This window comes from Agrobacterium sp. SORGH_AS 787 (genome assembly GCF_030819035.1).
In the GTDB taxonomy this organism is placed as follows: domain Bacteria; phylum Pseudomonadota; class Alphaproteobacteria; order Rhizobiales; family Rhizobiaceae; genus Agrobacterium; species Agrobacterium larrymoorei_B.
In genome coordinates this window covers 847,106-904,776 of sequence record NZ_JAUTBG010000002.1, presented here as the reverse complement: position 1 = coordinate 904,776, position 57,671 = coordinate 847,106, and the positions used below count along the sequence as shown (strand labels likewise).

Genomic DNA, 57,671 nt, shown 5'->3' with positions numbered 1-57,671 from the left:
TCTTCTGACGCTGAAGGCCGTGCGCGCCATCGAAACAGCAGACGTGCTTGCCTTTTTCTGCAAGCGCGGCAGCAAGGGCAATGGCCGTGGCATCGTCGAAAGCTTCATTCGTCCTGGCACGCTGGAAATGCCGCTTGTCTACCCGGTCACGGTCGAACACGACAAGAATGGCGACGACTATCGCGGCGCGATCGCTGCTTTCTTCGATCAATCGGCACGCGACATTGCCGCCCATCTGGATGCGGGTCTTACCGTAGCTGTTTTGTCGGAAGGCGATCCGCTGTTCTACGGTTCCTATATGCATCTGCATCTGCGGCTGGCGCCCAACTATCCGGCGGAAGTCGTTGCGGGCATCACCGCCATGTCCGGCTGCTGGTCGATGACCGGACTTCCGCTCGTCCAGGGAGACGACATCTTGAGCGTCCTTCCGGGTACGCTCGGCGAGGATGCGCTTTTCGAGCGGCTGTCCGGCACGGATGGCGCTGTCATCATGAAGGTCGGTCGCAACCTGCCGAAGATTCGCCGTGCGCTGGAGAGAGCGGGCAAGCTCGAAGGCGCGCTCTATGTTGAGCGTGGCACCATGGCCAATGGACATGCCATGCGATTGATCGAGCGCGATGAATCCCCCGCCCCCTATTTCTCTCTGGTTCTCGTGCCCGGCTGGAAAGATCGACCGGCGGGAGAGATTGCATGAGATCGTCCTCTGCCGGACGCCTAACGGTCGTCGGCCTCGGGCCTGGAAATCTGGCGCAGATCACGCCGGAGGCGTTGGCGGCGGTGGACGAGGCAGAGGATTTCTTCGGCTATATTCCCTATCTCGAACGGTTGTCGCTGCGTCCAGACCAACGGCGTCACGCATCGGATAATCGTGAGGAAATTTCGCGCGCCGAGGCAGCGCTGGCATTGGCCGCTTCTGGCGGAAAAGTCTGCGTCGTTTCAGGCGGGGATCCGGGCGTTTTCGCCATGGCGGCTGCCGTGTGTGAGGCGATAGAGAACGGCCCTGCCGAATGGCGCGACATCGACTTTTCTGTGGTGCCCGGCGTCACCGCCATGCTGGCTGTTGCGGCAAGAGCGGGCGCGCCGCTCGGTCACGATTTCTGCGCCATTTCGCTCTCCGACAATTTGAAACCATGGTCGCTGATCGAAAGGCGGCTGGTGGCAGCGTCTCAAGCCGGCTTCGTCATGGCCTTCTACAATCCTGTCAGCAAGGCAAGACCGCATCAGCTGGCGACGGCCTTCGATGTGCTGCGGGCGCATTTGCCGGGGTCGGTGCCGGTCATCTTCGGTCGCGCTGCCGGACGAGCGGATGAGCGCATGCGGGTCGTGCCTCTCGCCGAAGCGTCGAGCGACATGGCCGATATGTCGACCTGTATCATTGTCGGCTCGGTTGAAACGCGGATCATCGAGCGGCCGGAAAAGCCCTCGCTGGTCTATTCGCCGCGCTTTTCCAAGAGGGAAAGTTGATGGCGGATGGCGGACAGCGCGGTCTCGATATCCGGCACCACGACGCTCACCGCATTGGCCTCTTGGCAAGCGGGACGGTCGATCATGATCACAGGAATGCCAAGCGTGCGGGCCGCTTCGATCTTCGCATAGGCCGCCGTTCCGCCCGAGTTTTTCGAAACGATCACCTCGATCCCGTCGCCCTCCAACATGTCGATCTCATCGGCAAGCGCAAAAGGTCCACGCGCCGTGATGTAGCGCGCATTCGGAACCTTAAGCGGCGGTTCTACCGGATCGACGCTGCGGATCAGGTATCTGTGCTGAGGTGCGGTCTCAAAGGGCAGGAGCTCTTGTCGGCCAAGCGCCAGAAAAGCGCTTGTGCTGATAGCACCCAGTGCGGCAACCGCTTCCTCGACGCTTGGAACGTTCAGCCAACGGTTGCCCTCTCCCGCGATCCAAGCCGGGCGCGACAGTCTGACCAGAGCGATGCCTGCGATTTTGGCAGCCGTCACGGCATTGGCGGAAATGCGCGCTGCATAAGGGTGCGTCGCATCCACCAGCAGATCGAAGCCTTCTTCGGAAATAAAACGCGCCAAACCCTCTGCGCCGCCAAAACCGCCGACACGCATCGGGACAGGCTGCTTGACGGGATCCTTCGTGCGGCCCGCCATGGACAGCAAAATTCGGTAGCCGGAGTCGTCGGGAAGCTTTCCAGCCAGTATGCGGGCATCCGCTGTGCCGCCGAGAATGAGGATGGAGCGTGTCATGGCTTGTGAATATGCCGGAACACCAGCCTCCGCCAGCAAAAAACCTGCGCCTTGGCTTTCCATTGTCGGTATCGGTGAAGATGGCCTAGCCGGGCTTGCTGAAAATGCTCGCTGGGCCATCGAGGCTGCCGAGGTCGTCTTCGGCGGCAAACGTCATCTTGAACTTGCCTCGGCTGCCATCAGGGGCGAAGCGCGGACATGGCCTGTTCCGTTCGATGTCGGCATGACGGACGTCGTGGCGCTCAAGGACAGGAAGGTCTGCGTCCTTGCGTCCGGCGATCCATTCTTCCACGGTGTCGGGGTCACCCTGTTGCGGCGGGTCGATCCGGCAGAGGTGATCACCTACCCTGCTCCGTCCTCCATCTCGCTTGCCGCGTCGCGTCTAGGCTGGGCCTTGCAGGATACTGCCTGCATTTCGCTGCATGGCCGCTCCATCGATCTTATACGTCCACATCTTCACCCTGGCGCGAAGATCATTGCGCTGACCTCCGATGCCAGTGCCCCGGCGTTGATTGCCGCGCTTCTCAAGCAGGCAGGCTTTGGAAGATCGATCTTCCATCTGCTGGAAGCACTTGGCGGTGAACGGGAAAACACCCGCACAACCACAGCTCAGGATTTTGCCTTAGAGGATATCGATCCGCTCAATGTGGTTGCAATCGAGGTCGTTGTAAATGAAACGGCACGAATCCTTCCCTTCGCTAGCGGGCTCGACGATTCGCTGTTCGAACATGATGGGCAAATGACCAAGCGGGAAATCCGTGCTGTTACCCTGTCATCGCTCGCGCCCCGCTACGGTGAACTGCTGTGGGATATCGGCGCGGGCTCCGGCTCGATCGGTATCGAGTGGATGCTATCTCACCCATCGTTGCGGGCCATCGGAATCGAGCAAAATCTAGAGCGGGCCGAGCGCGCCATGCGCAATGCCGAAGCCTTCGGCGTGCCTGGTCTCGATGTGGTGATTGGCACGGCACCGGATGCTTTCGAGGGTCTGCCGATGCCTGATGCCATCTTCATCGGCGGCGGCGGCAGCGAGGCCGGAGTTTTAGAGGACGCAATTTGCGCTTTGAAGCCGGGCGGGCGGTTGGTTGCCAATGCCGTGACGCTGGAAATGGAGGCTATGCTGCTCTCCGCTCAGGCGCGACTCGGCGGCTCTCTGATCCGGCTTGAGGTGGCGCGCGCGTCCCCTGTCGGTCACATGCAGGGCTGGCGGGCGGCGATGCCCATCACACAGTGGGCCTGGGTCAAACCGAAGGATGTGCCGTGATCGTCGCTGGCGTCGGGTGCCGCAAGGGTGTGAGCCCCGAGGCGGTGATGGCTGCGCTTGAGCAGGCATCTGCCGAGCACCGGGTATCATTTGCCTTCATGGCCACGGCACCCATGAAGGCGGATGAACCAGCTTTGCTGGAAGCAGCGACACGGCTTGGCATGGCGTTCGTCGTGGTGGCGCAGGCCGATTTCGACGCTGCTGCCGCCCGAACACTGACCCGATCCGCCTTGAGTTTGAAACATGCCAGCTCACCAAGCGTCAGCGAGGCATCGGCGCTTGCAGCCCTTGGCGAAGCGTCAAGACTGATCGCGCCTCGCATGGTGATCGGCGATATTACCGTGGCCTTCGCCACTGCTGGAGACAAGACATGACCGTTCACTTCATTGGCGCTGGCCCGGGTGCTGCAGATCTGATCACGTTGCGCGGTCGCGATCTGATCGCCGCTTCTCCCGTCTGCCTCTATGCCGGTTCGCTGGTGCCAAAGGCGCTGCTGGACTACTGCCCGGTCGGTGCGCGCATCGTCGACACAGCAGCCTTGTCTCTGGATGAAATCGAGGCAGAGTTCGTTGCCGCCGCCCGAGACGGAAAGGATGTGGCCCGGCTGCATTCAGGCGATCTTTCCGTCTGGAGTGCCATGGGTGAACAAATCCGCCGTCTGGAGCGGCTCGGGCTTGACTACACCGTTACACCCGGCGTGCCTTCCTTTGCCGCGGCAGCCGCCACTTTGAAGCGCGAATTGACGGTGCCTGAAGTGGCGCAAAGCCTTGTTCTGACACGCATTTCCGGTCGGGCGTCGAAAATGCCGGAGAGCGAAAACCTCAAGGCTTTCGGCGCGACGGGTGCGACGCTTGCCATTCATCTCGCCATCCACGCCGTCGGTCAGGTGGTTGAGGAACTGACGCCGCTCTATGGTGCGGATTGCCCTGTCGCCATTGTCGTGCGCGCCTCCTGGCCGGAAGAGCGGGTCATTTCCGGGACGCTGTCCGATATCGAAGCCCGCCTTGCGCAAGAGCCCGTCGAGCGCACCGCAATGATCTTCGTCGGCAAGGGTCTTGCCTCATCCGATTTTCGCGAAAGCGCGCTCTATAGCACCGACTACGTCCGTCGCTTCAGAACGCCAACGGCGGAGTAGTCTCAGCTCGCCTTGAGGAAATCTTCTGCAAGCTCGACCCAGAAGGCTGTGCCGATCGGAATGATGTCATCGTTGAAATCGAATTTCGGATGGTGCAGCGGCGGGTCGTTGTCGGTGCGCTTGGTACCAAGGAAGAAATAGGAGCCGGGGCGCTTTTCCAGCATATAGGCAAAGTCTTCCGCCCCCATGGTCGGGCGCTCCATTTCCAGAACCTTGTCCGCACCGGCAAAGCGTGTTGCAAGCGCTCGGACGTAATCGGTTTCCGCCTTGTGGTTGACGGTCGGGCTGTAGCCGCGCTCATAATCCAGCGTCACGCTCATGCCGTAGCTGGCCGCCTGCCCTTCGGCGATCATGCGAATGCGCTTTTCCAGTTCATCGCGGGCTTCCGGATCGAAGGAACGGATGGTGAGCAGCATTTCCGCCGTCTCTGGGATAACATTGCTTACCTTGCCGCCATGAAAGGCGCCAACAGTGACCACGGCCGGCATCAGCGGATGAACATTGCGCGACACCACAGTTTGCAACGCCATGATGATGCTGGCGCCGGCAACGATCGGGTCCGAGGCGCTTTGCGGTTCCGCGCCATGGCCGCCATAGCCGTTGACGGTGATCTTGCACTCGTCCACTGCCGCCATGACCGGGCCTTCGCGCAGAACGAAATGGCCGAAGGGCTGGCTCGGGTCGTTATGCAGGGCGAAAACGGCGTCGCACGGGAAGCGGTCGAACAGGCCATCTTCGATCATGATGCGCGCGCCGCCGAAATTCTCTTCCGCTGGCTGGAAGATCAGATGGATCGTACCGTCGAAATTGCGCCGTTCGGCAATGATCTTGGCGGCACCCAGCAGCATGGCAGTATGGCCGTCATGACCGCAGGCATGCATCATGCCGGGCGTTTCGCTCGCATAGTCGGCGCCGGTTTCTTCGTGGATCGGTAGAGCATCGATGTCAGCGCGGATGCCGATACTGCGATTGCTGGTGCCATTGCGCAAGGTGGCGACCACGCCGGTGCCGGCCAATCCTCGCGTCACCTCATAGCCCATCTGTGTCAGGCGCCCTGCAACAAAATCGGAGGTCTTGAATTCCGACAGGCCGATCTCCGGGTTGCGATGCAGATAGCGGCGGATTTCAACCACCTCTTCCATGACGTTGGACGACGAGGAAATGGTCACCGGATGAAGGGTCATGCTTTGCTATTCCGTATCTTTGCCGCGGCAGACGAACTGCCCGGCCCGTTCTTTAAGCATCATGAATAGCAAGAGTGGGCCGTCTTGATAAGGGCGCGTCGTTGTTCGCTAAGATTTGTCTTCTTGCGCGCCAATCAAACAGATGGCATGGAACTGAAAATGCCTTGAAACATTCAAAACCTTCTGGTCACATCAGTTCGGAAACACGAATGCCAAGCAGGTATGGGGAGATATCAGGGAAGGCAGCGACGGTTTCGCCCGGAGGAGTTTGCGAAACGTCTGGCTTCGGGGCGACGAGCCCTCGCGTGGGAATTCGTTCTCGAGAAACTATTGATATTATATATTGAAATCCGAATGCCCCGATTTCACCATGTCGGGCGATAAGATTGTGCCTTCCCATCGTGTGCTGGTTCGCGGTGGTTCAGCAAAGGTTCAGGATCAGCGCGAAATAAAGCTTGCCACATTGTTTCACTCTCGATGAGAACTCTGAAACAGTTATGGGTTACAGACTAGCCTAAGCACTCCACTCAGGGTCCAGAATACGAGCCGATGTCATTTCATATTACGCCGCCCGCCGCCGCCCGTGATTCCGAAACCAAGCAGATCGATCACAACGACTCGATCCGCTCTGTTTATTTCAACATAGACGAGCTGAAAGCTTGCGGGGCAGACCTGTCGCAGACAGGGTCCGCCTCCCTTCCCGGCTTCATGGAATTCGACTTCTTTGCGCGTCACCGCGAGAACGAGAAGGAAATTTTGCGCGTCTATCGCACCACGGCGGTGGATTCGGAGAACGGCCTGACGATCACGCCGGCTGCTGAATGGCTGCTCGACAATCACTATGTGATTGAAGAAGCCATCCAGGAAGTCCGTCGGGACTTCCCGAAGAAATTCTATCGCCAACTGCCGACGATGAAGATCGGCAACGCCGAGATCCCTCGCGCGCTCGCACTGGCCTGGCTCTATGTCGCCCATACGCACAGCACGGTGTCTCGCGAAAGCCTGACCGCGCTTGTCGAAGGTTTCCAGACCCACAAGACGTTGCAGATCGGCGAAATCTGGGCGCTGCCATCCTTCCTGCGCTTCGTGCTGATCGAGAACCTGCGTCGTATCTCCATTCGTGTGGAGCGCTCGCGTCGCATGCGCCATAAGGCGAATGAGGTGGTGGACGAGATTATTCGTCTCAACGATGCGGAGCCGTCGGCTGAATTCCTCAAGCAGATCGACCCGCTGGTGGACGATCCGACCTTTGCGACCCAGTTCCTCTATCGACTGAAGAACGGTTCGCAGACCTCGAACTTCGCCCTGAACTGGCTGGAAGAGCGTCTTCATAGCGTTGGTACGGACGCCGAAAACGTGATGATGGCGGAGCATAACCGGCTTGCATCCGGCAATGTGACGATGGGCAATATCGTCAAGAGCCTGCGCGAGATCGACGATACCGAATGGTCCGTCTGGTTCGAAGATGTCAGCCATATCGACAAGGTTCTGCGTGAGCAGACCGATTATGAGACGCTCGATTTCGGTTCGCGCAACACCTACCGCAACAATGTCGAACTGTTGGCGCGTCGTTCTCCCAAAACCGAAGTCGAAGTTGCCCAGCTTGCCGTCGACATGGTGGCGGAAGCCGCCAATTCCAAGGATGCCTATCCGCATCAGCCGAATGTCGGTGCCTTCCTCGTCGGTCAGCGCCGCAAGGAGCTGGAGCAGCGCATTGGTTACAACCCGCTGTTCGCGCAGCGCGTTGTGCGCGCCATGCGGCGTTTCAACTGGCTTGCCGTGGCCGTCCCGGTTCTGGTCCTGACGGCGCTTGCCATGCTGGCGGTCGGTTGGTTCCTGGCTGAGGCTGGCATGCCCTGGTATGTGGTGAGCGCGTTCCTGCTGATGTTTGCGCTGCCCGCATCGGAAGGTGCGACAGGTCTCTTCAATACGCTCGTCACCTTCTTCGTCAAACCTTTCCGCCTTGTCGGGTACGAATTCAAGAACGGCATTCCCGAAGATGCGCGCACGCTGGTTGCCGTGCCATGCATGATCACCAGCCGCGATGCGGTCGATGAGATGATCCGCAATCTCGAAGTCCATTATCTCGCCAATCCGCATGGCGAGATTTACTTCTCGCTGATCAGCGACTGGCGTGACGCACAGCAGGAGCAGACCACCGAGGATGTGGAAATCCTGGAATATGCCAAGCGCGAAGTGGCAACTTTGTCTGCGCGTTATGCTTTCGACGGCAAAACCCGCTTTTTCCTGCTTCACCGCCGTCGCATCTACAATCCATCCGAAGGTTGCTGGATGGGCTGGGAGCGCAAGCGCGGTAAGCTGCATGAGCTGAACCTGCTGCTGCGCGGCGACAAGGATACGACCTTCCTCAACGGTGCCAACACGGTGCCGAAGGACGTCAAATACGTCATGACGCTGGACGCCGATACGCGCCTGATGCGCGATGCCGTCACCAAGCTCGTCGGCAAGATGCATCACCCGATCAACCGTCCGGTCCACGATCCGGAAACCGGCCGCGTGATCCATGGTTACGGCCTGTTGCAGCCGCGCGTGACCCCGTCGCTGACGACCGGCAAGGATGCCTCCGTCTTCCAGCGCGTCTTTTCGATCAACCGCGGTATCGACCCTTATGTCTTTACGGTGTCGGACGTTTATCAGGATCTGACCGCAGAAGGCTCGTTCACCGGTAAGGGCCTCTATGACGTTGACGCCTTCGAAAAGGCTCTGAAGGGCCGGATCGATGAGAACGCCGTTCTGTCTCACGACCTTCTTGAAGGCTCGTTCGCCCGCTGCGCTCTCGTTACCGACGTCGAACTCGTCGAAGACTTCCCGACTCGCTACGAGGTGGAAGTCTCGCGTCAGCATCGCTGGGCGCGTGGCGACTGGCAGTTGCTTCCTTACATTCTCGATCCGGCACGTGGCGTTACCGCGCTTGGCCGTTGGAAGATGATCGACAACCTGCGCCGTTCGTTGACCCCGATTGCCTGGTTCGTCGCCTCGGTTCTCGGCTGGTACTTCATGGACCCGTTCGGCGCGTTGATCTGGCAGATCCTGCTGATCTTCTCGCTCTTCGTTGCACCGACGATCTCGCTGCTGTCGGGCCTTGTTCCGCGTTCGACCGATATCGTGCCACAGGCGCATTTCCACACCATCTGGTCGGAGATCCGCGCCACCAATGCGCAGGTCGCGCTTCGCATCGTCTTCATTGCCGATGGCGCCTGCATGATGGCGGATGCCATCGCCCGCTCGCTCTATCGCCTCTTCGTCAGCCGCAAGCTGATGCTGGAATGGCGTACGGCTGCCAGCATTCAATCCAGCGCGCAGGGCAGCGTCTTCGATTACTACAAGCAGATGTGGCACGCGCCTGTCGTGGCGCTCCTCGGTCTGTTGTTTGCAGCCCTTCCGGGCGATAATGCCTTCCTCGTTGGCATTCCCTTTGCGCTACTGTGGGTCTTCTCGCCGGTCGTTGCCTGGTATGTCAGCCAGTCGGCTGAAACTGAAGACCGGATGTTCGTCTCGGAGCATGTGTCGAGCGAGTTCAGAAAGATCGCGCGTCGCACGTGGCGTTATTACGAGACCTTCGTCAACAAGGACGAAAACTATCTGCCGCCGGACAATTTCCAGGAAACGCCGACGCCGGTCGTTGCCAGCCGTACCTCGCCGACCAATATCGGCGTCTATCTGCTATCGACGATTTCTGCCCGGCAGTTTGGCTGGATCAGCTTCTCCGACACGATCGAGCGTCTGGAAAAGACCATCGAGACGGTCGAGAAGATGGAGAAGTATCGCGGTCACCTCTACAACTGGTACCACACCGATACGCTTCAGACGCTTGGCCCCCGCTACGTCTCTGCGGTGGATAGCGGTAACCTTGCCGGGCATCTGATCGCGATTTCGTCTGCCTGCCGCCAATGGGCGGAGGCACCGTCTGCGCATCTTCAGGGCAACCTCGACGGTATCGGCGATGTCGCCGGCATCGTCCGCGAAAGCTTGAAAGAGCTGCCGGACGATCGCAAGAACCTGCGTCCGCTCCATCGCCGTCTGGAAGAGCGCATCATCGGCTTCTCCAACGCGCTCGCCTCCGTGAAGCGCGAGCATGAGTTCGCCTCCATCCGCGTCATCAATCTCGCGGTCCTGGCGCGCGACATTCAGAAGCTCGCCGCCAATCTCGATCTGGAGGTGAAGTCCGAACAGAGCGCGGAAATGACGCGCTGGGCGCAAATGCTGGTCGATTGCTGTGAAGCGCATATTTCCGACAGCGCCTTCGATCACTCGACCATCGATTCGCTTCGCGAACGGCTTGCTTCGCTGCGCGATCGCAGCCGCGATCTCGCCTTCTCCATGGACTTCGGCTTCCTCTATCGCAAGGATCGCCGCCTGCTCTCCATCGGATACCGTGTGGAAAGTCAGGAGCTGGACGAGGCGTGCTACGACTTGCTTGCGTCCGAATGCCGACTGACCTCGCTCTTTGCCATTGCCAAGGGCGATCTGCCGACGGAGCACTGGTATCGTCTCGGCCGTCAGGTCGTGCCGATCGGCGCGCAGGGTGCGCTGGTCTCCTGGTCCGGTTCGATGTTCGAATATCTGATGCCGCCTCTGGTCATGCAGGAGCGTCAGGGTGGTATTCTCAACCAGACCAACAATCTGATCGTTCGCGAACAGATCAATCACGGCCGCCGTCTCGGCACGCCGTGGGGTATCTCCGAAGCGGCCTTCAATGCCCGCGATCATAATATGAACTACCAGTACACCAACTTCGGTGTACCGACGCTGGGCCTCAAGCGCGGTCTTGGCCAGAATGCGGTGATTGCGCCTTACGCCTCGATTCTGGCCGCGCAATACGATCCGGATTCTGCACTCGAGAACCTCGAAAAGCTGCGCAAGCTCGGCGCGCTTGGTCGCTATGGCTTCCATGATGCGGTGGACTTCACGCCGACCCGCGTGCCGGACGGCAAGGTCTGCGCTGTGGTCTATAACTACTATGCTCACCATCATGGCATGTCGATTGCGGCGGTTGCCAACGTCGCCTTCGATGGCTTCCTGCGCGAACTCTTCCACGCCGATCCGGTCATCGAAGCGGCCGAGCTTCTGTTGCAGGAAAAGGCACCGCGCGAAGTGCCGGTGATGAGCGCCAAGTACGAGCCGGAAACGCCCGGCAAGGAACAGGCGGATCTGCTGAGGGCTGAAGTCCGCACTGTCACCGATCCCGCGATCCGCGACCGCGACGTGGTGTTCCTGTCGAATGGCCACTACTCGACAATGCTGACGGCAACCGGTGCCGGTTACTCCAAGTGGAACGGCCAGGCGGTGTCCCGCTGGAAGGCCGATCCCACGGAAGATCGTTGGGGCACCTTCCTGTTCCTGCGCGATACCACGACCGGACAATGGTGGAGTGCGACGGCCGAACCCCGTGTCGCAGAAGGTGAAAAGACCAAGACCGTCTTCATGGATGACCGCGCGGAATTCCACAAAACGGTCGGCGATCTGCAGAGCGTCGTGGAGTGCATCGTCGCCACCGAGCATGATGCCGAAGGTCGCCGTATCACCCTCCTGAACGTCGGAACGGAAGATCGCTTCATCGAAGTGACCTCCTATCTCGAGCCGGTCATCGGCAAGGAAGACGACGACAACGCCCACCCGCTCTTCTCGCGCATGTTCGTGCAGACAGAGATCGGCAAGCGTGGTGACGTCATCCGCGCATGGCGCAACAAGCGTTCGCCCAGCGAACCCGGCACCATCATCGCCCATCTGGCGGCTGACAATGCCGGCTCGTCGCGTGCGACCGAGTACGAGACAGATCGTGCCAAGTTTATCGGCCGTGGTCGCTCCCTTGCGGAAGCTGCGGCCTTCGATCAGGGTGCAGCGCTCTCCAATTCGGATGGCTTCACGCTTGATCCGATCCTCTCGCTGCGCCGCGTCGTTCGCGTGCCTGCTGGCAAGAAGGTCAGCGTGATCTTCTGGACAATCGCGGCCCCTGGCCGTGAGGATGTCGACAAGGCGATCGATCGCTACCGTCACCCGGATGCCTTTGCCCATGAACTGGTTCATGCCTGGACACGTACGCAGGTGCAGATGCGCCATGTTGGCGTCACTTCACAGCAGGCAGCGGCCTTCCAGCATCTCGGTCGTTATCTCGTCTATCCGGACATGCATCTGCGTGCCGATGCCGAGACGCTGAAGACCGGGCTTGCCTCGCAGCGTTCGCTCTGGTCGCTGGCGATCTCTGGTGACTTCCCGATCTTCGCGCTGCGCATCAATGACGACATGGACATGGATATCGTCCGCGAGGCCCTAAGCGCGCATGAATATCTGCGTTCGCGCGGCGTCATCTTCGACCTCGTCATCGTCAATGAGCGTGCGGCTTCCTATGCACAGGATATGCAGCATGCGCTGGATCACATTTCCGAAGCGCAGCGCCGCATCAACCCAGCCGATGGCGGTCGTCCGCATGTCTTCTCGGTGCGTCGCGACCTGATGGACGAGGAAACCTGGGCAGCTCTTCTTGCAGCGTCCCGCGTCGTGCTCCACGTGCGCAACGGCAAGATCGTCGATCAGGTCAACCGCGCCGTGTCGCTCTTTGCCGCCAATCGTGCACCCGACAGCACCAATACGGCGCTTGCCCGCGTGCCGACGCCGGCCTACCCGGTTGCCGATCCTGTCGAGCACACCAACGATCTTGATTTCTGGAACGGTTTTGGTGGTTTCACCAAGGACGGTCGCGAATATGTCGTCCGCCTCAATCGTGGCCAGGCTACACCGCATCCGTGGATCAACGTTATCTCCAACGAGAAATTCGGCTTCCACATCTCGGCGGAGGGTGCTGGCTTTACCTGGAGCCGCAATTCACGCGACTACCAGTTGACGCCATGGACGAATGACCCGGTCACCAACCGTCCGGGTGAGGCGATCTATGTTGCCGATGCGGAAAGCGGAAAGATCCATTCGCCATTCGCTGCGATCGGTCGCAACCCGGAGGCCGTCTTCGAAGCTCGTCACGGACTTGGCTATTCCACCTTCCGTAGTGTGGACGATGGCCTCGATATCGAAGTCACGCAGACGGTCGATCGCGAGAAGCCGGTGAAGCTCTCGCGTCTGACGATCCGCAACGTCGGAACGCAGAACCGCCGCCTGAAGACCTATGGCTATGTCGAATGGGTGCTGGGTAACAATCCGCAAAAGTCTGCACCGTTCATTCTCAGCAGCCATGATGAGAAAACCGGAGCGCTCTTTGCCTCCAATCCCTACAGCATCGACTATAGTGAGAGAACGTCGTTCCTGTCGCTTGATGGGCCATCGACCAGCTTTACGACCAGCAAGCGGGAATTCATTGGCCGCTTCGGCACCATCAACGCACCGCAAGCCGTCGTCACAGGTGCCGCGCTTTCCGGCAGCACCGAGCTTGATGGCGCGCCTTGCGCGGCATTGATGCAGGAGATCCACCTGAAGCCGGGTGAAGAACGCCACGTGTTGTTCTATCTTGGCGATGCCGACACGGCTGACGAAGCCCGTGCCCTGGTGAGCGATATCCGCAACGCGGATTTTGACGCCGTGCTTCAGGCGAACAAGGATTTCTGGAAGGGCTTTACCGGCCAGTTGCAGGTCTCGACGCCGGATGCCGGTTTCAACCATCTGGTCAACACCTGGCTGCCCTACCAGGCCTTCTCCTGCCGCATTCTGGCACGCACAGCCTTCTATCAGTCGAGTGGCGCCTTCGGCTTCCGCGACCAGTTGCAAGACACGCTTGCCTTCCTGCTCTACCAGCCGGATCTCGCCCGTGCACAGATCATCCGCGCTGCCGGTCGTCAGTTCGTCGAAGGTGACGTGCAGCATTGGTGGCTGCCGCTGACGGGCGCGGGTGTTCGCACCACGATCTCGGATGACGTGGTGTGGCTTGCCTATGCCACCTATCAGTACCTCGCCACCACCGGCGACAAGGCGATCCTTGAGGAAGAGATCCCATTCCTCAAGGGTGCTGCATTGATGCCCGGCCAGCACGATGCTTTCTTCCAGCCGGAAACGAGCGAGAAGACGGCAAACCTCTACGAGCATGTGGCGCTGGCGCTCGATCTCGCGATCCATCGCACCGGTGAGAACGGGCTTCCGCTGATGCTCGGCGGTGACTGGAACGACGGCATGAACCTCGTCGGTATTGGCGGTAAGGGTACCAGCGTCTGGCTGGGCTGGTTCCTGGCCGGTACGCTGCGCGACTTCATCGCCATCGCTGAGGAACGTCGCGATCTCGACCGCGTGGAGCGGTGGAGGACGCACCGCGACAAGCTGCGTGCAGCGCTCGAAACCGCAGGCTGGGACGGCGAGTATTACCGTCGCGGCTACTTCGATGATGGCACGCCGCTCGGCTCGTCCTCCAGTGAGGAATGCCAGATCGATTCGCTCGGCCAGAGCTGGAGCGTGCTTTCCGGCGAAGGTGAGGTAGATCGTTCTCAGCAGGCCATGAATGCGGTGATGAGCAGGCTCGTGGACGAGGATCTCGGCATTATCCGGCTCTTCACGCCGCCGTTCAGCCGTACGCCGCACAATCCCGGCTACATCAAAGGATATCCGCCGGGCGTTCGTGAAAATGGCGGTCAGTACACCCATGCCGCAACCTGGGTGGTACTGGCGCTTGCCAAGCTTGGCCGCAGCGAGGATGCATGGAAGTGCTTCTCGATGCTGAGCCCGGTCAACCACGCGCTGGATCGCGAGGCGTCCGAGACCTACCGTGTCGAACCCTATGTGGTGACGGCGGATGTTTATGGCGAAAACGCCTATGCCGGCCGCGGCGGCTGGAGCTGGTACACGGGCTCTGCGGGCCTGCTCTACCGTGCGGCGGTCGAAGGCATTCTCGGCATCACGCGCAATGGCGGCAAGCTGCACATCGCGCCATCGCTGCCGGAGGCCTGGGATGGTTTCTCCGTCCAAGTTACGATCGACGGCGCTGTCCGTGACGTTTCGGTCAAGCGCACGGCAGGCTCTTCGGACATCGCCGTTACGATCGACGGTAAGCCGGTCAAGAGCACGGATCGCGCCATCCCGTTCGACTGAACGGGATAAGGCTCGAAAGCCTCTTCAAAATAAAAAGCCACGGCGCTGCAAACGCCGTGGCTTTCTCGTTTTTGGAGGGTCGTTATCGGCGTCAGCGTGCGCCAAAAAGGGCCGAGCCGACGCGCACGCTGGTGGCACCAAACTCGATTGCCGTTTCGAAATCGCTGGACATGCCCATTGAGAGCTTTTCCACGCCGCATTCCTTGGCGAGCTTTGCGAGCAGCGCAAAATGCGGACCGGGATTCTCGTCGGCTGGTGGAATGCACATCAGGCCTTCGACCGTGAGCTTCAGCTCCTCGCGGCAGAGCGTGACGAAGGCTGCTGTTTCGCGTGGGTCGAGGCCTGCCTTTTGCGGCTCCAGCCCGGTATTCACCTGCACATAAAAGCGAAGCGCCTTGCCCTGCTTGGCGCATTCCTCCGCAAGCACGCGGGCGATCTTCTCCCGATCGATGCTTTCGATCACGTCGAACAGTGCCACGGCATCGGCCGCCTTGTTGGATTGCAGCGGACCGATCAAATGAAGCTCGATACCGGGCGTCTTCTCCTTCAGCGTCTGCCATTTGGCCTGCGCTTCCTGAACGCGGTTTTCGCCGAAGACGCGCTGACCGCAATCGATGACCGGCTGGATGGCATCACCGTCAAAGGTTTTCGACACGGCGACCAGAGAGACATCGGCTGGCTTTCGCCCCGCCTTCTCTGCTGTGGTGGCGATCCGCTCCTTGATGTCGGCAAGACGGGCTTCGATGTCCATGGGAGGCCTCTGTTCTATCTTAAACGATGATTGCTCGTCCTAAAGCTGGCGGCGCTTGATGCCAAGCATGATTGTCACCATTTAAGCGTTCTATTCCAAGTTTGCGCGACCTAACGCCCTGCAAAACTTGACGCATCGGTCGTTTCATGGTGAAGGTCAGCGCGCATTACCCCCTCGATACCCGGATTTCAGAAGTATGGCCATCGAACGTTATAATCCTCGCGACGCCGAGCCGCGCTGGCAGCAGCAATGGAACGAAGACAAGGTCTTCGTGACAGACAATAGCGATAGCCGCGAGAAATATTACGTCCTTGAGATGTTCCCGTACCCATCCGGTCGCATCCATATGGGCCATGTGCGCAACTATGCGATGGGCGACGTGGTTGCCCGCTACAAGCGTGCGCGGGGCTATAACGTGCTGCATCCCATGGGATGGGATGCCTTCGGCATGCCGGCGGAAAACGCCGCCATGCAGAACAAGGTGCATCCGAAGGACTGGACCTACCAGAACATCGCCACCATGCGCGGCCAGCTGAAGTCCATGGGCCTGTCGCTGGACTGGAGCCGTGAATTTGCGACCTGCGACGTGGATTATTACCACCGCCAGCAGTCGCTGTTCATCGACTTCATGCAGAAGGGCCTGGTCTATCGCAAGCAGTCCAAGGTCAACTGGGACCCGGTCGATCATACGGTTCTGGCCAATGAGCAGGTGATCGACGGTCGCGGCTGGCGATCCGGCGCACTGGTGGAACAGCGCGAGCTGACGCAATGGTTCTTCCGCATCACCGATTTCAGCCAGGATCTGCTGGATTCGCTGGACGAACTGGATCAGTGGCCGGAAAAAGTCCGGCTGATGCAGAAGAACTGGATCGGCAAGTCGGAAGGCCTGTCGCTGCGCTGGCAGACGGTCGCTGCAACCGCGCCTGAAGGCTTCAACGACATTACCGTTTACACGACGCGTCCGGACACGCTGTTCGGCGCATCTTTCCTGGCCATTGCCGCCGATCATCCGCTGGCCAAAGCCCTGGCCGAAAAGAACAGCGAAATTGCCGAGTTCTGCGACGAATGCCGTCGCCAGGGCACGTCTCTGGCTGCGCTGGAGACGGCCGAGAAACGGGGTATGGATACCGGCGTTAAGGTTGTGCATCCGCTTGATCCTTCCTGGGAACTGCCGGTTTATATCGCCAACTTCGTGCTGATGGATTACGGTACCGGCGCGATTTTCGGTTGCCCTTCGGGCGACCAGCGCGACCTGGATTTTGCCCGCAAATATGGCCTGCCCGTCGTTCCGGTCGTCATGCCGGAAGATGGCGATGCGGCGAGCTTCACGGTCGGCGATACCGCCTATGTCGATGACGGCGTGATGATCAATTCCCGCTTCCTGGACGGCATGAAGACGACCGACGCTTTCGAGGCCGTCGTGACGAAGCTGTCGCAGCAGGTTCTGGGCAATGCTCCACAGGCCGAGCGCAAGGTGAATTTCCGCCTGCGTGACTGGGGCATTTCGCGACAGCGCTATTGGGGCTGCCCGATCCCGGTCATCCATTGCGAAGTGTGTGGCGTCGTGCCGGTTCCGAAAAAGGACCTGCCGGTCAAGCTGCCCGACGATGTGACATTCGACGTTCCCGGCAATCCGCTGGATCGCCACCCCACCTGGCGTCATGTCGCCTGCCCGCAATGCGGTCACGATGCACGGCGCGAAACCGACACGATGGATACGTTCGTCGATTCCAGCTGGTACTTCACCCGCTTTACTGCACCCTGGGAAGACCAGCCGACCGATCCTAAGGTCGCCAATCGCTGGCTGCCGGTCGATCAGTATATTGGCGGCATCGAGCACGCGATCCTGCATCTTCTCTATTCGCGCTTCTTCACCCGCGCGATGAAGGAAACCGGCCATGTGGACGTGAAAGAGCCCTTCAAGGGCCTCTTCACCCAGGGCATGGTGGTGCATGAGACCTACCGTCTGGGCGAAGGTCAGAACGGCCATTGGATCGTGCCCTCCGACATCCGCATCGAGGAAGTGGACGGCAAGCGCCGCGCCTATATGCTGGAGAGCGGCGAAGAGGTCTCCATCGGCTCCATCGAGAAGATGTCGAAGTCGAAGAAGAACGTGGTCGATCCGGACGATATCATCGCCTCCTACGGCGCCGATACCGCACGTTTCTTCGTGCTGTCCGATAGCCCGCCGGACCGTGACGTCATCTGGTCGGAATCCGGTGTCGAAGGCGCACATCGTTTCGTCCAGCGCGTCTGGCGCATCATAGGCGAGGCCGCCGACGAACTGAAGGCTGTCAATGCCGCACCGGCGGCGGCAGGCGAGGGGCTGGCTATCTCCAAGGCGGCTCACAAGACGCTGAAGGCCGTGCAGGACGATCTGGACAAGCTTGCCTTCAACAAGGCCATTGCCCGCATCTACGAACTGGTCAACGCGCTGGCCGGTCCGCTGTCTGAGGTTGCCAATGGCGGTAAGGACAATGAGGTAAAGGCCGCAGCACGCGATGCGGTGGAAATCCTCATCCGCATGATCGCGCCGATGACGCCGCATCTGGCGGAAGAATGCTGGAAGGTTCTCGGCAATTCCGGTCTCGTGGCGCAGGCTGCATGGCCCATCTTCGTGCCTGCGTTGGTCGAAGAGAACGAGGTCGTTCTGCCGATCCAGATCAATGGCAAGAAGCGTGGCGAATTGACAATCGCTCGCGATGCGGATCAAGATGCCGTCCGCGCCGCCGTGCTGGAACTGGATGCCGTCAAAGCGGCACTTGCCGGTTCAGAGCCGAAGAAGATCATCGTGGTTCCACAAAGGATCGTGAACATTGTTGTTTGATGCCTATTCCAGATGGGGCCGCATAGCAGCCGCAGTGTCTGTCGTCTTTTTGTCCGGAGCGCTTGCAGGCTGCCAGGTTCGCCCGCTCTATAGTGTGGAATCGGGCACGCGCGAGAAGCTCGCTTCTGTCAGCTTCGCTCCCGCCAGCGACCGGATCACGCAGGAAGTGCGTAACCACCTGATCTTCCTCGCCTATGGTGGTGAGGGAGCGCCCGTGAAGACCGATTACCAGGTGAAGCTTGTGGTGACGTCCAGCGCCAGCTCCACCGAGGTGACGAACGACACCAGCCTGTCGGTCGGCAAGAGCAACTATGACGGCCCCTATCCGGGCCGCGTGACGATGACCGGCCAATATGTGCTGACACGCATGTCCGATGGTCAGGTTCTACGGTCTGCCAAGCGCACCGTGACCGCCATGCTCGACCTGCCACAGCAGGAATTCGCCAAGATCCGTGCGGTCCGTGATGGTGAAAACCGCGCGGCGCGCGAGCTGGCAGAGATCATCCGCACGGACATCGCCGCCACGCTCAGCCGATAAGCTGCGATCATGACGGAAATCAAGTCCCATGAATTCGAGCGCTTCGCCGACAATCCGGCGGAGCGCTTTCGCATTTTCGTTCTCTACGGACCGGATCGCGGCTTGGTCTCGGAACGTGCAGCGGCGATTGCAGCAAAGACCGGTATCGACCCCAATGATGCCTTCGCCTCGCTGAAACTTGCCGTCACAGACCTTCAGGGCGACCCTGGACGGCTTCTGGACGAGGTCAATGCCATCGGCCTCTTCGGTGGCGAAAAGCTCGTCTGGGTCAAAGGTGCGGCCAATGAAAAGCCTCTGGTCGATGCGCTCCAGGTGTTGGCTGACAATCCGCCGGAAACCAGCTTTCTTATCATCGAGGCAGGCGACCTAAAAAAGGGTACGGGTCTGCGCAAGATCGCCGAGCCATCGCGCGCCATCGCCGCAATCCCTTGCTATGCCGATGATGCCAGATCGTTGAACGCGCTCATCGACCATGAGCTTGCCGACGAAAACTTGAGAATTACACCGGCAGCACGCCAGCGGCTGATCGAATCTCTCGGCGGCGATCGCATCGCCTCGCGCAACGAGGTGAAGAAGCTCGCGCTCTACTGCCGCGGTCGGGATGTCATCGAGGAAGACGATGTTGCCGCGATCATCGGTGATGCCAGTGCTGTGTCTGCCGATGACGCTGTCGATGCGATTTTGAAGGGCGACCGCAACGCCTTCTTCCATGCCACGCAAAAGATCATCTCGTCAAAGACGCCGATCTTCCTGGTGCTGCAAGGGTGCCTGCGCCAGTTCCAGCTGCTCGACCAGATGCGGGCTGAAATGGATGAGAAGAAGCTGCAGGCCGGCCAGGTCATGCAGACGCTCGGGCGCGGCATCCATTTTCGTCGCAAGCCGGTCATCGAGCGCGCGCTGCGTACATGGCAGCCAGCGGCGATTGCGAGAGAGATGAACCGCTTGCAGTCTGCCATCCTGCAGAGCCGCCAGCGCCAAAGCCTGGAGGAGAGCGTGGCGCTTCTGACGCTGCTTGCGACCACGCTGCAGGCGGGCAGGGGCGGCTGAGCTTTTTCCTCACTTGAACGACATGAAAAAGCCTCCGCGGCGGATGCCGGGAGGCTTTCTAAATTCGCGCTGAGCGGACTTTTCTCAGTCGCCCTTGCCGGGCTCGGCGGAGAAATAAAGGTCGAGCTTGCCTTCGACGCCATCCATTTCCTTGGCTTCCGGAAGCGGATCGCGCTTGACGGTGATATTCGGCCAGATGGCAGCATATTCCGCATTGATCTTCAGCCACTTGTCGAGGCCCGGCTCGGTATCGGGCTTGATTGCCTCGGCGGGACATTCCGGCTCGCACACGCCGCAATCGATGCATTCGTCGGGGTTGATAGCGAGGAAGTTTTCACCTTCGTAGAAGCAATCCACGGGGCAGACTTCAACACAATCGGTGTATTTGCAGCGAATGCAGTTATCGGTCACGACATACGTCATGAAGAACTCCAGAATATGCAGGCCGGGTCAGTGGCTTTCGAACACAAGCCTTCGCCCGGAATTCAGACAGGGCATTTTCGCAAGTCAGGTAATGCCTTTGTGACAAGATAGCAAGGACAAACGATGCTGAAAAAACGCAACGAAATAGTCGTTTATTCTAATCCTGCCCGTTCTCCGCGTCGGAGATGAACCTGTCCAGCGCCCGGCGCTCCTTCTTGGTCGGGCGACCGCTGCCTGGCTGGCGCACCGCCTGCTCAAGCAAGGTCATGCGATCCTTGGGCTCGCGGGGCGGGGTCTGATCGTCATAGAGGAGCTTGGCCTCTTCGTAAGGCCCGCGGCGCTCGCCGGGTGCCTTGACGATGAGAATGCGGTCCATTCGCTCAATGGCGATGTCCAGTCGGTCACCGGTCTTGACCATGTAGCTGGATTGGCGCACGGGCGCGCCATTGACCTTGATACTGCCCGACTGAATATAGCTCTGGGCAATCGAGCGGGACTTTGCCATACGGGCGAAGAACAGCCACTTGTCGAGGCGCTGACGCCCGGCTTCCAGTGGCTGTTCCTTATCACCCATAGGCTTACTTCTTCAGCTGCTCCTTGAGAGCAGCGAGCTTGGCGAAAGGCGAATCCGGGTCCATCGGCTTTTCCTTGCGCGGTGGCTTGGCTTCGAAACGCTGCTGACCCTGCGGCTTGCCGCCGCGGTCGTTGCGCTCCGGGCGATCCTTGCGCTCGCCACGATCGGGACGATCGCCACGGTTGTTGTTGCCGCGCGCCTTGTTGTCCGGACGTCCGCCTTCGCGCTTGCGATCACCATCGCGGTTACCGTCACGATTGGCGTTCTGGCGGTTGCCGGGACGACCTTCGCCTGCTTCGCGACGCTCGCCTTCACCACGGTTGCCAGCATTGCGGTTGCCCGGGCGGCGGTTGTCGCTGCGCTGGTTGTCGTTGCGGCCACCCGGGCGCCACAGGAGAACCGGCTTCGGCTCGGCGTTTTCCGCCGTTGCCTCTTCAGGCTTGCCTTCCTCAGACTTCGCCTCCTCAGATTGGGGCTCTTCAGCTTTCACCTCCACAGGCGCTTCGGCAGAGGCTTCCTGTTCGGATGCATCGGCATCGTCGCTTGCAGCCTCTTCAGCAGGGGCGGCTTCCGTGGCGTCTGCCTTTGCGGGCTGGCCGCTGTGGCTTGCGAGGAAGGTGGCTGCCTCTTCTGCGGAGACCTGATCGGCGCGATAGCCGAGACCCTTCAGGATTTCTTCCATGTCGTCCAGCGTCGCGCCGAGGATCGACAGCATTGCCGTCGTGGTGGTGAAGCGGCGGCCGTCATAGGCGCCTTCAGGGCGCGGCTGCTGGCCGGGCTTCCACTGCAGCAGCGGACGGATGAGATCGGCCAGACGCTCGAGAATATCGATACGCACGGCGCGCTTGCCGAGGAAACGGAAACCGGCGAGCTTGTAGAACATGCGCTCGAAACCGGGATCGGTGACGACCGACGTACGGCCGGCAGCCAAAACCGGAATGAGATCGCCATAGCCCGGCTTGCCGAGACCGTCATTCTTCAAGGCCCAAAGCAACGTCACGAGTTCGGCGGGAGCCGGCTTCAGAAGCGCTGGGAGAAAGACGTGGTAGGCGCCGAAGCGGATGCCGTAGCGACGCATGGAGGCGCGTGCGTCCTGATCCAGCGTCTTGACCTCATCGGCCACATCACGGCGGAAGAGGATGCCGAGATTTTCGACCAGCTGGAAGGCCAGACCCTTAGCGAGACCCTGCAGGTCTTCGGCGCGCGAGATATCGTCGAGCGGCTTCAGAACCGTTGCGATCTGGTGATTGACGAAGCGCTCGATGCGGGCAAGCGCGTGGTCGCGTGCGTTGCCGCTCAGCTGCTCGTCGGCCAGCATGATGACGCGCGGCTTCATGATGTTGTCGCCGGCGGACAGACGCGCCACGGGCTCACCGAGCCAGCGGACGAGACCGTCCGAGCTCATGGCGAGGTCGCCATTGCCACTGGCATGAAGACGGGCGGCGCGCGCCTCATACTCCAATGCGAGCGCCTTTTGCGCTGCCGCCTGGACGGCCTTGGCATCTGGACCTTCGGTTCCCGAAACCGGCGTGAACCGGAATCCCGCCAATTGACCGACATGATGTCCTTCTACGAAGACATCACCATTCACACTGATTTCAGCTTCAAGCATCGCATTCTCTCTTAGGCGCCTCATGAGCACAGATGTCCTGCGATCAACAAAGCGTTTCGTCAACCTTTCATGTAGAGCATCGGACAATCGATCCTCGATTTCCCGTGTCTTTTCTTGCCAGTGTGTCGGATCGGCAAGCCATCCTGGGCGGTTGGATACATACGTCCATGTTCTGATCTGCGCAATCCTGGCCGATAGCGTGTCGATTTCACCATCCGTCCGGTCGGCGCGACGTACCTGTTCGGCCATGAAATTCTCATTGACCGTGCCACGTTTGACGAGATCGAAATAGAGCGTCGAAATCAGATCGGCATGTTGTGCAGGCGCGATGCGGCGATAATCCGGCAAAGCACAGGCTTCCCACAATCTTTCGACACGCTCCGCAGTCGTGGTGACATCGATGATCTCCGGGTAGCGCCCGAGATATTCGAGTGCCTGCTGATCGATGGCAGGCAAGGCGCGCGACAGACCCTGCACCGTGGGTGCCGCATCGAGGCTCGCCTGGAGATTTCTGATGGACGAGAAATCGAAATTCTTCGTGCGCCATTGCAGCACTTTGACCGGATCGAACTCGTGTGATTCGATCCTTTCCACCAACTCATCGTCCAGCGGATCGACGCGGCCTGTCACGCCAAAGGTACCATCACGCAGATGCCGTCCGGCACGACCGGCGATCTGGCCCATTTCAGCCGGGTTGAGATTGCGGAACTGATAGCCGTCGAACTTGCGATCCTGGGCAAATGCTACGTGGTCGACATCGAGATTCAGGCCCATGCCGATGGCATCGGTCGCCACCAAGTATTCCACGTCGCCGTTCTGGTAGAGCCCAACCTGCGCGTTACGGGTACGGGGCGACAGCGCACCAAGAACCACCGCAGCGCCACCGCGCTGACGGCGCACCAGTTCGGCAATCGCGTAGACCTCATCGGCAGAGAAGGCGACGATCGCCGTGCGCTGGGGCAGGCGGGTGATCTTCTTCGATCCCGCATAGAAGAGTTGCGAGAGGCGAGGGCGCTCCACCGTGACGATGCCGGGCAGCAGCTTTTCGAGGATCGGCCGCATCGTGCCGGCACCCAGAAGCAGCGTTTCTTCCTTGCCGCGCAAATTCAGGATGCGGTCGGTGAAGATATGGCCGCGTTCCAGGTCGCCCGCGAGCTGGACTTCGTCGATGGCGACAAAGGCGGCATTGGTTTCGCGCGGCATCGCCTCCACGGTGCAGACGGAATATTTGGCGCGGGGTGGGGAAATCTTCTCTTCGCCGGTGATCAGCGCAACATTGTTGGCGCCCACCTTTTCCACCAGCCGCGTATAGACCTCGCGTGCCAGAAGGCGCAGCGGCAGGCCGATGACGCCACTTCCATGCGCCACCATTCTCTCGATGGCATAATGGGTCTTGCCGGTATTTGTCGGTCCAAGAACGGCCGTTACACCGCGGCCGCTCAAGATCATGGGGCGAAAATTCAACGTACTATCCGCGAAAACGACGATGGTGCTACTCTTCGGACACGGCGTGAGGGCGCCCGCATTTCAGTCTTCCCACACATGGCAATCAGCAAGGCCAAACGCAAGGACGAAAGCGGTTATCATCGGCGTCGCCCTCGAATTGACCGCTAATTTGGCACGCCAAAACCGCTTTTTGCTAAGAAACGCCAAAGGCGCAAGATTCGGAACAGGTTGAGAACGAATCAGAGACGAATCGCTGACTCTGCCAGATTCGGCCTTTGTTCACGGCAAGATGTGGCTTCCGCTTTGCCGAAAGCCACCAGATGCTGAATCAGATGATGCTAAAGGACGATGCCGGCTACAGAGGCTGCCCCGCCAGCAATCTTGGTCCATTGCGGTCCGCCGTTCCGGCGGCCTGGCCGATGAAGTAGGATTTCAATGCGGGAATCCGATCAACGAGGCCCAGCCCGAAATCGCGCGCAACGCGGATTGGCCCGACATCATTTGAGAAAAGACGGTTCAACACGTCGGTGGTCACACCCATGCGCACTGTGTCGAAGCGGCGCCAGGACTGGTAGCGCTCCAGCACATTGAGTGAGCCGATATCGAGCCCGATGCGATCGGCCTCCACGACGGTTTCCGCCAGCGCCGCCACGTCCTTGAAGCCAAGATTGAGACCCTGCCCGGAGATAGGGTGTATGCCGTGGGCCGCGTCCCCGGCAATCGCGATGCGTGGCGCGACGAAAGCGCGCGCAAGCGTCAGGCCAAGCGGGAAGGCGCGGCGCGGACCGACGGGACGAATGGGTCCGAGCTTGTGGCCGAAGCGCCGCTCCAGCTCTTCTTCGAAGATAAGAGCGTCGGAAGCGACGAGGCTGTCAGCATCCGCCGTGCGCTCGGTCCAGACCAGCGACGAGCGGTTGCCCTTGAGTGGAAGGATCGCAAAGGGACCGGAGGGCAGAAAGTGTTCTTCCGCGCAGCCATTGTGCGGTCGTTCGTGCTCGACGGTGGTGACGATGCCCGACTGGTCGTAAGCCCAGTGAACGGTCTTGATGCCTGCCATGTCGCGTAGCGCCGATTTCACACCATCGCAGGCGACGAGCAGACGCGTTTCCAGCGACGAGCCATCGGAGAGCGAAATCACGTTGCTTTGCGGACCGGCGGAAAAACCCGTGACGCTGAGGCCATGACGGATTTCGATGCCGAGCCGCTCGCACAGGCCACGCAGAGCACCGACCATGGCGACATTCGGCACCATGTGGGCAAAAGGCTGACCTTCCGCCACGTCGCCGTCGAAGGTGAGGAATACCGGGCGAACGGGATCTGCCGTGCGCGAATCCGTGACGATCATCTTGTTGATCGGCTGGGCTTCCGGCTCCAGCTCCTGCCAGATGCCGAAGACATCCAGCATACGGCTGGCAGCGGCGATAATCGCGGAAGCGCGGGCGTCCTTTTTCCAGACGTCTTCGGGCGCGGCCTCGATGACCTGAACCCCGAGATGCGGCGCTGCCTGCTTGATGGCGACAGCGACGCTCAGGCCCACATATCCGCCCCCGGCAATCACGACATCGAGCATTGCGTCTTCTCCTGCGCCTTGCGTTCTTGTGCATAGTCTTTTGGCATTATAGACCATCGCATCACGTCTTCATACAGCCGGAGCATGCCGAAATGTCGCATTCTTCTCATTCAGCAAGCCCGATGGAAAATCTTCTCGCCACGCTTGATCTTGAAAAGCTTGAAGAAAATCTCTTCCGCGGCACCAGCCCGCAGGTCGGATGGCAGCGCGTCTTCGGCGGTCAGGTTATTGCGCAGGCACTGATGGCGGCACAGCGAACGGTGGATGCGGACCGCTTCATCCACTCGCTCCATGCCTATTTCATGCGACCGGGCGATCCTCTCGTGCCCATCATCTATCAAGTCGATCGCATTCGCGACGGTGCCAGCTTTGCCACGCGGCGCATCGTTGCCATCCAGCATGGCCATGCGATCTTTGCCATGTCGGCATCGTTCCAGATCGAGGAGGGCGGCTTCGATCACCAGAGCCCGATCCCGAACGTGCCGCAGCCGGAAAGCCTGATGAGCGAGGCGCAGTTGCAGGAGGCATTTCTTGCCAATGCGTCGCCCGCGATCCGCAAATATTGGGAGAACAAGCGGCCGATCGAAATCCGCCCGGTCTCGCTCACGCATTACATCTCCCGCGAAAAGCTTGAGCCGAAGCAGGATATCTGGGTGCGGGCCGTGGGTGAAGTGCCAGATGACAGGCATTATCAGGCAGCGGTGCTCGCCTATCTTTCCGACATGACGCTGCTCGATACATCGCTCTATGCCCACGGAACGACCATCTTCGATCCGACCATCCAGGTGGCCAGCCTCGATCACGCCATGTGGTTCCACCGCCCGTGCAAGTTGGAAGACTGGCTGCTCTATACGCAGGACAGCCCGAGTGCGTCTGGTGCCCGCGGATTGACCAGAGGCAGCCTCTTTACCCGCGATGGCGTTCTTGTCGCCTCGATGGCGCAAGAGGGCTTGATTCGCAAACGGGCAAATGACTAAAAAATGTTCAATTTTTAAAAATCGCTCATAAATTGTTCGCCTAAAGTGCGAACAATTGCCCGTTTTGCGGCCTTATCTTTTATAATCGTTACTTTTCAATAGCTTATCATATGCGTGCCCAAACTGGCACGCCCTTTGAATATAGAGTGCCAGTCGCTGTTATTGATCTGCCAGCGGCAAGGAGAGTCGGCTCCATGCCGAGCACAAACAAAGGATGGGAAACCAGATGAAAATTGTGATGGCCATTATCAAGCCGTTCAAGCTGGATGAGGTGCGCGAGGCTCTCACCGCCCTCGGCATTCAGGGCCTGACCGTCACCGAGGTCAAGGGTTACGGACGTCAGAAGGGACATACCGAGATTTATCGCGGTACCGAATATGCGGTCAGCTTTCTTCCGAAGCTGAAGATCGAGATCGCGGTCGCATCCGACGTGGTGGAAAAGGCAGTCGATGCAATCGCATCCGCGGCCAAGACGGGGCAGATCGGCGACGGCAAGATTTTCGTCTACTCGATTGAACAGGCAGTGCGCATCCGCACCGGCGAAACGAACACAGAAGCGCTTTAAGCTCGGCTGACAGGGGAGTCCTCAGATTATGAACTTCAAGAAAATTTCCACACTCAGCGCGCTTAGCGCCGGTGCGGCAGCCCTCCTGGCGCCGGTCGTTGCATTTGCGCAGGATGGTGCTGCTCCAGCCGCTGCAGCTGTTCCGGACAAGGGCGATACCGCCTTCATGTTCCTGTGCACCATCCTGGTTCTGTTCATGGCTGTTCCAGGCCTTGGCCTCTTCTATGGCGGTCTCGTTCGCGCCAAGAACATGCTCTCCGTTCTCATGCAGTGCACGGTCATCGCCGCCACAGTCATGATCGCCTGGGTTGTCTATGGCTATTCCTTCGCATTCGGCGGCTCCGAGAGCCCCTTCTTCGGTGGCTTTGCCAAGCTCTTCCTCGCCGGTGTCACCAAGGATACGACGGCTGCGACCTTCTCGCAGGGCGTCGTCATTCCGGAATACATCTTCGTGATGTTCCAGATGACGTTTGCTGCCATCACGCCGGCCCTGATCATCGGCGCCTTTGCCGAACGCATCAAGTTCTCGGCTTCCATTCTCTTCTGCCTGCTTTGGGTGACGTTCGTCTACTTCCCGATCGCCCACATGGTCTGGGATGCCAAGGGCTACCTCTTCGGTCTCGGCGCGCTTGATTTCGCTGGCGGCACGGTCGTTCACATCAATGCCGGTGTTGCCGGTCTTATTGGCGCGATCATGGTCGGCAAGCGTACGGGCTACGGCAAGGACATGATGGCTCCGCACTCCATGACGTTGACCTATGTTGGCGCTGCCATGCTGTGGGTTGGCTGGTTCGGTTTCAACTCCGGTTCCAACCTTGAAGCTTCCGGCGGCGCGATGCTCGCAACCGTCAACACCTTCATCGCCACTGCGGCAGCCATTCTCTCCTGGTGCGTTGTCGAAAGCTTTACGCGCGGCAAGGCTTCCATGCTGGGTGCGGCTTCCGGCATGATCGCTGGTCTCGTTGCCATCACGCCTGCAGCTGGTATCGTCGGTCCGATGGGTGCGATCGTCATGGGTATCATCGTTTCCCCGCTTTGCTACTTCTTCGTCTCCGTGGTGAAGAACAAGTTCGGTTACGACGACACGGCTGACGTCTTCGGCGTTCACGGCATTGGCGGCATGTTCGGCGCTCTGGCGACCGGCATCTTCGCAAGCGCCTCGCTTGGTGGCGTTGGCTATGCGGGCGAGCAGACCATGAGTGGTCAGTTGATGGTTCAGATTCAGGCCGTCGTCATCACCATCCTGTGGACGGGTATTGGCTCTGCAATCCTTTACAAGGTCGTCGACATCATCGTCGGTCTGCGTGTGCCGGTCGAAGCCGAACGCGAAGGTCTCGACCTCGCGTCCCACGGCGAAGCCGCATACCACAACTAAGATCGGGTGGGTGCGCTCTGCGCACTCGCACCTCTCACCATCGAAGCCCGGCGATCCTCTCGCCGGGTTTCTTCGTTTTAAGGCACCAATCTTGGTAAACGAGTTTCGCCGTGGTTAATGCCGCATTAACCAGCATGCCGCTATTTTGCCCTGTCATCCCTGCTTCGGTCACGAAGCTCCGGAAAAACTAAGGACGACAGGTTCAACATATGGGCAGAGTGAATTCTCCGACATTCGAGGGCCGCGACAATCGCTTCGTGCTGACGGCATTCGTCGTGCGACAGATCATGGCGCTGTGTGGTTTTGCCGTTCTGGCAGCCTTGGCGCTGGGCGTGACTGCACTTGCGACCTGGAATGTCGCCGACCCCAGCCTCTCCTACGCGACCTCCAACGAGCCCACCAATCTGCTCGGACATAGCGGCGCGATCTTCGCCGATATTATGATGCAGTTTCTTGGGCTGTCGTCATTGATCGCTATGTTGCCCATTCTGTCCTGGGCCTTCGTGCTGATTTCCGGCCGCAAACTTACTCGCATGCCGACCCGCCTCATGGCCTGGATCGGTGGTGCCTTCATCGCCTCTGCCTCGCTTGGATGTTTCCCGGCACCTCAGACATGGCCGCTGCCGAACGGCATTGGCGGGGTCATCGGCGATATGATCCTGCGCTTCCCCGCGCTCTTCCTCGGTGCCTATCCGACCGGCACCGCAGCGACCGTGCTGGGGGCAATCCTGGCGGTGCCTGCGGCCTGGCTGATGCTGGTCGCTTCTGGACTTCTCGGCGCCTTCGACCAGGATGCGGAGGAGCCCTTCGCGCCACAGGCTGCCACCACCAGCAAGGCCCGCAAGGCGCAGGAGATCGAAGAGGATGATGAGGACGACGGCGAGGGCTTCTTCGCCAACGTCCTCGCTTTTGGCGCACTTACCCACTACTGGTACATCAGCCAGGCGCGGCTTCGGCGCATTTTCGGCCTGAAGCCCAAGTCGCTCACCAACGAGTTCGAGCAGCCCTACGACTTCAACGATTACGAATTCGGCACATTGAATGAGCCGTCGCGCCTGAAAACCGCGATCAACCGTCTGGAAAGAGCAGAACCTTCCTTCGAAGAACGGGCGGAAGCGCGTGCCCGTCGGCAAGCACCATCCGTCAATGGTGATGATCTCGACGAGCCGCCCTTTGACGATGAGGACAGCCTGCCCGATGGTGTTCTCTCCGGTGATGCGCCCTTTGCTGCGCGCCCGGCACCGGGAAGCCCGACGCGTATCACGGCACCGCCTCCGCGGCCAAAGCCGAGCGAGCGGGTCGCACGCGAAGCGCAAACCTCCTTCATCTCGCCGGATGGTTTCCAGGTTCCGTCGATCCATCTGCTGGCCGAGCCCAAGAATGTCGTCAAGGACAACACGCTGAATGCGGACGTTCTGGAGCAGAATGCCCGCCGCCTCGAAGGCGTATTGGAAGACTTTGGCGTCAAGGGCGAGATCATCCATGTGCGCCCTGGTCCTGTCGTGACGCTTTATGAGCTTGAACCGGCGCCTGGTATTAAGTCCTCGCGCGTCATCGGTCTGGCGGACGATATCGCCCGCTCGATGAGCGCGATTGCCGCCCGTGTGGCCGTCGTTCCCGGACGCAATGCCATCGGTATCGAGCTTCCGAACCGCACGCGCGAGACGGTGTTCTTGCGCGAACTGGTTGGCTCGCGCGATTTCGAAAGCAGCAAGGCCAAGCTGCCGATGGCGCTTGGCAAGACCATCGGTGGCGAAGCCGTCATCGCCGATCTGGCCAAGATGCCGCATCTTCTCGTGGCCGGTACCACCGGTTCGGGTAAGTCGGTCGCAATCAACACCATGATCCTGTCGCTCGTCTACCGCATGACGCCGGAACAGTGCCGCCTGATCATGATCGATCCTAAGATGCTCGAACTGTCGATCTATGACGGCATCCCGCACCTGCTATCGCCCGTCGTCACCGATCCCAAGAAGGCCGTCGTCGCGCTGAAATGGACGGTGCGGGAGATGGAAGAGCGCTACAAGAAGATGTCGAAGATCGGTGTTCGAAACATCGATGGCTTCAACACCCGCGTTCAGCAGGCGCTCGACAAGGGCGAAGTGCTGACGAGAACCGTGCAGACCGGCTTCGACCGCCAGACGGGCGAGGCCATGTATGAGACGGAAGAATTCGATCTGAAGCCGCTGCCCTATATCGTTGTCATCATCGACGAAATGGCCGACCTGATGATGGTCGCCGGCAAGGATATCGAGGGTGCCGTGCAGCGGCTGGCGCAGATGGCGCGTGCTGCTGGCATTCACGTTATCATGGCAACGCAGCGTCCGTCTGTCGATGTCATCACCGGCACGATCAAGGCGAACTTCCCCACCCGCATTTCCTTCCAGGTCACCTCCAAGATCGACAGCCGCACCATCCTTGGCGAACAGGGCGCGGAGCAACTGCTGGGCATGGGTGACATGCTCTACATGGCAGGCGGTGGTCGCATCCAGCGTGTCCACGGTCCCTTTGTGTCGGATAATGAGGTGGAAGAGATCGTTTCCTACCTCAAGACCCAGGGCTCGCCAGACTATCTCGAAGCGGTCACCGAAGAGGATGAGGACGAGGATGGCGGCGGTCCTGCCGGCACCGGCAACATGGCCGAGTCCGACGATCCATACGATCAGGCCGTGGCCGTCGTTCTGCGCGATGGCAAGGCTTCGACCTCCTACGTCCAGCGCAGGCTCGGCATCGGTTATAACCGCGCGGCCTCGCTGATCGAAAGGATGGAGCAGGAAGGTATCATCGGACCTGCCAACCATGCCGGAAAGCGCGAAATTCTCGTGCCGACGGAGAATGATTGATTCCCAATTGTCTAACGCTCCACCGCCAGTTGGTCTTTGATACCAGTTGCTTGGGTGCCGGTTCGGTAACCGCAACCAGGCGTGTGCTTTCGGCGTTATAGCCGTCGCTCCATGTCATGAAGCCGCCGTGTTTTTTCGGCACATGGGATGCGATGAAGGAGAACAGAATGAAGAATACCCGCTCGGTCGTTTCCGCTCAGCATCCCGGCCTTGAGAGCAGCATGACACGGCGAGGCGTAATGACGCTGTTTTCGGCAGCGGCCGCCTCCGTGGCGCTCTCGCCAATTGCCGCTTTGGCGCAGGGTGCAGGAGACGGCGCGACGGCGCAGAAGATCGCCAACCACTTCTCGTCGGTGAAGACGATGATGGGCGAGTTCGTTCAGTTCGGTCCGCGGGGTGAGCAGACAGGCGGCAAATTCTATATTTCGCGCCCCGGCAAGCTTCGCTTCAACTATGAAGACCCGTCGCCCATGCGCGTGATTGCTGATGGCCGCAACGTCGTGATCGGCAATATGAAGCTGAAGACATGGGACATCTACCCGCTGTCCAAGACACCGCTCAGCCTGCTTCTGGCCGACAAGATCGATCTGAGCAACCAGAAGGTTCGTAGCGTCAAGGAAGAGTCCGATCTGATCACCATCGTTCTTGGTGATAAGAGCATCTTCGGCGATTCAACGATCACCCTCATGTTCGATCCCAAAACCTTCGATCTTCGCCAGTGGACCACGACGGATGCGCAGAACAAGGACACGACGGTCATGATCTTCAACGTCCAGACGGGCGTGAACCTCGACGACAAGGTGTTCAACATCAACTACGAGGAAGTCCGCAAACGCGGTTGACCTTAAGACAGCAGAAAGCGTTTCCAGTTTTCTGCCCTCTTGTTATAAGCCTGCCTCTACAGCATCGGCCCGAAATCGGAATCGGTTTTTGGAAAAGCACGATGCGCAGTTCAAAAGGTAAAGCGTCCTTTGTGCGTCCAATAGGACGCACGGCGCTTTCGCTGCATGAGACGGAGCGTGAGGCATGACTTTCTCGATAACCACCTGGAACATCAACTCGGTGCGGCTGCGCATGCCGATCGTCGAGCAGTTCTTGGTGCGTTACAAGCCTGACATCCTCTGCCTGCAGGAGACCAAGTGCCCAAATGGCGAGTTTCCGCTCAAACCCCTGCGGGCGCTCGGCTATGAGCATGTCATCATTCATGGACAGAAGGGCTATCACGGCGTCGCCATCGCCTCGAAGCTGCCGCTGACGGAAGATCATCGCCAGGATTACTGCGGGGTAGGGGATGCCCGCCATATCTCCGCTCTGGTTCAGGTCGGTAGCCGCCGCATCCGCCTTCATAACTTCTATGTTCCGGCAGGGGGCGACGAGCCAGACCGGTCGATCAATCCGAAATTCGGCCACAAGCTCGACTTCGTCGAGGAGATGAAGGCGCTGAGCGCTGATAGCGTGCCGGGAACCTCCTCGATTTTGGTTGGCGACCTGAATATCGCTCCTTTGGAAAACGACGTCTGGTCACACAAGCAGCTATTGAAGATCGTCAGTCATACGCCTGTCGAGACGGAAGGTCTGCTGGAGGTGATGAAGCGCGGCAACTGGCTCGACCTGATGCGGCTCAACGTGCCGGAAACGGAAAAGATCTACACTTGGTGGAGCTATCGCGCCAAGGATTGGGAGGCTGCCAATCGCGGCCGTCGCCTGGACCATATCTGGTCCTCGCAGGATCTCGGTCCATCGCTCGAGCGGATCGAAATTCTGAAGGAAGCCCGCGGCTGGAACCGCCCCTCCGACCATGTGCCGGTGACGGCTCACTTCAATTTCTGAGGGGGAGAAAGATCAGAGGAAGCGGGTGCGCATCGCAGCCGCGCTCGTCGCCAGCGCTGCGATATTGCCGCGGATCCGATCGGACACGACGTCTGCAACATCCGGAAATTCCTCGATCATACGGTGGAAGAGGATGCGGGTAATACGGATGACCTCGGAGTCTTCCCGTGCGACTGCGGTGAACTTGCGTTCGCATAGCGTGAAGAGCGCCAGTTCCGATAGAAGACAGCCGCGGCCAGCCGTCGCCTGAACCTCTCTTTTGCCGTCACGCTCTTCCGTCCACAGATCGAAGCTTCCGTAGCAGACGACAAAGGCGCATTCGGCTGGAGAGTGTTGGCGAAACAGCATGTGCCCTTCGGCGATGCGCCGTCGCTCAGCACCAAAAGCAATCAGTCGCAACTGATCTTCGGTGAAACCCTGGAACAGCGGCACCTGCGCGAAAAGCTTGATATCGTCATTCAACGCCATGGGCTGATCCACCTGGGAAATGCAAGTCCGACGCCGCGCTGCTGAGATTTGCGGCAGCGCGGTTCAACCCGTTTTCGACCAATGCGGACTCCAAGACAAGAGCCGATCAAGAAAAACGCCCTTTTACGGAACGATCTTGTAGCCGCCGTTTTCAGTCACGAGGATTTCGGCGTTGGAGGGGTCTCGCTCGATCTTCTGGCGAAGACGATAGACGTGCGTTTCCAGCGTGTGGGTGGTAACGCCGGAATTGTAGCCCCAGACCTCTTCCAGCAGGACGTCGCGTGTGACGACGGCGCTACCGGCGCGGTAGAGGTAGCGAATGATGGCCGCTTCCTTTTCCGTCAGACGGATTTTCTTGCCATCTTCCGTCGTCAACAGCTTCTGGCTCGGCTTGAACTGGTAGGGGCCGACAGTGAAGACCGCGTCTTCGCTCTGCTCGTATTGGCGTAGTTGCGCGCGGACACGGGCAAGCAGCACGGCAAAGCGGAATGGCTTCGTCACATAGTCGTTCGCGCCTGCCTCAAGACCAAGGATCGTGTCGGAATCCGTGTCGTGTCCGGTCAGCATGATGATGGGAGACTTGAAGCCGCTCTTGCGCATCAGCTTCACCGCCTCACGCCCATCCATGTCCGGCAGGCCCACATCCATGATCAACAGATCGACCTGGGTGGATTTCACCGTCTGGATGGCGGCATTGGCGTTCGCACCTGTGAGAAGCGAGAACTCTTCATAGGGCGAAAGTTGTTCGGCAAGGGTGTCGCGCAGATCGTCGTCGTCATCAACCAGAAGCAATGTACGGGCCGTCATAGAGTACCGTCGCCTTTCTCTTTTAATTTCCAAACCAATTCAGCGGTTTGCGCGCTTCGCGTCAACCCTTGTGCAGCAATAACGGCGTGCTATGACGTCAGGGTGAAGCATCTTCAAAGCAAAATCTCGTGAAAAAGAGTGATGACCAGAAAGATTGAATCCGCAACGTCACCTCCCAGGCTTCTCGTCCGCCCCTCGCCGTTGAAACCAAATCGGGCGATCGTTCAGCTTGGTCATTTAACGTTTCAGGCTGCGATTGGTCGCAATGGACGCTCTGTTTTCAAACGTGAAGGTGACGGCAAAACGCCTATCGCTCAGATGCCGCTGCTTTATGGTTTCATCCGGGGAGAACGCATGCGGGCCGTTCAGACCGGCCTGACATTGCGTCGGGCGGTGAAGTCGATGCTGTGGTGCGATGCGCCAAGCGATCCGAACTACAATCGGCTGGTGAAGGCTCCGTTCAAGCCGAGCCACGAAGACATCTGCCGGGAAGACGGTCTTTACGATGTCTGCCTGGTGCTCGACTGGAATGTCAGATCCAGGCAGCGCAATCGCGGCTCGGCCATCTTCATGCATATGATCCGCCCCGGCTATGCGCCGACCGCTGGCTGCGTTGCACTGCACCCCAGAGACATGCGCCGTCTTCTGCCCCATCTTCGTCCAGGACAGATTATCCAGGTTCTATAAGGACTTGTATAGAGAGTGACTTGCCGAGAGGCCCTCAACACAGAATGGCCATCTTTGCGAAAGAAACAAAAAACCCGCCACAAGGCGGGCGGGTTTTTTGACATTCTGTAGGTGAAAAGCCTTATGCGGCTTCTTCTTCCGGTGCATCGTCTTCTTCGACGGCCTTGCCGCGCTTGGGGCCCTTGTTGAGGTTGACTTCAACGAGGCGAACAGCTTCGGTTTCGGACATCTTGTTCACGGCTGCGATTTCGCGGGCCATGCGATCGAGAGCTGCTTCGTAAAGCTGGCGCTCGGAATAGGACTGCTCAGGCTGGTTTTCTGCGCGATAGAGATCGCGAACCACTTCTGCGATGGCGATCAGATCGCCGGAATTGATCTTTGCATCATATTCCTGCGCGCGACGCGACCACATGGTCCGCTTGACGCGTGCCTTGCCCTGAACAACCTTCAGCGCACGCTCGACGAAATCCCCTTCGGACAGCTTGCGCATGCCGATGCTGACAGCCTTGGCAACAGGCACCTTGAGGCGCATCTTGTCTTTTTCGAAATCGATGACGAAGAGTTCGAGCTTCATGCCCGCGACTTCCTGTTCTTCGATTGCCGAAATGGTGCCGACACCGTGAGCGGGATAAACGATCGCTTCTCCGGTCTTGAAACCGTGGCGCGCTGGAGATTTCTTCTGCTGGGTCGTCATTCGTTTTTTAAACTCCCTGTTACATACACCCGGGGGTTTCCGGGGTCGGGTCGGTCAGGCCCGGATGAGACGGGGGCAAGCCGTCAGGTGACTCCGAACTGGTCCAGCCGAGCACGCAAAAAGAAACCATCTCGCAATCCGGTGATCGACAACACAAAAGTAGGATATGTCACGGAAACCGCGTGCAATTGATGACTTGCTTTCGAGGTGTTTTAGGGCACGATAGTGCCGCGCTGTGGATCAGTTTCTCCTGTCTACCACAAAAATACGTGGAAATCAATAATTTGCTTCCACCGTGGCGACTGAGTCACAACAAGGTTGCCGTGTACGTTAACAAAACGACGCCGGTGAAGGTCCTCCAGGGAGGGTTGATCCATGGCGAATCGATTAAATTCCCCGCGCCCCGCCAATTTGTCGTTTGCCACTTAAACTATTCATAATTCCGCGCCAATATCCGATTCGAATTTGGGAAAAATCACGATTTTTCTCCCTTTTATCGCTGAAACGCGCATATTTTTGGAAGAAAGAAGGCAAAATGGGCTACCGGAACAACCCAAAACGCGACAAACAGCTCGAAAAAGCGAAAAAGCTGGCGGAAGCCACCGGCAAGCCATTCATCGATCCCAATACACTTTTTAGTCGTGCCAGCACGGACGACATCGAGCACTATTCTGCGGAAATGTTGGCCTTAGCCGCGAGCCACAGCTTACGCGAACTTTCGCAGTGGAGGGCCGACCGCCCCCATATCGGTATCGCGCAGGTCGATGGAATTGCACCGCGCGACGTGCCGGTCTCCATCCTGACGATCGTCGGCCGCAACATGCCCTTCCTTTACGACTCGGTCATGGGCGAGGTCACCAGCAGCTACCGTAGCCTATATCTTGCGGTTCACCCCATCATGGTGGCGGATGCCAATGCCACCGGCGGCTACAGGCTGGCTGATCCGGAAACCGATGCACCGGAAAACAATATCAGCCTTATCCAGTTGCACATTGCCCCCGTCACGCCGCAGGCAGCCGATGCGCTGAAGGAGCGGCTTCGCTTCGTGCTCGCCCAGGTCCAGTCCGCCTATAGCGACTGGAAGCCGATGCTGGCCAAGCTCGATGAGGCGCTGAATGAGTTGAAGGAGCGCGGATCGTCGCGCCGAAAAGCGGATCGCACAGAGGCTTCCGAGTTTCTGGAATGGCTGCGCAAGGACAATTTCACCTTCCTTGGTATGCGTGACTACAGCTATTCCGGCAAGGGGAGTTCCGCCAGGATCGAGCGCGGGGATGGCATCGGTCTGGGGATCTTGAGCGATCCGGATGTGCGCGTGCTGCGTCTTGGCAAGGACGCGGTGATGACGACACCGGAAATCCTGGCGTTTCTGGATGGTCCGGATTTCCTCATCGTCACCAAGGCCAATGTCAAGTCGCTTGTCCACCGCCGCGCCTATATGGACTATATCGGCATCAAGCGGTTCGATGCCGACGGCAATGTCGTCGGTGAGCTGCGCATCGTCGGCCTCTTCACCGCCACGGCCTATACGCGATCGGTCCACGAAATCCCGCTTCTGCGTGCTAAGGCATCCGAGGTCGAAGAGCATTTCGGCTTCGACCCCAACAGCCATTCGGGACGCATTCTGCACAATACGCTGGAAGCCTATCCGCGTGATGACCTCTTCCAGATCGAAACCGATCTCCTGGTGCGCTACACAGAACAGATCATGGAGCTTGCCGATCGCCCGAGGGTGCGGGTGCTCGCGCGTATCGATCGCTTCGACCGCTTCGTCTCCGTCATCATCTATGTGCCGCGCGAGGAGTATAATTCCTATGTGCGAGAGAAAATCGGCGACTATCTCGCGCGCGTCTATGACGGTCACATCTCTGCCTATTATCCAGCTTTCCCGGAAGGCGCACTTGCGCGCGTCCACTTCATCGTCGGGCGCAGCAATGGCAAGACGCCGCGCATCGCGCAGGAAAAGCTGGAAGATGCCGTTAGCGAGATCGCCGCGCGCTGGATCGATCATTTTACGGCGCTTTCGGAACCTGGCGCTCCTCTGCTTGATGTCGATCAGGCCTATCAGGAGGCCTTTACCCCGGAAGAGGCCATCGGCGACATGGCCGATATTGTCGCGACCGCCACTGGCGAGCCGGTCCGCATCGAATTCTACCGGACTGCTGAGCAGGCGGAGAATATTCTCTCGCTGAAGATCTTCCACCGCGACGGCCATCTGCCGCTGTCGCGTCGCGTGCCGCTTCTCGAAAATCTCGGCTTCAGCGTCATCAGTGAACGGACCTTCGACATCGGCGTCGTCTCCGGCGAAAAGACCGATTTCATCGTGCTGCACGACATGGAGCTTCGGGTCCAGCCGGGTGTCACACTCGATCTTGCCGTCAACGGCCCGCGGCTTGAAGAGGCGTTTCTCGCGGCCTTTGATGGCACCGTCGACAATGACAATTTCAACCGCCTGATCGTTGCCGCCGGACTGACGGTGCGCGAGGTTTCCGTGTTGCGCGCCTATGCGCGCTATCTGCGCCAGACGGGCATCGTTTATTCGCAGGAGCATATCTCCGAGACGCTGTTCAAATATCCGGTCATTGCGCGCAGAATTTTCGAGTTTTTCGCCCATGGCTTCGATCCCAAGCTTGGCGAGAAACCGCGCCTGCGCAAACTCTCCGATCTGCATAAGGCAATCGAGGCCGATCTTTCCGGTGTGCCCAATCTCGATGAGGACAGGACACTTCGCCGCTACGTCAACGCCATCGATTCCACGCTACGCACCAACTACTTCCAGCGCAACGAGGACGGTTCGCCAAAGGCGATGCTGGCATTCAAATTCGATCCGAAGCTTCTGGATGGTCTGCCGGATCCGCGTCCCTTCCGCGAAATCTTCGTCTATGGCACGGAAGTTGAAGGCGTTCACCTACGCTTCGGCAAGGTGGCGCGCGGGGGCCTTCGCTGGTCGGATCGCGGCCAGGATTATCGCACTGAAGTGCTGGGTCTCGTCAAAGCCCAACAGGTGAAGAACGCCGTGATCGTGCCGGTCGGCGCCAAGGGCGGCTTCTATCCGAAGATGCTGCCGGTGGGTGGCAATCGCGATGAGATCTTCAACGCCGGCAAGGAAGCCTACAAGACCTATATCCGCACGCTGCTGTCCATCACCGACAATATCGTAGGCGATGATATTGTTGCGCCAGCGGACACGGTGCGGCTTGATGGCGACGACCCTTATTTCGTCGTGGCGGCCGACAAGGGTACGGCAACTTTTTCCGACACCGCCAACGGGCTTGCGCGCGAAGCGGGTTTCTGGCTCGATGATGCTTTTGCCTCCGGCGGGTCCGCCGGTTACGACCACAAGAAGATGGGCATCACTGCGCGCGGCGCCTGGGAAACGGTCAAGCGTCATTTCCGCGAAATGGATACCGATATCCAGACGACGCCATTCAAGGTCGTCGGCGTGGGCGATATGTCCGGCGACGTCTTCGGCAACGGCATGCTGCTGTCGGAAAAGATCGAACTGATCGCCGCCTTCGACCACCGCGATATCTTCATCGATCCGACCCCAAATATGGATGTCTCTTTCGCAGAGCGAAAGCGGATCTTCGAACTGCCGCGTTCCAGCTGGCAGGATTACGACCGCTCGACATTGTCGAAGGGCGCGATGATCATTTCGCGGGCGGAGAAATCCGTGACCCTGACGGCGGAAGCCGCTGCCGCAATCGGCATCGACAAGACCGTGGCAACGCCCTTTGAGATCATGACGGCTATCCTGAAAGCGCCCGTCGATCTCCTGTGGTTCGGCGGCATCGGCACCTATGTGAAGGCGGCGGTGGAAACCAATGCCGAGGTGGGGGACCGCGCCAATGATCCGATCCGCATCAACGCCACGGAAGTGCGCGCCAAGGTTATCGGCGAGGGGGCGAATCTCGGCATCACCCAGAAGGGCCGTATTGCCTATGCGCTGTCCGGCGGGCGCTGCAATTCGGATGCCATCGACAATTCCGCTGGGGTTAATTCCTCGGACGTCGAGGTCAATATCAAGATTGCGCTGGCATCCGCTGTGAATGACGGCCGTCTGACATTGCCGAAGCGCAACCAGTTGCTCGCCTCTATGACCTCGGAAGTGGCGCAACTGGTGCTGCGCAACAATTACCTCCAGTCTTTGGCAATCTCGCTTGTCGAGCGCAAGGGCAGCGGCAACCGCGAAGAGCTGGGCCGCTTAATGGCAGCACTGGAATCCTCCGGCCAGTTGAACCGCAAGGTGGAGACCCTACCGAACGACGCGGAGTTCAACGAACGCTATGCCGCTGGCAAGGCGCTGACCCGGCCTGAAATCGGCGTTCTGCTGTCCTACGCGAAGCTGACGCTGTTCGATACGCTGGTGGCTAGCACCCTGCCGGACGAACCCTATCTCCAGCATCTGCTGACGGATTACTTCCCCAGCAAGATGCAGAAGACCTATGCGGGGGATATTGCCAGCCATCGCCTGCATCGCGAAATCGTCGCCACGGCGCTTGCCAACCAAGTCGTCAATCGCGGCGGTCCGGGCTTCGTCCAGAAGCTGGTGGATGCAAGCGGTCTCCTTGCTCCAGCCGTCGTCAAGGCGGCGATGATCGTTGAGGATGGCTTCGGCCTGAAGCGGTTGTGGAACGAGATCGATGCGCTGGATGGTCAGATTTCCGGTGTCGTGCAGAACGATCTTTATGCCAGGGTCATGCAGATCTTTGGCGATGCGACACGACTCTATCTCCAGACGGCAGGTACCGTCACCGGCGCCATGCAGGATGAGGTCGAGAGGCTAAAAAGCGCGATCAAAACGCTGTCTCTGGCTGCGGCAAAATATCAGGAGGAGATCGGTCTTCCCGAGATCGGCGGCGTCTCGCCGGCGCTCGTCAGGGAGCTCGAGACACTGCGCCTTCTGGTCTACGTGCCGGAAATCATGCTGATTGCCGACCAGGCCAGCACGACATTGGCGCGTGCGGCGGAAAGCTATGCTGCCGTTTCAACGACCTTCCGCGTCGCAAGGCTTCTTGATGCCAGCCAGCGCGTCAGCCCGGCCGATCATTATGAAAGTCTTGCGCTGCTGCGCAGCCAGGACCAGATCGCCTCGTCACGCCGCCGCATCGTGGTTTCGGCGCTCACGGAACATGCGAAGGAGAAGAACCCGGTTCAAGCCTGGTATGCAGCCGACCGTGTGCGCGTCAATCGCATCGTCTCGGAACTTGCAGCGCTGAGCGATAGCGGCGAGACAAATCTCGCGCGGCTCACCGTTGCCGCAGGTCTGCTTTCGGATATAGTCCAGACCCGAAGCGTCTAACGTCTCATAATCACACGACCCGGCTGTTACACACCGGGTCGTCTGCGTGCGGAAAGGCAATCGAATGACTTCTTCTTCCCGCACGGGAGAACCGACAGTAGCTCTCCGACAACCGACGCCCCGAAAGTCGACGCAAAAGGCATATGGGGCTGGATGCTGTTCGACTGGGCAGCGCAGCCCTTCTTCACCGTCGTCACCACCTTCATCTTCGGCCCCTATTTCGTCGCCCGGCTGACGGATGATCCGGTCTCGGCGCAAACGCTCTGGAGCAATGTCGCGACCATCTCGTCCGTGGTCATTGCAATCTTTTCGCCCATCCTTGGATCGATTGCCGATCAGTCGGGGTCGCGAAAGCCCTGGATTGCGTTTTTTGCCGCCATCAAGATTATCTGTCTTGCGATGTTGTGGTTTGCCGCGCCCGGATCACCGGTGTTGTGGCCCGCCCTCTTCATGATCTTTGCCTCAATTGCGGCGGAATTCTCCATCGTCTTCAACGATTCTATGATGCCGCGTCTGACAAACCCGGAGAATGTCGGGCGAATCTCCAACACCGCCTGGGGGCTAGGCTATCTTGGCGGCATGATCGTCCTGATCTTCATCGTGCTCTTCATGGCCGCCAGTCCACAGACGGGGCTTACCATCATCGGCCTGCCGCCGCTTTTCGGGCTAAACCCGGCCACCGGCGAAGACGCCCGCATCACCGGACCGATCGCCGCGATCTGGTACTTCATCTTTATCCTGCCGATGTTCTTCTTCACGCCCGATGTGAAGAAGGGGCTGCCGCTTGGGCGGGCTGTGCGCTCGGGCTTGTCGGAGCTGAAATCGACGCTGAAGGAGTTGCGCCACCGTCCGCTCATCACACGCTTTCTGATCGCACGGATGCTCTATCAGGATGGCGTCAACGGGCTGCTCATCCTGGGCGGAGCCTTTGCCGCTGGCATGTTCGGCTGGGCGACGATGGAGATCGGCATTTACGGCATCATTCTCAACATTGTTGCCATTGGCGGCTGCTTTGCCGCTGGCAGGCTCGATCAGCGGCTCGGCTCGCGCACGATGATCATCATCAGCCTCATGCTTTTGCTTCTGGCGACGCTCGGCATCATCTCAACGGAAAAGACATCGACCCTGTTCGGATTGCTGCAATTCTCTCCTGAGGAAACCCATGGTCTCTTCAGCAGCGGGGCGGAAAAGGCCTATATCGTCTATGGCGTGCTGATCGGTCTTGCCTTCGGCCCGGTGCAGGCCTCGTCACGCTCCTATCTGGCGCGCAACATCACGATTGCCGAAGCGGGCCGCTATTTCGGCATCTACGCGCTCTCCGGGCGCGCCACCAGCTTCATGGCAACGCTCATGTTCTCCGTCGCAACCTATGCGACCGGCTCCGCCCATATCGGTATGGCGACGCTGATCCTCTTCCTCGGCGCCGGATTTATCCTGCTTCTGCGTGTTCCTTCTCGTCCAAACTGACACCGGCCTTCTCGAAGGTTCGCCGTGCCCTTCGCGCTTTTCATTATCAGGCCAAGTCATGTGGTTGGCCTCATCAGTGAGGCCGCGACCTGGCTTGAGATGTCTAGAACGCAGCCCAGACGAACCACAATTTTCAGTCCTTTGCGTACTGATTTTTAGAACGCCTAATTTGAATGCTTCGTAGATCCTCTAATGACAGTACTGTAGTGTCAAAAAAATATTTTAGATCAATATACTAGCAATAAGCGGCCTAGGTCTCGGTACACTTCCAGCCTAAAATTGAGTAATATTTAGGCGCTTATTTAGAACGCACAAACTTCTTGCGATACAGCAATTCCTGTGGAATGAAAAAGGGGCGAGTAGAAGCGGTCTGAGCCCAACGCTCTGGACATTGCTCGACGGATTTGTCTGTCGAGGATGATCATATGACCCAAGAAGAGACCTTTTCTCGCCCTCTGAACCTGAAAATTGAAGATCCCGATGTGGCCCTTAAAAGCCACAGGTGTCTTTCCTGCCTTACCGGTCCCCTTGCCGAAAAGCGCGCTTGCGCCCGTTTGACCTTGCTGTCGGAAGGCTTTCCCGAAGCACGGATCGCGTCCCTGTCGGCGTCCTTTAAAACAGAACACTAACCTGGAGAGAATGCTGATGATGTCTGTTCCTAAACTTGCTGCTGCCTTCGCCGCTTTCTGTCTCGGTGCGACCCCTGCGCTCAGCGCCGACAAGGTCGTTTTTCAGCTCGACTGGCTTCCGGGCGGGGACAAAGCGCCGATCTATGTCTGCATACACGAGGGCTTCTGTGAGAAAGCCGGACTCGACGTTTCGATTGCCTCCGGCCGCGGCTCGACGGAAGCCATCTCGCGACTTGCTGCAGGCACGTCGGATATCGGCGTTTCGGATATCGGCGCGCTGATGGCAGCCAAGGCAAAGGAGGGGGTTAAGGTTACGGCCGTCCTTTCCATCTTCAACAAAGGACCGCATGCCTTCTACGTTCTCAAGGATGGCCCGATCAAGAGCGTTGCGGATGTCAAAGGCAAGTCCATCGCCACATCGCCCTTCACGTCGTCCAACGTCTATCTGCCCCTGGTCCTGAAGGATCAGAATATCGCCGAAAGCGACGTTAAGCTGATCAAGGCCGATCCCGGCGCCCTCGGCCCGATGCTGATGACGGGCAATGTCGATGGCATCATTGCCTGGATGACGGATTTCACCCGATACAGCAACCAGGCGAAGGCTGCCGGTAAGGAGATCGTCGCGTTGCCATGGTCTTCCGCCGGACTGGAGCTTTATTCCGCCTCGCTGCTGGCAAATGACGAGTTTCTGACCAAGCGCCCCGACGTCGCTCGCCGCTTCGTCGATGCCTACAAGCAGTCGATCGAGTTCGCCAAGGCCAATCCGGAAAAGGCCGCAGCCGCCGTCGTCGCCATGGTTCCGGAGTTGAAGGCGGAGGATGTTGAAGGCTCTTTGAAGGACACGCTGCCGCTGATCTTCAACGAGGTCACGGAAAAGGACGGCCTCGGCGTGCTCAAGCCCGAGCGGCTTGCCGAGACGTGGAAGCGCGTTTCGACCGCCCAAGGTATCGATGCGGGCAAGCTCGATCCTGAGACTGCGGTCAGTCGCAAATTCATTGCCACGGAGTAAGGCAATGAGCCCAGCAGCCATCCGTTTCGACAAACTCGGGCAGGTCTTTCTCACCCGCACAGGCAAGACAGAAGCCCTCCGTGACATCAGTTTCGAGGTAGCTCGCCACGAGTTTCTAGCGATCCTGGGCCCTTCGGGCTGTGGCAAGTCGACCTTGCTGCGCATGATCGCCGGTCTTCTCACGCCAACCTCCGGTCAGGTCGAGGTGTTCGGGCTCAAGGTCACCGAGCCGCGCGACGATATCGGGATCGTGTTTCAGCGCCCGACGCTGTTGCCATGGGCGACGGTCGAGGACAACATTCTTTTCCCGGCGCGCCACAAACGCGGACGCGTGACGTCGGAGGAACGCGACCGGGCGGCGGAGCTGATTAGCATGGTCGGTCTCGACGGCTTCGCGAAACGCCTGCCGGACGAATTGTCCGGCGGCATGCAGCAAAGGGTGGGGATAGCCCGTGCGCTGTTGATGGACCCGGACATTCTGCTGATGGACGAGCCCTTTTCCGCGCTGGACGCGCTGACGCGTGAAGTCATGGGCTTCGATCTGCTCAAAATCTTCTCCGAGCGGCCGAAGACCGTTGTCTTCATCACCCATTCCGTCAGCGAGGCGGCTCTGCTCTCCGACCGTGTGCTGGTGATGACCGGCAGGCCGGGTACCGTGCTCACCGAAATTCCCGTTCCCGTGGCTCGCCCGCGCGGCCCGCAAACCGCTAACGACAAGGCTATCCATGACCTATCAGCCACTCTCCGCGATCTCCTTATCGGCCGAAAGGCCGCGTGACGTGCCAGGTTTCGGCAAAAGGATGTGGCTTGCGGTCCGTCGGGCCGTCAGCCTACCAGGCGTTCCCTTTCTGCTGACGATGATCGGCATCGTGCTGATCTGGGAGCTCGCCTGCCGGATGCTTGCCATCCCGTCCTACCTTTTGCCACGTCCCTCGGCGATTTTCGATGCCTTTCCGGCCATCGGCTTTAGCCGCTGGAGCCTGCATGTCTGGTCGACGCTGCGCGTGGCGCTGATCGGCTATCTTCTCTCCATCGTGATCGCCATTCCATTGGCGATCATTCTGATGCGTTCACCCATCCTCTCCAAAACGCTCTACCCGGTGCTGGTGGTCATCCAGTCGACGCCGGTGGTCGCCATCGCGCCGATCATCATCGTGGTGTTGGGTGCCGGTGATGCGCCGCGCATCGTGATCACCTGTCTCATCACCTTCTTCCCTTTGGTGGTCTCGACAGCGACGGGGCTTGCCGCGACACCACCTGAACTGATCGAACTGTCGCGAAGTCTCAGGGCGCCGAGTTTTCGAGAAATGACGCAAATCCGTCTGCCTTTCGCCGTGCCTTACATTTTCTCCGCGCTGAAGATTTCCATCACACTTGCCGTCATCGGTGCGGTGGTCGCGGAATTCTGCGCGTCGGAAGCGGGCGTGGGTTACTTCATCCAGTTCTCCACCTCGATGTTTAGATTGCCGGAAGCGTGGGCCGGACTTTTCGTGCTCGCCGTCCTCTCGCTCCTTCTGTTCCAGATCGTGCAGGCAACGCAGCGTCTCCTTTTTCCCTGGAGCCTGCCGAAGAAAGACTGAACCCCATCCCGGAGTAGAAGCAGTCGGGCGCGCCCGGACATTGCTCCTCAACCCAGCTCCCGCGGGAGCAAAGCATGGAGAAAAGACCATGATGAATGCAGCAAATTACAGTCTGGCCGAACTCAACAAGGAGACCACCATCGGCGGCGAGGGAACGACCGTCGAACGCGAAATCCCGGTTATCGATCTCTCCGACTTCGAAAACCGCAAACAGGAGATTGCCGATCAGCTCTGGACGGCGTCCGTCGAGATCGGTTTCTTCCAAGTCTATAATCACGGAATAGCGCAGGCTGATATCGATCTTGCCTTCGACACGGCCTGGCGCCTGTTTGCCTTGCCGCAGGAGATCAAGGCGCAATATCCGATGCCCAAGGGTGTCAATGCCGGCTGGGAGTTCAAAGCACAGGTACGGCCCTCCACCGGAACGCCGGACAACAAGGAAAGCTATCAGATTACCCGGCCCGAAATGACCAATCTGTGGCCAAGCGAGGAGGAGCTTCCGGGCTTCAAGGAGACCATGCTCCGCTTCGAAGCCCAGAACTGGCAGCTTGGCATGCGCATTCTGTCCTGCTTCGCGCTAAAGATGGGCTTTGCCGAGGATTTCTTTGCCAAGGCGCATGATCCGTCTTCCGATCAGTACCAGTCTACCCTGCGCCTCATCCACTATATGTCCATGGAGAATGCCAAGCCGGAAGACTTCCAGTTCTGGCGCGCGGGCGCCCATTCGGATTTCGATTGCTTGACGATCCTTCACCAGAAGGAAGGCGAGGGCGGTCTTCAGGTGTGCCCCGGCAAGGATGCCGCAGCCGGCCAGTGGACCGACGTGCCGCCGAGAAACGGTTACATCACCTGCAATATTGGCGACATGCTGATGCGCTGGTCGGATGACCAACTGCAATCGACGCTGCATCGCGTCCGAATGCCACGTCCGGGCGAATATCTCGGCCGCCGCTTGTCGCTCCCCTTCTTCTGCCAGGCGAACAAGGACGCTGTCATGGTGGGTCCGCTCGGCAAATATGAGCCGATCACCGCCGGGGAGTATCTCACCCGCCGTATCAACGCCAACTTCGCCAAGAAATGACGTTGATTGCGCCCAGCGGCAATGCCATCGTGGAGGGGGGCGCCTCGCGCTCCTCTTCAAACATGGGAACGCATATGCTGCATGGTCGCGCCTTGCGCTATATAGACGAGGTTGCCCGCCAAGGCTCGATCCGCAAGGCCGCAAAGAAGCTCAATGTCGCAGCGTCTGCCATCAATCGCTATATTCTCGACCTAGAGACAGAACTCGGCGCGCCGATTTTCGAGCGGCTGCCCAAGGGGCTGAAGCTCACCAGTTCCGGCGAGTTGCTGATCGCGCATATTCGCGACACGCTGAAAGCGCACGAGGCAATGCGAAACCAGATCAAGGCGTTGCGAGGGCTGTCACGTGGCGAGGTGACGGTCGCCACCATGGCGACGCTGGCTGCCGGAAGGCTCGCCGAGATCGTTGCCGCCTATCGCAGCGCAATCTCGCAAGTGAGCCTGCGCGTGATCGTCGGTGATCGGGACAGCGTTGTCGAACTGGTCGCATCCGGTCGAGCCGATCTCGCGCTGGCTTACAATCTTCCAGAGGATAGCCGCCTGCAACGTGTCGCCGAGTTTCGCCACAGGCTAGGCGTTGTGGTCTCTCCTCATCATCCCCTGGCGCTGCGCAAGACGCTGAAAATCTCCGACTGTCTTGCTTATCCGATGGTGCTTGCGGACAGGAGCCTGTCGCTGCGCGAACTGGTGGAGAACCTGGCGCCGGCGCGGGCGCAACTCGACCCGGTTGTCGAGACCAATTCGATGGAGCTGATGAAGCGGCTTGCCTATGTCGAACCGCATGTCACCTTCTTGAATCGCGTCGATGTGGATCGGGAGCTTGCTAATGGCGAGCTTGCCTTCATTCCTCTTGCTGGCGGGGGTGGCCTGCAGCGGCTCAACATTCTGCATCGGGCGCGTGGCTCGCTATCGCCCGCCGCGAGCCATTTCATCAATTTCGCCTCGGAACGTTTGAGGTTGCCCGAAGACGAGGGTGCTTGACGTATCACCAGCGGAACACCTTCGCGCGACACGCTATAGGATGTGAAAGTAACATCATGACAATAGAGAAGAGCACGGAAACTATCCCCGACCGGGCGGGTCTGGCCATAGGGAGACTGACCGGGAATGGTCGGGTGCATTTGCGCAATGCGCGGATCCCTGCGGCATTGATGGCAGCTCCAGGGCTTGAAGGAGGCGTCAGGGATCGGGACGGGGCGCTTCTGGTCGATCTCCTTGTGCAAGATGATGCGATCGCTGACATCGCTCCCGCTGGCGTTCTTGCCGTTGACGGTGCCGTTCACGTCATCGATCTTGCGGGCCGCCACGTCTGGCCGCTTCTTGTCGATGTTCATGCCCATCTCGACAAGGGACATATGGTGGATCGCGCGCCTGATTCCGGTGGAACCCATGCAGGCGCGCGCGCGGCAACGACGGCCGATCGTCTGGCGCACTGGAGCCATGAGGACGTGACAGCGCGCATGGAATTCGGGCTTGAGACTGCCTACGCCCATGGCGTTGCAGCCATTCGGACCCATCTCGACAGTCATGAGGGGCAGGCACATATCACCTGGGCCGCCTATCGACAGGCCGCTGAACGCTGGTCGTCACGCATTGCCTTGCAAGCCGTCGCGCTTGTTCCACTCGACATCTACGCCTCCGGTCATGGCCGCGATCTTGCCGATCTTGTGGCAGAGGGCGGCGGTCTCATAGGCGGGGTCACACGTGCCAGCGGCGGCACGCATGGCGGTCTGGACGACATGGAGGGACTGCTGGACATTCTCTTCAGGCTGGCAAGCGAGCGAGACCTCGACATCGACCTGCACGTGGATGAGGCAGCAACGGGGGATTCCCTTCCCGCGATTGCGCGCGCGACGATACGCTACGGATATGAGGGGCGGGTAACATGCGGCCATTGCTGTTCGCTGGCACTTCTTGAGGAGGAGACACTCGCCGAGCGTCTCGCGCTTCTGGCGCAGGCCGGCATCAGCATTGTGACGTTGCCGACCGTGAATATGTATCTGCAGGACCGCCAGCAGCTCAGAACCCCGCGGTGGCGAGGGGTAACGCCCGTCAAGGAACTGCGCGCCGCTGGCATTCGTGTCGCGGTCGCGGGCGATAACTGCCGCGACACGTTCTATGCCTATGGGGATCACGACATGCTCGACACCTGGAGGCAGGCGGTGAAGATCCTGCATCTCGATCACCCCTATGGTGACGCGGCAACGCTGGCCGCCGCCGTTCCCTCATCGATCATCGGGCAGGACGCCGGTCTGATCGCCATCGGCCGCAAGGCCGACCTGATGATCCTGAATGCCTGGACCATGAGCCAGGTTCTTGCCCGTCCGCAAAGTGACCGGTCGATCATTCGGCACGGCGCGAGCGCTGACGTGGCACTCCCATCTTACCAGCTGTTAGGCCGGGGATGAGTTTCCGCTTGTAGGCTGCCGACTGTCAGAGCTGATCGAGCTTGGTCTGAAGATTGCGCAGTTGCGCCTTCAGCTCATCGATCTCCGAGGCGTCGGGCTTGCGCTGTTCCTTCGGCGTCGATGCGGGCGCGGCAAAGGGCGTGAACATCTGCATCGTCTGCTTGAAGAGTTCCGTGTTGCGTTTGATCTGCTCTTCCATCAACTGGAAGGGCGCGGAAAAATTCTTCGTTAGAGACGGGTCGCCGAAAGCCTTGCCCATATGCTCCTGCATATGGCTCTGCTGCTCGGAGAATGCGTTCATCGAATGTTCGAGAAAGGTCGGCACGACCACCTGCATCTGGTCGCCGTAATAGGAGATCAACTGTCGAAGGAAGGCGGTCGGCAGAAGCGTGTTGCCGGTCTTGGCTTCCTGCTCGACGATGATCTGCGTCAGCACGGCATGGGTAATGTCTTCAGATGTCTTGGCGTCCTGAACCTTGAAGTCTTCGCCGCGCTTGACCATCTTCGCCAGGTCTTCCAGCGTCACATAGGTGCTTGTCCCGGTGTTATAGAGCCGCCGGTTGGCGTATTTCTTGATAACGGTCTCGCCGCCATGTCTTCCCATCCTCGCCTCCTCGCGATGCAGGTCTTGCTTGTTTTCCTAGATCATGTCGCACAAATGTGTGCAGCGGTTTGCGATAACGACATGCCACAAAACAAGGACATAAAGCGTGTGAGCGAATCTGAAAGATCGCGTTACGCTTTAGTGTTTTTTGCTCTTCCCATTCAAAAGAGTATGCTGAAACAAAGGCGTCTGACAAATGGTTTGTGCGATGCAGCAGTCACTTTCTTGCGCAGCAATTTTGCAGCATGCGGATGCTGCTCTGCAGCGTCCTTTCAAATCGACCTGGCTAAATTGACTTGCGCCCCAAGCTTTGACAGTCTCGCGGCAAAATTCGGGAGAAAACATCCATGCCTTCATCCTCCATCGTGATCGCGAGCGCCGCACGCACGCCAGTCGGCTCGTTCAATGGCAGCTTTGCGAATACTCCGGCGCACGAACTTGGCGCATCCGTCATCACTGCGGTTCTGGAACGGGCAGGTGTTGCGGCGGCGGATGTCGATGAAGCGATCCTTGGTCAGGTGCTGACCGCCGCCGAGGGGCAGAACCCGGCGCGCCAGGCCGCAATGAAGGCCGGCATTCCGCAGGAAGCAACCGCTTTCGGCATCAATCAGCTTTGTGGTTCTGGCCTGCGGGCTGTCGCGCTCGGCGCGCAACAGATCGCGTTGGGTGATGCGTCCATCGTCGTTGCGGGCGGACAGGAATCCATGTCCATGGCTCCACACGCGGCGCATTTGCGCGGCGGCGTGAAGATGGGCGATTTCAAGATGGTCGATACCATGTTGAAGGATGGCCTGATCGATGCGTTCCATGGCTATCATATGGGCATCACCGCAGAGAACATCGCCCGCCAGTGGCAGTTGTCTCGTGAAGAGCAGGACGAATATGCGGTGCGCTCGCAAAACCGCGCGGAGGCGGCGCAGGCAGCCGGGCGCTTCGAAGACGAGATCACACCCTTTGTCATCAAGGGCCGCAAGGGCGATGTGACCATCTCCGCCGACGAATATATCCGCGCAGGCGCGTCGCTGGAGGCGCTGACCAAGCTGCGCCCTGCCTTCGACAAGGAGGGTAGCGTGACGGCGGGCAACGCCTCTGGCCTTAATGACGGCGCTGCCGCTGTGCTGCTGATGACGGAAGAAGAGGCAGCCCGGCGCAATATCCAGCCGCTGGCGCGCATCGCGTCCTGGGCAACCGCCGGTGTCGATCCACAGATCATGGGGACCGGCCCGATCCCCGCCTCACGAAAGGCTCTGGCCAAGGCGGGCTGGTCGGTTGGCGATCTTGATCTGGTCGAGGCAAACGAAGCTTTTGCCGCGCAATCCTGCGCGGTGGTGCGCGATCTCGGTCTCGATCCGGAAATCGTCAACGTGAATGGCGGTGCGATTGCGATCGGTCATCCCATTGGCGCATCCGGTGCGCGTGTTCTGAACACACTTGTTTTCGAGATGAAGCGGCGCCGGGCAAGCAAGGGTCTCGTGACACTTTGCATCGGCGGCGGCATGGGTATTGCCATGTGCCTCGAAGGGCTGTGATCGGCCCAAATCATTGAAATGCCACGTTGGCCCATCTAAAGGGTTACTCAATGGAATCGAGGGCCTTGACGATGAGCCGGGTGGCGTTGGTAACGGGTGGAACAAGCGGTATCGGTGCTGCGATCGCGAAAGCGTTTCAGGCGGCAGGCTACAAGGTCGCGGTCAATTACGCTTTCACCGAGGATCGCGCCGAGGCATTTCGGCAGACGACCGGCATTCCGGCCTATCAATGGGACGTGCGCGATTACGATGCCTGCGTGGCGGGCGTGGCCGAGGTGGAACGGGCGCTCGGACCGATCGACATCCTTGTCAACAATGCCGGCATTACCCGCGACGCCATGTTCCACAAAATGACGCCGCAGCAATGGCGTGAGGTCGTCGATACCAACCTCAACGGCGTCTTCAATATGACGCATCCGATCTGGCCTGGCATGCGCGAGCGGGGCTTCGGTCGCATCATCACCATCTCCTCGATCAACGGCCAGAAGGGCCAGGCGGGGCAGGCGAATTATTCGGCATCCAAGGCGGGCGACATCGGGCTGACGAAGGCGCTGGCCCAGGAAGGCGCCTCGCGCAACATTACCGTCAACGCCATATGCCCCGGTTATATCGGCACGGAGATGGTGCGTGCCATTCCTGAGGCCGTTTTGAAGGAGCGGATCCTGCCGCATATCCCGGTGGGGCGATTGGGTGAGCCGGAAGAGATTGCACGGTGCGCCCTGTTCCTTGCCTCCGATGACGCAGGCTTCATCACTGGATCGACGCTGACGGCCAATGGCGGGCAGTATTTCGCCTGATAGGCATCAAAAATACGATCACAAATCCGTGATCGTGCGCTTGGGGCGTGGGCGGAGTGGCGCATGGCAATCCATACGCCTCTCATCAAGAATCCGCTAAATCGATGAAAACACGAAGTTTTTCGTCTAGTTTAGAAATCCTCTAAATATATCACTTGTCGAATTGTGCCATTGTTTTTCTTGACATCGAATGTCCTGTTTTGGTTTAACAGGGAAAACAACGTGTTGCGTCACGCAGGCAATGGATCATGCTGGTTTGTAGCTGCAATTACATCACCGACAACGACATTCGCGATGTCATCAACGAGCTTCTTGACGAAGACTGTTGGCAGCTCATCGTCCCGGCAAAAGTCTATCACGCCATGCAGAAGCGTGGTCGTTGCTGCGGCTGTTTCCCGACTGTCGTCGACCTGATCATCAAGACCACGGAAGAATATCATGCACGTCGGCACTCGACTGAGGCCGAAGTTTTTGATTTTATGTCCCGCCTGAAACAATTGCATGAAGACAACAGGAGAGCGGACATTGAAAGGCGACACAAGAGTCATCGAGCAGCTTAACGAGGCACTGTTCCTCGAACTCGGTGCAGTGAACCAGTACTGGCTTCACTACCGGCTGTTGAACGACTGGGGCTACACAAAGCTCGCCAAGAAAGAGCGCGCCGAGTCGATCGAAGAGATGCAGCACGCTGACAAGATCATCGATCGCATCATCTTCCTCGAAGGCCACCCGAACCTTCAGACCGTTGCACCTCTGCGCATCGGCCAGAACGTCAAGGAAGTGCTGGAAGCCGATCTCGCTGGCGAATACGACGCCCGCACGGCTTACAAGAAGTCCCGCGACATCTGTCACGATGCCGGCGACTATGTCTCGATGAAGCTGTTCGAACAGCTCCTCATCGACGAAGAAGGCCATATCGACTTCCTCGAAACGCAGCTCGATCTTCTCAACAAGATCGGCGAAGCCAAGTACGGTCAGCTTAACGCCGACTCGGCCGACTCTGCGGAATCCGAGTGATCCTTTCGGAATGAATCGAAAAAGGCGGCAGAGATGCCGCCTTTTTTATTACCGTTATTTCCCTGCGAGATGGCGGAACTGCTCGACCACCTGCTCATAGACCGACCGCTTGAACGGGACGATCAGCTCGGGCAGAGTGTCCATCGGCTTCCAGTCCCAGGCGTCGAACTCCGCCTCGTTGCTACCCGGCGGCGGGTTGATCTGGATTTCGCTTTCATCGCCATCGAAACGGAAGGCGAACCATTTCTGTGCCTGGCCGCGATATTTGCCGCGAAGTCCGATGCCGATGAGCTGCGGCGGCAGATCGTAATGGATCCAGTCGCGCGCTTCGGCCAGCAGCGTCACGGTCTTCATGCCGGTCTCTTCATATAGCTCGCGAATGGCAGCAGCGAGCGGCGCCTCGCCCTCGTCGATGCCACCCTGCGGCATCTGCCAGAGTTGAGGCGAGCCATCGAACTCAGAATTACCCTGCGAGATACGGCGTCCGGCCCAGACGAGGCCCTTATCGTTCAGAACCATGATACCGGCGCAGGGGCGGTAGGGCAGATCGTCTGCTTTGATCGACATTGTTGAACCTGGATGTTGATTGTTGGTGGAGCAGATTTACTGCTTGGAGTCTTGCGAGACAAGCGCCGAGACACCGACGATCTCGATGCCGCGCGCTGCCGCTTCGACCGACCATTTGGAGATTGCGGCAACGCTCTCATCGAAGGCGGACGCAACACCGATGGCGGAACCATTGCGCCGCGCAATCCGCTCCAGATCGTCCAGCTTGCGCAGAATGGCGGCGTCGTTCACCTGATCGTCCAGTTGCAGATCGGCGAAGCCCGTGGGCGTGGACACGGCCTTGGCGATGATGGCGGTGCGCGATTGCGCTGACGATCCGTCATCCAGAAACAGCAGGCCGCGCTGGCCGACATCGCGCAGCACAGGCTCAAGCGCCTTGTCATCGGCCATGAAGCGCGCACCGAGATAGTTCATCACGCCGGTATAGTTGGTGATCTTCGCCATGGACCGGTGAAGCCGCTCCAGATTGATCTTGGCCGGATCGGAGACCAAGAGCGTGTCAGGACCGGGATTGGTGCCGGGATAGCCAAAGGGCTCGAATGGGATCTGTAGCAGGATCTCATGGCCTTCACGACGGCCTTCCTGCATCCAGCGCTGCAAGCTATTGCCGGTCGCGGCAAAGCCGAGCGTGACTTCGGGCGGAAGCTCCCTGATCGCCTTCTGCGTGCCGGTCTGGCTTAGGCCCAGCCCACCCACCACGATGGCGATACGAGTACCGCGTGCGCCGGACCACGGCCTGGCATATTGATCCATTGGTTTCAGGCCGTCGGCGCTGATAATGGGAAGCCTGCCGAAGGGGCTCTCCTCCAACAGTTCCTCATTCGGTCGCATCGCCACCCGTGGGTCCTGCCCGACCGTCTGGCCGGTCATCAGCACGGGTGCGTTGTCATTGCGGTCTTTCGGCGAAAATACGGAGACGACATTGCCGTCCGACATGGTGTTGCGCTGGACATTGGCACCGGAACGCCCGCTTTGCAGGTCGACGGCTTTGTCTTCGTTCGTGGCTGCTGCCTGATCCTGCGGCGTTCCCGCCGGTCCTAGCGCCACGTCCGGCGCGGTGGAGCTTTTCGCCAGATTGCCGGGAGAAAGCGCCGTATAGAGGGACAATCCGGCCACACCGCCGCCAACGAGAACTGCAAGCAGCGTCAACACAGAAAAGCGCCGGAAAAACCCGACGCTCTGTTTACGCTTCCGACCCATGAGCGGCTTACGCAGGTCTGATGACAATGGTGTTTCCGTAGCTGATGCGTGATTGACGTCTGACCGGACATGGAGTGGCACCGGCCTTGGACCGGTGCCCTTGATGTCTTACTGCTTGTTGACGACTGCCTTTTCCGGGTTTGGCGGGAAGGAGGGGTCGGTCTTGGTGCCATGCAGCAGGTCCAGCGCATAGTTCAACTGGATATCGTCCTTGGCTTCCGGCGGAACGTAGGCTGCGGAGCCCGAACCTTCTTCGGTTTCGCTCTGGCCCTGGATGTGGCCGCGCAGGCTGGATTCGCCTTCGGCGCGAACACGACCCTGAAGCTCTGGCGGCAATGGCTGTTCCACCTTGATGTCCGGCGTAATGCCGGTGCCCTGGATGGATTTGCCGGACGGCGTGTAATAGAGCGCCGTCGTCAGGCGCAGCGCACCGGCTTCGCCGAGCGGAATGATCGTCTGAACCGAGCCCTTGCCGAAGGAGCGCGTGCCGACAACCGTGGCACGACGCAGATCCTGCAGGGCACCAGCGACGATTTCAGAGGCCGAAGCGGAGCCGCCATTGATCAGAACGATCACTGGCTTGCCATCGGTCAGGTCGCCAGCCGTGGCGTTGAATCTGCGGGTCTCATCGGGGTTGCGGCCACGGGTGGAGACCACTTCGCCACGCTCGAGGAAGGCGTCGGATACATTGATCGCCTGGTCGAGCAGACCGCCTGGGTTCAAACGCAGATCGAGCACATAGCCCTTGAGCTTGTCAGCCGGAACGTCCTGCTTGATCTTCTTGATCGCCTTTTCGAGATCGTCATAGGTCTTCTCGGTAAAGGAGATGACGCGCAGATAACCGACATCGCCACCTTCGACACGCGACTTGACCGCGCGGACTGCGATGATGTCGCGCATGACGGTGATGTCGAGCGGCTTGTCGGCGCCTTGGCGGATGATGGTGAGCTTGATCGGCGTCTTGACGGCGCCACGCATTTTCTCGACCGCTTCTTCCAGCTTCAGGCCGCGAACCGGCTGACCGTCGATTTCGGAAATGAAGTCACCGGCGAGAATACCAGCCTTGGCGGCAGGCGTGTCGTCCATTGGCGAGATGACCTTGACCAGCTCGTTTTCCATCGTCACTTCGATGCCGAGACCGCCGAACTCACCCTTGGTCTGGGTGCGCATGTCATTTGCATCTTCGGCGTTCATGAAGCTCGAATGCGGATCGAGCGAGCTCAGCATGCCATTGATGGCATTCTCAACCAGCTTCTTGTCATCCGGCGGCGTTACATATTGCGCACGCACCCGCTCGAAGACATCGCCGAAAATCGAGAGCTCCTTGTAGGTGGAAGGGCCTGCTGCCTGGGCCGGCAGGCTGGCAGAATAGATAACGCTCATCGCCGTGGCACCCATGAGCCCACCGATGAGAAGAAGCGAAGCCTTACGAATCATTACGCGCCCTTCCGGTATTTTTTGCGGACCACCAAGGTTGAGAATCAACCGGCACTCCGTCTTTTCTGAATTCAATGTAAAGCGTTGGCTTGTCAGTTTCCAGCGCCAAAGCCGCCGCACTCGCCACTCTTTTTACGCCCATGGAGGCGATAGGCTCACCGGAGAAAACGAACATGCCCTGCCGCGTTCTCACATTGTCCATGCCCGTCAGTACCAGATGATAACCGTCGCCAGCGTTGAGGATGATCATGCGGCCATAGCTGCGAAATTCTCCAGCAAAAACCACAAAGCCATCGGCTGGCGCTGTTACCAGTGCTTCCGGGCCGGTCGCGACGACGATCCCCTTGGAGAAATGCCCTGTTCCATCGGCATCGCCGAAGCGCCTCAGCACATCTCCAGAAACCGGCATTGCCAGCTTACCCTTCAAGCTCGAAAACGGATATGCTGGCGCAATGCGGTTTTTATCGGGCACCCCGGCCTCGGTTTGCGCTTCCAATTTGTCCCGCTCGGCAGGGGGAAGACGAGCGATCCGCTCCTCTTCCAGACGCGCCTTTTCCTTGGCTTCGCGCACCGAGGAAATCTCGTTTTCAAGCGAGGAAACCAGGCCTTCAAGACTGGTCGCTTTGCTTGCAAGTTCTTCTGATCGCTTGCGTTCTGCTTCGAGATCGGCGGCCGTCTGGCTGCTCTTCTTGTCGTTTTCCGCGCGCAGCAGATCGAGCCGCTTTTCCTCTTCCAGACTTGCCGTCATCATGCCCGTCAGCTGCTCGCGCTCCACAGCAATCGCCTGGCGCAGGTCAGTCAACTCTTTGAGAGCGGTGACGAGTTTGTTCGTTTCAGCGCGAATGCCGGGAACGACGGCGCCGAGCAGGATCGCGCTTCGCACCGAGGCAAGCGCATCTTCCGGGGATACGAGAAGGGCAGGCGGCGGGTTGCGGCCCATGCGCTGAAGGGCTGCCAGGACTTCTGCCAGAACACCGCGGCGTTCGCGAAGCGACGCTTTCACATCATCCTCACGCACGCTGAGCTTTGCCAGCCGGTCCTGACCATCATTGATCTTGGCTTCCAGATCCTTGCGGCGCTGGGCAGACGCGATCAGTTCTTCCTTGATTCGGGCCGTATCCTGATTGAGTGCTGCGATGCTCTCTTCAAGCTGGCGTGCCTTGTCTTCCGACAATCCAA

Annotated in this window: 43 protein-coding genes (2 of these 43 running past the window's edge); 28 read left to right on the top strand and 15 right to left on the bottom strand. The window is 59.3% G+C overall.

From position 1 onward, the window contains the following. Both QE435_RS13680 and QE435_RS13675 read left to right on the top strand, forming a co-directional pair. On the top strand, positions 1-694 hold the 3' portion of the coding sequence (locus tag QE435_RS13680) for a precorrin-2 C(20)-methyltransferase (protein WP_349041706.1). 86 nt of this gene lie to the left of the window's left edge; the window shows 694 of its 780 coding nt (coding positions 87-780); its start codon lies beyond the left edge, outside the window; its stop codon occupies positions 692-694. After that, positions 691-1,464, top strand: a complete 774-nt coding sequence (locus tag QE435_RS13675) for a precorrin-3B C(17)-methyltransferase (protein ID WP_349041705.1) — start codon at positions 691-693, stop codon at positions 1,462-1,464. The genes QE435_RS13680 and QE435_RS13675 overlap by 4 nt, the downstream gene beginning before the upstream one ends. Here the strand turns inward: QE435_RS13675 and QE435_RS13670 are convergent. Beyond that, positions 1,431-2,210, bottom strand: a complete 780-nt coding sequence (locus QE435_RS13670; RefSeq protein WP_349041704.1) for a cobalt-precorrin-6A reductase — start codon at positions 2,208-2,210, stop codon at positions 1,431-1,433. The two genes, QE435_RS13675 and QE435_RS13670, sit on opposite strands and share 34 nt — an antisense overlap. Here QE435_RS13670 and cbiE point away from each other — a divergent pair. From cbiE to cobM, 3 genes are read left to right on the top strand one after another with little or no spacing between them, the layout of a single operon-like run. Beyond that, positions 2,209-3,474, top strand: a complete 1,266-nt coding sequence (cbiE, locus tag QE435_RS13665; RefSeq protein ID WP_349041703.1) for a precorrin-6y C5,15-methyltransferase (decarboxylating) subunit CbiE — start codon at positions 2,209-2,211, stop codon at positions 3,472-3,474. The genes QE435_RS13670 and cbiE overlap by 2 nt on opposite strands. Further along, entirely contained in the window at positions 3,471-3,848 is a 378-nt protein-coding gene (locus QE435_RS13660; RefSeq protein WP_349041702.1) for a cobalamin biosynthesis protein, read from the top strand. Before cbiE ends, QE435_RS13660 begins: the two co-directional genes overlap by 4 nt. After that, positions 3,845-4,609, top strand: coding sequence for a precorrin-4 C(11)-methyltransferase (cobM, locus tag QE435_RS13655; protein WP_349041701.1), 765 nt, complete (start codon positions 3,845-3,847; stop codon positions 4,607-4,609). The genes QE435_RS13660 and cobM overlap by 4 nt, the downstream gene beginning before the upstream one ends. A 2-nt stretch (positions 4,610-4,611) precedes the next feature. Here cobM and QE435_RS13650 read toward each other — a convergent pair whose 3' ends face one another. After that, the gene (locus QE435_RS13650; RefSeq protein WP_349041700.1) at positions 4,612-5,793 is read right to left on the bottom strand and encodes a M20 aminoacylase family protein; all 1,182 of its coding nucleotides are present in this window, start codon (positions 5,791-5,793) and stop codon (positions 4,612-4,614) included. Positions 5,794-6,342: 549 nt separating this feature from the next. On the opposite strand from QE435_RS13650, the gene QE435_RS13645 reads away from it, so the two are divergent. Further along, entirely contained in the window at positions 6,343-14,835 is an 8,493-nt protein-coding gene (locus QE435_RS13645; RefSeq protein WP_349041699.1) for a glucoamylase family protein, read from the top strand. A gap of 91 nt (positions 14,836-14,926) precedes the next feature. On the opposite strand, the gene QE435_RS13640 is transcribed toward QE435_RS13645, so the two are convergent. Beyond that, positions 14,927-15,586 (bottom strand): YggS family pyridoxal phosphate-dependent enzyme, encoded by a 660-nt coding sequence (locus QE435_RS13640; protein WP_349041698.1) that lies wholly within the window; start codon positions 15,584-15,586, stop codon positions 14,927-14,929. Positions 15,587-15,782: 196 nt separating this feature from the next. Here QE435_RS13640 and leuS point away from each other — a divergent pair, with 196 nt between their 5' ends. The 3 genes from leuS to holA are packed head-to-tail and all read left to right on the top strand — an operon-like array spanning position 15,783 to position 19,998. Next, positions 15,783-18,413 (top strand): leucine--tRNA ligase, encoded by a 2,631-nt coding sequence (gene leuS, locus QE435_RS13635; protein ID WP_349041697.1) that lies wholly within the window; start codon positions 15,783-15,785, stop codon positions 18,411-18,413. Then, the gene (gene lptE / locus QE435_RS13630) at positions 18,403-18,951 is read left to right on the top strand and encodes an LPS assembly lipoprotein LptE (RefSeq protein ID WP_306934655.1); all 549 of its coding nucleotides are present in this window, start codon (positions 18,403-18,405) and stop codon (positions 18,949-18,951) included. The genes leuS and lptE overlap by 11 nt, the downstream gene beginning before the upstream one ends. Before the next feature lie 9 nt (positions 18,952-18,960). After that, a complete protein-coding gene (gene holA, locus QE435_RS13625; protein ID WP_306934654.1) occupies positions 18,961-19,998 on the top strand; it encodes a DNA polymerase III subunit delta in 1,038 nt (345 codons plus the stop codon). Positions 19,999-20,082: 84 nt separating this feature from the next. On the opposite strand, the gene fdxA is transcribed toward holA, so the two are convergent. The 4 genes from fdxA to QE435_RS13605 all read right to left on the bottom strand — a co-directional run bounded on the left by fdxA (position 20,083) and on the right by QE435_RS13605 (position 25,623). Then, entirely contained in the window at positions 20,083-20,421 is a 339-nt protein-coding gene (fdxA, locus tag QE435_RS13620) for a ferredoxin FdxA (RefSeq protein WP_062444698.1), read from the bottom strand. A 157-nt stretch (positions 20,422-20,578) separates the two neighbouring features. Further along, complete coding sequence (locus tag QE435_RS13615; RefSeq protein WP_349041696.1) at positions 20,579-20,995, bottom strand: RNA-binding S4 domain-containing protein; 417 nt, start codon at positions 20,993-20,995, stop codon at positions 20,579-20,581. A 4-nt stretch (positions 20,996-20,999) separates the two neighbouring features. Beyond that, positions 21,000-24,056: a helicase-related protein gene (locus QE435_RS13610; RefSeq protein WP_349042858.1), complete on the bottom strand. Its 3,057-nt coding sequence runs from the start codon at positions 24,054-24,056 to the stop codon at positions 21,000-21,002. Between the two features lie 352 nt (positions 24,057-24,408). Further along, the gene (locus tag QE435_RS13605; protein ID WP_349041695.1) at positions 24,409-25,623 is read right to left on the bottom strand and encodes a ubiquinone biosynthesis hydroxylase; all 1,215 of its coding nucleotides are present in this window, start codon (positions 25,621-25,623) and stop codon (positions 24,409-24,411) included. A gap of 92 nt (positions 25,624-25,715) precedes the next feature. On the opposite strand from QE435_RS13605, the gene tesB reads away from it, so the two are divergent. The 6 genes from tesB (at position 25,716) to QE435_RS13575 (ending at position 33,213) form a co-directional block, all read left to right on the top strand. Continuing rightward, positions 25,716-26,600, top strand: coding sequence for an acyl-CoA thioesterase II (tesB, locus tag QE435_RS13600; protein ID WP_349041694.1), 885 nt, complete (start codon positions 25,716-25,718; stop codon positions 26,598-26,600). A 214-nt stretch (positions 26,601-26,814) separates the two neighbouring features. After that, entirely contained in the window at positions 26,815-27,165 is a 351-nt protein-coding gene (locus QE435_RS13595) for a P-II family nitrogen regulator (RefSeq protein WP_062424736.1), read from the top strand. Positions 27,166-27,193: 28 nt separating this feature from the next. Beyond that, complete coding sequence (locus tag QE435_RS13590; protein ID WP_309771996.1) at positions 27,194-28,540, top strand: ammonium transporter; 1,347 nt, start codon at positions 27,194-27,196, stop codon at positions 28,538-28,540. Positions 28,541-28,749: 209 nt separating this feature from the next. Beyond that, entirely contained in the window at positions 28,750-31,383 is a 2,634-nt protein-coding gene (locus QE435_RS13585; RefSeq protein WP_349041693.1) for a DNA translocase FtsK, read from the top strand. Positions 31,384-31,499: 116 nt separating this feature from the next. Next, positions 31,500-32,225, top strand: a complete 726-nt coding sequence (locus QE435_RS13580) for an outer membrane lipoprotein carrier protein LolA (RefSeq protein ID WP_306934648.1) — start codon at positions 31,500-31,502, stop codon at positions 32,223-32,225. Between the two features lie 184 nt (positions 32,226-32,409). Further along, on the top strand, positions 32,410-33,213 hold the full coding sequence (locus QE435_RS13575; RefSeq protein WP_349041692.1) for an exodeoxyribonuclease III: 804 nt from the start codon (positions 32,410-32,412) through the stop codon (positions 33,211-33,213). 12 nt (positions 33,214-33,225) lie between these two features. On the opposite strand, the gene QE435_RS13570 is transcribed toward QE435_RS13575, so the two are convergent. Together QE435_RS13570 and QE435_RS13565 are read right to left on the bottom strand one after the other, a co-directional pair. Further along, positions 33,226-33,681 (bottom strand): cyclic nucleotide-binding domain-containing protein, encoded by a 456-nt coding sequence (locus QE435_RS13570; protein ID WP_306934646.1) that lies wholly within the window; start codon positions 33,679-33,681, stop codon positions 33,226-33,228. Positions 33,682-33,804: 123 nt separating this feature from the next. After that, a complete protein-coding gene (locus QE435_RS13565) occupies positions 33,805-34,488 on the bottom strand; it encodes a response regulator transcription factor (protein ID WP_306934645.1) in 684 nt (227 codons plus the stop codon). Positions 34,489-34,629: 141 nt separating this feature from the next. On the opposite strand from QE435_RS13565, the gene QE435_RS13560 reads away from it, so the two are divergent. Next, the gene (locus QE435_RS13560) at positions 34,630-35,175 is read left to right on the top strand and encodes a L,D-transpeptidase family protein (RefSeq protein WP_349041691.1); all 546 of its coding nucleotides are present in this window, start codon (positions 34,630-34,632) and stop codon (positions 35,173-35,175) included. Between the two features lie 121 nt (positions 35,176-35,296). On the opposite strand, the gene QE435_RS13555 is transcribed toward QE435_RS13560, so the two are convergent. Next, positions 35,297-35,869: a CarD family transcriptional regulator gene (locus tag QE435_RS13555; protein ID WP_027673546.1), complete on the bottom strand. Its 573-nt coding sequence runs from the start codon at positions 35,867-35,869 to the stop codon at positions 35,297-35,299. Positions 35,870-36,404: 535 nt separating this feature from the next. Here QE435_RS13555 and QE435_RS13550 point away from each other — a divergent pair. From QE435_RS13550 to QE435_RS13515, 8 genes are all read left to right on the top strand, one after another. Continuing rightward, the gene (locus tag QE435_RS13550; protein ID WP_349041690.1) at positions 36,405-41,168 is read left to right on the top strand and encodes an NAD-glutamate dehydrogenase; all 4,764 of its coding nucleotides are present in this window, start codon (positions 36,405-36,407) and stop codon (positions 41,166-41,168) included. Positions 41,169-41,321: 153 nt separating this feature from the next. Continuing rightward, positions 41,322-42,635: an MFS transporter gene (locus QE435_RS13545; protein ID WP_349041689.1), complete on the top strand. Its 1,314-nt coding sequence runs from the start codon at positions 41,322-41,324 to the stop codon at positions 42,633-42,635. A 648-nt stretch (positions 42,636-43,283) separates the two neighbouring features. Then, complete coding sequence (locus tag QE435_RS13540; protein ID WP_349042857.1) at positions 43,284-44,273, top strand: ABC transporter substrate-binding protein; 990 nt, start codon at positions 43,284-43,286, stop codon at positions 44,271-44,273. 4 nt (positions 44,274-44,277) lie between these two features. Then, a complete protein-coding gene (locus QE435_RS13535) occupies positions 44,278-45,051 on the top strand; it encodes an ABC transporter ATP-binding protein (RefSeq protein ID WP_349041688.1) in 774 nt (257 codons plus the stop codon). Between the two features lie 22 nt (positions 45,052-45,073). Next, a complete protein-coding gene (locus QE435_RS13530) occupies positions 45,074-45,853 on the top strand; it encodes an ABC transporter permease (RefSeq protein ID WP_349042856.1) in 780 nt (259 codons plus the stop codon). A gap of 91 nt (positions 45,854-45,944) precedes the next feature. Continuing rightward, on the top strand, positions 45,945-46,934 hold the full coding sequence (locus QE435_RS13525; protein ID WP_349042855.1) for a 2-oxoglutarate and iron-dependent oxygenase domain-containing protein: 990 nt from the start codon (positions 45,945-45,947) through the stop codon (positions 46,932-46,934). Next, on the top strand, positions 46,931-47,914 hold the full coding sequence (locus tag QE435_RS13520) for a LysR family transcriptional regulator (RefSeq protein ID WP_349041687.1): 984 nt from the start codon (positions 46,931-46,933) through the stop codon (positions 47,912-47,914). The genes QE435_RS13525 and QE435_RS13520 overlap by 4 nt, the downstream gene beginning before the upstream one ends. A 56-nt stretch (positions 47,915-47,970) precedes the next feature. Further along, positions 47,971-49,341, top strand: a complete 1,371-nt coding sequence (locus tag QE435_RS13515) for a cytosine deaminase (RefSeq protein ID WP_349041686.1) — start codon at positions 47,971-47,973, stop codon at positions 49,339-49,341. Positions 49,342-49,366: 25 nt separating this feature from the next. On the opposite strand, the gene phaR is transcribed toward QE435_RS13515, so the two are convergent. Beyond that, the gene (gene phaR, locus QE435_RS13510) at positions 49,367-49,945 is read right to left on the bottom strand and encodes a polyhydroxyalkanoate synthesis repressor PhaR (protein ID WP_349041685.1); all 579 of its coding nucleotides are present in this window, start codon (positions 49,943-49,945) and stop codon (positions 49,367-49,369) included. A gap of 347 nt (positions 49,946-50,292) precedes the next feature. Between phaR and QE435_RS13505 the strand changes: the two genes are divergently transcribed. The 4 genes from QE435_RS13505 to bfr all read left to right on the top strand — a co-directional run bounded on the left by QE435_RS13505 (position 50,293) and on the right by bfr (position 53,288). After that, positions 50,293-51,474, top strand: coding sequence for an acetyl-CoA C-acetyltransferase (locus QE435_RS13505; RefSeq protein ID WP_349041684.1), 1,182 nt, complete (start codon positions 50,293-50,295; stop codon positions 51,472-51,474). A 71-nt stretch (positions 51,475-51,545) separates the two neighbouring features. Next, the gene (gene phbB / locus QE435_RS13500) at positions 51,546-52,271 is read left to right on the top strand and encodes an acetoacetyl-CoA reductase (RefSeq protein ID WP_306934935.1); all 726 of its coding nucleotides are present in this window, start codon (positions 51,546-51,548) and stop codon (positions 52,269-52,271) included. Between the two features lie 248 nt (positions 52,272-52,519). Next, entirely contained in the window at positions 52,520-52,831 is a 312-nt protein-coding gene (locus QE435_RS13495) for a (2Fe-2S)-binding protein (protein ID WP_306934636.1), read from the top strand. Next, the gene (gene bfr, locus QE435_RS13490) at positions 52,797-53,288 is read left to right on the top strand and encodes a bacterioferritin (protein ID WP_306934635.1); all 492 of its coding nucleotides are present in this window, start codon (positions 52,797-52,799) and stop codon (positions 53,286-53,288) included. The genes QE435_RS13495 and bfr overlap by 35 nt, the downstream gene beginning before the upstream one ends. A 54-nt stretch (positions 53,289-53,342) precedes the next feature. Here the strand turns inward: bfr and QE435_RS13485 are convergent, their stop codons facing one another. The 4 genes from QE435_RS13485 to QE435_RS13470 form a co-directional block, all read right to left on the bottom strand. Then, positions 53,343-53,855, bottom strand: coding sequence for an RNA pyrophosphohydrolase (locus QE435_RS13485; protein WP_306934634.1), 513 nt, complete (start codon positions 53,853-53,855; stop codon positions 53,343-53,345). A 36-nt stretch (positions 53,856-53,891) separates the two neighbouring features. After that, positions 53,892-55,082, bottom strand: coding sequence for a divergent polysaccharide deacetylase family protein (locus tag QE435_RS13480; protein WP_349041683.1), 1,191 nt, complete (start codon positions 55,080-55,082; stop codon positions 53,892-53,894). Positions 55,083-55,163: 81 nt separating this feature from the next. Continuing rightward, positions 55,164-56,492, bottom strand: coding sequence for a S41 family peptidase (locus QE435_RS13475; RefSeq protein ID WP_306934632.1), 1,329 nt, complete (start codon positions 56,490-56,492; stop codon positions 55,164-55,166). After that, a protein-coding gene (locus tag QE435_RS13470; RefSeq protein ID WP_349041682.1) for a murein hydrolase activator EnvC crosses the window boundary here: on the bottom strand, positions 56,482-57,671 show its 3' portion. The gene runs 232 nt beyond the window's last position; only the last 1,190 of its 1,422 coding nucleotides appear in the window; its start codon lies off the right edge, out of view — the gene reads right to left on this strand; its stop codon occupies positions 56,482-56,484. The genes QE435_RS13475 and QE435_RS13470 overlap by 11 nt, the downstream gene beginning before the upstream one ends.

Excerpts from the sequence above, each read along its gene's own strand:
- QE435_RS13675 (WP_349041705.1), top strand. The coding sequence starts at position 691 with ATGAGATCGTCCTCTGCCGGACGCCTAACGGTCGTCGGCCTCGGGCCT.
- cbiE (WP_349041703.1), top strand. The coding sequence starts at position 2,209 with ATGGCTTGTGAATATGCCGGAACACCAGCCTCCGCCAGCAAAAAACCT.
- QE435_RS13670 (WP_349041704.1), bottom strand. The coding sequence starts at position 2,210 with ATGACACGCTCCATCCTCATTCTCGGCGGCACAGCGGATGCCCGCATA.
- cobM (WP_349041701.1), top strand. The coding sequence starts at position 3,845 with ATGACCGTTCACTTCATTGGCGCTGGCCCGGGTGCTGCAGATCTGATC.
- QE435_RS13650 (WP_349041700.1), bottom strand. The coding sequence starts at position 5,793 with ATGACCCTTCATCCGGTGACCATTTCCTCGTCGTCCAACGTCATGGAA.
- QE435_RS13645 (WP_349041699.1), top strand. The coding sequence starts at position 6,343 with ATGTCATTTCATATTACGCCGCCCGCCGCCGCCCGTGATTCCGAAACC.
- QE435_RS13640 (WP_349041698.1), bottom strand. The coding sequence starts at position 15,586 with ATGGACATCGAAGCCCGTCTTGCCGACATCAAGGAGCGGATCGCCACC.
- leuS (WP_349041697.1), top strand. The coding sequence starts at position 15,783 with ATGGCCATCGAACGTTATAATCCTCGCGACGCCGAGCCGCGCTGGCAG.
- holA (WP_306934654.1), top strand. The coding sequence starts at position 18,961 with ATGACGGAAATCAAGTCCCATGAATTCGAGCGCTTCGCCGACAATCCG.
- fdxA (WP_062444698.1), bottom strand. The coding sequence starts at position 20,421 with ATGACGTATGTCGTGACCGATAACTGCATTCGCTGCAAATACACCGAT.
- QE435_RS13615 (WP_349041696.1), bottom strand. The coding sequence starts at position 20,995 with ATGGGTGATAAGGAACAGCCACTGGAAGCCGGGCGTCAGCGCCTCGAC.
- QE435_RS13610 (WP_349042858.1), bottom strand. The coding sequence starts at position 24,056 with ATGATCTTGAGCGGCCGCGGTGTAACGGCCGTTCTTGGACCGACAAAT.
- QE435_RS13605 (WP_349041695.1), bottom strand. The coding sequence starts at position 25,623 with ATGCTCGATGTCGTGATTGCCGGGGGCGGATATGTGGGCCTGAGCGTC.
- tesB (WP_349041694.1), top strand. The coding sequence starts at position 25,716 with ATGTCGCATTCTTCTCATTCAGCAAGCCCGATGGAAAATCTTCTCGCC.
- QE435_RS13595 (WP_062424736.1), top strand. The coding sequence starts at position 26,815 with ATGGGAAACCAGATGAAAATTGTGATGGCCATTATCAAGCCGTTCAAG.
- QE435_RS13590 (WP_309771996.1), top strand. The coding sequence starts at position 27,194 with ATGAACTTCAAGAAAATTTCCACACTCAGCGCGCTTAGCGCCGGTGCG.
- QE435_RS13585 (WP_349041693.1), top strand. The coding sequence starts at position 28,750 with ATGGGCAGAGTGAATTCTCCGACATTCGAGGGCCGCGACAATCGCTTC.
- QE435_RS13580 (WP_306934648.1), top strand. The coding sequence starts at position 31,500 with ATGAAGCCGCCGTGTTTTTTCGGCACATGGGATGCGATGAAGGAGAAC.
- QE435_RS13575 (WP_349041692.1), top strand. The coding sequence starts at position 32,410 with ATGACTTTCTCGATAACCACCTGGAACATCAACTCGGTGCGGCTGCGC.
- QE435_RS13570 (WP_306934646.1), bottom strand. The coding sequence starts at position 33,681 with ATGGCGTTGAATGACGATATCAAGCTTTTCGCGCAGGTGCCGCTGTTC.
- QE435_RS13565 (WP_306934645.1), bottom strand. The coding sequence starts at position 34,488 with ATGACGGCCCGTACATTGCTTCTGGTTGATGACGACGACGATCTGCGC.
- QE435_RS13560 (WP_349041691.1), top strand. The coding sequence starts at position 34,630 with ATGACCAGAAAGATTGAATCCGCAACGTCACCTCCCAGGCTTCTCGTC.
- QE435_RS13555 (WP_027673546.1), bottom strand. The coding sequence starts at position 35,869 with ATGACGACCCAGCAGAAGAAATCTCCAGCGCGCCACGGTTTCAAGACC.
- QE435_RS13550 (WP_349041690.1), top strand. The coding sequence starts at position 36,405 with ATGGGCTACCGGAACAACCCAAAACGCGACAAACAGCTCGAAAAAGCG.
- QE435_RS13545 (WP_349041689.1), top strand. The coding sequence starts at position 41,322 with ATGCTGTTCGACTGGGCAGCGCAGCCCTTCTTCACCGTCGTCACCACC.
- QE435_RS13540 (WP_349042857.1), top strand. The coding sequence starts at position 43,284 with ATGTCTGTTCCTAAACTTGCTGCTGCCTTCGCCGCTTTCTGTCTCGGT.
- QE435_RS13535 (WP_349041688.1), top strand. The coding sequence starts at position 44,278 with ATGAGCCCAGCAGCCATCCGTTTCGACAAACTCGGGCAGGTCTTTCTC.
- QE435_RS13530 (WP_349042856.1), top strand. The coding sequence starts at position 45,074 with ATGTGGCTTGCGGTCCGTCGGGCCGTCAGCCTACCAGGCGTTCCCTTT.
- QE435_RS13525 (WP_349042855.1), top strand. The coding sequence starts at position 45,945 with ATGAATGCAGCAAATTACAGTCTGGCCGAACTCAACAAGGAGACCACC.
- QE435_RS13520 (WP_349041687.1), top strand. The coding sequence starts at position 46,931 with ATGACGTTGATTGCGCCCAGCGGCAATGCCATCGTGGAGGGGGGCGCC.
- QE435_RS13515 (WP_349041686.1), top strand. The coding sequence starts at position 47,971 with ATGACAATAGAGAAGAGCACGGAAACTATCCCCGACCGGGCGGGTCTG.
- phaR (WP_349041685.1), bottom strand. The coding sequence starts at position 49,945 with ATGGGAAGACATGGCGGCGAGACCGTTATCAAGAAATACGCCAACCGG.
- QE435_RS13505 (WP_349041684.1), top strand. The coding sequence starts at position 50,293 with ATGCCTTCATCCTCCATCGTGATCGCGAGCGCCGCACGCACGCCAGTC.
- phbB (WP_306934935.1), top strand. The coding sequence starts at position 51,546 with ATGAGCCGGGTGGCGTTGGTAACGGGTGGAACAAGCGGTATCGGTGCT.
- QE435_RS13495 (WP_306934636.1), top strand. The coding sequence starts at position 52,520 with ATGCTGGTTTGTAGCTGCAATTACATCACCGACAACGACATTCGCGAT.
- QE435_RS13485 (WP_306934634.1), bottom strand. The coding sequence starts at position 53,855 with ATGTCGATCAAAGCAGACGATCTGCCCTACCGCCCCTGCGCCGGTATC.
- QE435_RS13475 (WP_306934632.1), bottom strand. The coding sequence starts at position 56,492 with ATGATTCGTAAGGCTTCGCTTCTTCTCATCGGTGGGCTCATGGGTGCC.